Genomic DNA, 54,516 nt, shown 5'->3' with positions numbered 1-54,516 from the left:
CAGGCGGCCTGCGCCCGTTGCGCAACATGCCGGAGGTGATGGACCTCTTGCAGACGCTCCGGGCGGACTCCTTCCCCAACCTCCTGACCTGCGTGCTGATCGCCGCTGGCGTCACCGCCATGATCCACTCCTCCTCGGCGACCATCGGCATCGTCATGGGCCTCGGCGCGGCGGGCGTGCTCGACTGGACGACGGCCGTCGCCTTCTCGCTTGGGGCTGACCTCGGCACCACGATCACCTCGTGGATCGCCTCGCTGAACCTTTCGAAGAACGCCAAGCGCGCCGCCTACGCGCACATGTCGTTCAACATCATCGGCGTCTGCGTGACGGTGCCGCTGTTCTTCGTGTCAATCGAGGTGTTGCGCTGGGCGATGCAGTTCTTCGGCGGGGATCCCGGCGTCGCCGTCATCGTCGACGGCAAGGAAACGTTCCCGCTCGTTCCAGTGGCGGTCGGCCTCTACTCCACCTTCTTCAACGTCTTCAACGTGCTTCTGCTCTTCCCCTTCATCGGCGTCTTCGACCGCGTGCTGTCTCGCATCGGGCATAGCTCGGCGGAGGACGTCGAGGACTACTCGATCCCGCGTTTCCTCGACCAGAAGCTCGCGGGCGACTTTGCCGCGGCGATCCCGGCGGTCCAGAAGGAAACGGCCCGTCACCTCGAGGCCGGGGCCTTGTTCCTCGACATCGCGCGCAAGAGGAACGAGGCTCCCTCGGATCCGGGAGCGCACTACCTCGCTACCGACATCCTCAGCCGCGACATCCGCACTTACACTGCGGACCTGATGAAGAACGACATGCCCTACCAGCAGCTCGATCTCGTCGCGAGCCTTATCGAAGAAGCCGACTTCACCGCCGCGCTGACCGAGTCCCTGCATCAGGTTGCCCGGCGCGTCCGGCGCGAGACATTCGGTCCGGAAGCGGAAAGTATCGTCCAGACGGCGTTGGACAGGCTCGACGCCGACCTTGGCGCGATCTTGCCGAAGCACGGCGTCGCCGATGCGCGGCTTCCCGTTGGCCACGTGGCTTTCCCGGACGTCTCCAAGTTGCGCGCGCAGACGCTCGCCCTCGGCCCAAATGCCGGCGCCGGCGAACGCGGTACGATTCTCGCCCTGCTCGGTTCGGTCGAGCGGGCGGTGCTCTTGGTCGAGCGCATCGACGCCGAGCGGAAGTCCGTCAACCGCCAGGCGGTCCTGGCGCAGGCGGTCGCGCAGCGAAACAGCCGTGACGAACGGTCGACAGACCATGGTGGCATGGCCCCAGTCCCAGCGTAGTCACTAAAGCCGAACCGGGACGCGGACACCGCGACCCGGTTCGTTGCGAAGATGCGCTATCCGACTACCGCTTCCGGAATCTCAGACGGGGTGTTCGGTGCCCATGTCGTCGAGCTCGGCACGCGCGGCATCTGCTTCGCTCCAGGAGATTTGAAACTCAATCTCCTCCCGGCCGTCCTCGCGCTCGTGCTCGACCGAGTAGACGGCATCGGCAGGAACGAATACACGCTCGCCGGCAATCTGGATCGCGAACGGCTTTTCGCCTTCAAGGGCATCGGCGAGCCGACGCAGCTTCGCGACGTACTCGCGGATGGGGTAGACCTTGTCGATGTCGCGATTGGGTTTCATGGCAGTTCGCCTTCTCGAATGGAGTGACTCGGGACCGGGATAAAAAGCGGTGTATGAGCCTCTCGCTCGGGCGATCCACTTCGCCATCTCTGTGCCGCCGATGGGACGATGCAGTGGTTCGGAGACGTCCCGATGACGTGGAATGGCGGCTGAGAACATCGTCTTCGAGGTGAGCGCGATCCTGCTGCTGTCGATTTCGGCCGCCAGCATTGCTCGAGGGTCGTAAGACCGCGGGGGATCCGATCGGAGGTGACATCATATCTCCCCGGATCAAGTCATCGACCGCCCTGCCGCGCTTCACATCGCGGATATCAAACCCAGCTAGTAACCAGAAGAATCTCGTGACATCTGAAAGTCCCACATGAGCTCGCCCCAAATTCCGGAAGCCGTAGTGGCATGATGACGGACGGCTTCACGACTGCGAAAGCGTTCCGCCATCACGCAGGCCTGCCGATCCAGTACGTTTCCGCCCGAAGCGGGATCTCCGTCAGCAGGCTCATTGGAATCGAAGGTGGCCTGGTTGCCTCCGGGGACGAGAAGGCCGCTATCGGCAAAGCGCTCGATCTACCAAACGGCGCCCTTGCATGATGTCGTGACCCTTGGGCGTCACTGAGAACGGCGAGGGGGTCCAGTATCGACAGGACACCGATTGCGAGCTTAAGGCTTCCGCAATGTCGCGATGGGATGCTGCGTGCCGCGACGAACCGGGACCCTGCCATGACCACGCCCTGCGAAGGATGCCAGAGCGGCGTAAAGCTGAACTTCGACTTCTCGATGGCCTTCCAGCCGATCTACGACGTAGGGCGAGAACGGGTCTGGGGCTACGAGGCGCTGATCCGCGGCACGGCTGGAGAGGGCGCCTACGCTATGCTCTCGCGTGTCTCGCCCGAGCAGCGCTACCGCTTCGACCAGGCATGCCGAGTGAAGGCTATCGAGCTCGCTTCCCGCTTGTTCCCGTCTGACGGCGACCTGAAGCTCTCCATCAATTTCATGCCGAACGCCGTCTACGAGCCGGCCGCGTGCCTGCGCGCGACGCTTGCCGCCGCCAACCGTTTCGGCTTCCCGAAGTCGGCGATCATGTTCGAGTTCACGGAGGACGAGGAGGTATCGGACCCGATGCACCTCACGCGGATCATCACCGAGTACCGCAAGCACGGGTTCGTCACCGCGATCGACGACTTCGGTGCGGGACACGCGGGCCTCGGGCTGCTCGTCGAGTTCCAGCCCGACCTCATCAAGATCGATATGAAGATCGTCCGGGGCATCAATACCAGCCGCGCGCGGCAAGCGGTGGTGGCAGGCATCGTCGGCATCGCACGGACCCTCGACATCATCGTCTTGGCTGAGGGCATCGAGACGGAGGAGGAGTTCCTCGTCCTGAAGGCGGCTGGTGTCCGGCTGTTCCAAGGCTACTGGTTCGCCCGTCCGGCCTTCGAGGTCCTGCCGTCCATTGGGCTCGGAGCACGGCAAGCCGTGAGCGACAGGGCCACGTCGGCGTCACGTTGAAGAAAGCGATTGGTCAAGCACCGCTGAAATCTCTTAAAGGATCGCGTAGGGCGCCTGTGTCGGGACGCCGGCCTGTCATGGTGGCAGCGCGTGGGCCTCGCCAACGGCAACCAAATTAAGCGACGCTTAACCCCGTTCCTTGGGGAAACGTTCTTTAAGGGCGTGCAAAGCTACATTTGCCGACGACGCCCTTTCAACGTCCGCTATTCGGTTCCGGGGAACGCGGCATGGTCGACCATCAAAGAGACGTTGAACGCATCGGGGTTCTCCTCGAACTCGCGATCCTTGACACCCCTGCGGAACGCGAGTTCGACGCTTTGGCGTCCCTTGCGAGTCGGCTGTTCGGCACGAAGGCCTCCTCCTTCACGTTGATCGACCGGGACCGCCAATGGTTCAAGGCACGCGTCGGCATGCCGTCCCCGGAGACCGCGCGGAAGCCCGCCCTTTGCAACTGGGTTGTCGAGAACGAATGCTCCCTCGTCCTGCCGGACGCGACTCTCGATCCCCGTTTCGCCTCCAGCCCGCTTGTTTGCGCGGACCCCAAGATCCGATTCTACGCAGGGGTGCCAATCTCAGCTCGCTCGACGAACGGTGTCCGTGTTCCGGTGGGGACGCTTTGCGTCATCGACGACCAACCGCGGGAAATCCTCGATGACGAGCTCGTGGCCCTCAAGGAGCTTGCCTGCATCGCGGAGGCCCTGCTGGAGGCGCGGATGGCAGCGCGGCGTGCCGTCGAGGTAGCCCTCGCCAAGGAAGAGGCCAACAAGGGTCTTGCCCGCGAGCGGCGCCTGTTCAAGCAGGCCGAGCGCATCGCTGACATGGGGTCCTGGCGGCTGACGCTGGCCGACGACAGCATGGAGTGGTCGGACGGGGTTCATGCCATCCACGACCTACCCATCGGATGCACGCCGTCGCTTGACGCCGCCATGGCCTTCTACCCGAAGGCCGATCGCCTTCGAGTTGCCGAAGCGCTGGCCGCTAGCATTGCAAGCGGCGAAGCCTTCGAGGCCGAGGCGGACTTTGTCACAGCGAAGGGCAGCCTGAAGCGGGTTCGCTGCATGGGCGATGTCGAGAAGGTGGGCGACACGGCCGTCGCGGTCATCGGCGTCATGCACGACATCACCGATCGCCACCGGATGGAGGAGGAACTCCTGCGCATCAGCAGGACCGACGACCTCACGGGCCTTGCCAACCGGGCGGAGTTCAACCGGGTGCTCGACAGGCGGTTGAACGAGGCATCGTCGTCCGGGAGCGCTCTCGCTGTACTGCTGATTGACCTAGACGGCTTCAAGGCAGTGAACGACACCTTAGGGCACGCCATGGGCGACGAAGCGCTGCGTCGCATTGGCGAGCGCCTTCGTTCGCCGACTTTCGCCGACTGTTTTGCTGCCCGACTCGGCGGCGACGAGTTCGCGTTGATCGTGACCGGGGCGAGAGATCCCGATGCCTTCCAGTCTATGATCGACACCCTGCTGGTCGACCTGCGCGTCTGGATCGGGGAACCCGGACGGATCCTTCCCGTAAGCGCCACGGTAGGGTGCGCTTGGTCGAGCGACGTGCCGGGAGGGCGGGAGAAGCTGTTGAAGTGTGCGGACGCCGCCCTGTACTCAGCCAAGCGGACACAGAAAGGCACGGCCTCCCTCTACGTCCCGCCGGCCCGCATGGCTGCGGCGTCGTAAGCCGTCGAGGACGATCGGTTCGCCGAGTGCCTCGTGTCTCCTCATTGTCCGAGCGTCCACGCTCGACTTCAACGCGTTGCTGACGTCGACACGATTGACAACATTTCGCCCTATGAAAAACTGTCTTGAGAAAGCTCGACAGCACCTTCGCTGCGCGTTCCGATCCGTCCCGCCGCGACATGGTCAGGCGGCTGGCAAAGACGCCGGGCTTGACCGTCACCGAACTCGCCGCGCCGCTGCCGATCGGCCCGCCCACCGTGATGAAGCACCTCGACGTCCTGTAGAAGGCTGGCTGCTCTTGTCGACTTCGCTGACAAGACTCGCTGTCGTCAGGCAGTCCAGGTTCGCTTCGGCATCGTCACCGCGCCCGCCGGTGCAGCGCTCGTAAAGCGGATGGTCGGCGAAGCGTCCCGCACGGGCGATGTCGCTGTTGGCGGATTGCAGATGCCCACCCGGCAACGACCGTCGGGGGCGAGCGGCGGCGGTCCTTGCGCGGCCCGTCGCCGCACGCTTCGGCTACGCCTGACGCGACGCCGACCGAGCCTTCGGCTTTTTCGTCCGCGGCGTGATCGGTGCGTCTCTCTCGTCCGAGGAACGGCTGTCGATCGCGAGGTCCTGGATGCGCTTGGCCTTTTCCGGGTCGGCGTCCATGCCGCCCGTCAACGCGTAGAACGCCGCCTGCACCACCTTCTTTTTGGACGCGCCGGGATGGCGATGACGAACGGCGGAGATGATGTCCTTCGCTTTGGTGCCCGGCGTCGCGAGTTCCTGAACGGTCGCGGCTATCTCGTCAATCTTCGACATGGGCGGATCCTTTGTCATTGAATTGTCATGAGCCCTCACCGAGGCGGCTGTCACAGTCAACGGTTACGCTTCCTGGTCCCTGTCGCCGGAACGTCATCGTGAGAGCCTAGTCTTGCCGTGAACCTGCGGAGGACACGCCATGCCGTACCGTCTCGTGAAGGGCCGTTATTGGGTCGTCGCCTACTCGCCGGACGGCGACACGATCCGCTTCGAGCCGGACGACCGGGAGGCTCTCGGCGACCTCCTCGACGACGCCCGGTTCAACGTCCGCGGCCATGTTCCGCTGAGGCTGGAGGGCATCGACGCTCTGGAAAGCCATTACTCGCCGCCGTCGGGTGGCGGAGCGCTCAGCCAGCCGATGCCGCTGGCCCAGGCCGCGACGGATTTCCTCCTCGACTTCGTTGGGATCAGGGACGTCATCTGGACGGCTGAGAGGCGCTCGATCGCCTCGGCGGCCGATGGCGCCCCCGGCCACATCCTGACTCGTTCGGTCGACAAGTACGGTCGCGTCATCGCCTTTGCGTTCGCGGGCGACGCCGACGAGGAGGACGGCGACGACGTGTTCCTCGACGCCGCCGGGCTGGAGACGAGCTACAACACGGCGACCCTTGCGGCTGGCCTTGTCTACCCGACCTTCTACTGGGGCCTCTTCGCCGACCTCCGGAACGTCATGGCCGACGCCACGCGCACGGCACGTGCGGATCGCAAGGGCGTCTTCGGCGAGGACGCGACGCAGACGGGCGTGACGGTGACGTCGCTCGCCTCGATCACGGACGACGCCGTGATCCTGCCGAAGCTCTTCCGCCGCCTCTCGGACTTCATCGTGGCGACCGGATCGGTCGAGGACTTCGACGCCGCGATGGAAGCCAACCGCGAGCCCGTGCTGGACCTCACGACCAGCAACTTCACCCACTTTGACACCTTCATCGAACAGGACGGCGACACTGTCCGCATGACGCGCCTGCCCGAGGAGATCGTCTTTGACCCTATGCCGAACCGCGAGACGGCGAGCCTCGGCACGATGCTGGAGATGGCGATGGTCGACGGCGACATCATCGACGAAACAGAGACCGACGAAGGAGTGCCTGCATGAGCAACACACCCGGCATCAGCCCGATCACGACCGACATCGAGGACGTCCGTCATTCCGACGAGGACGGGTTCTTCGGCGACAAGGGCAACGGCAACGTACCCGACGACAAGACGGACGAGGACGACGAGGCAAACAGGATCGCCGAAGACGCGCAGGGCCGGATCGTCAATCCTTGAGGTCCATGGGGAGCACCTTCGGGGCGAAGCGTCCCGACATCGCAATGACATCGATCGTTGCTACGGAAGTGGCTCGTTTCGCAAACACGGCGGTCGATGCCATGCACACGTCCCATCCGGTTTTCGGGGACCTCGTCACGTCGAACAGGCTGGTGCGCGGTGGGCGTTGGGTCTTCCGCAGCACCATTGTACGGTTGGACGACGTACTTGCCGACCTAAGCCGGGGAATGACCCTGCAAGGCGTGTGGGAGAAGCATGGGGCGCTGGACCGCCATGACCTCGAGGCGGTCGTCGGGCTGGCGCTCGGCGAACATGCCCATGCGCTCCGCGGTCAAAATAAGGACGACCCAACCCGCGAGGGCAGGAGCGAGGACCGAAGCGAACCGAGGCGCCGCGTCGCGGCTTGATGTTGCCGATCGGCGCCTCATTGTCCGAGCAGCCCGTGAAACGCCCGGTCCACGCCGCGCACCGAAGCGCACGGGGCTTCGCCAGCCAAACTCGAGATAGAACGATGGAGCCGCTGATGCCCCCGAAGTGGCCGCCAGCCGATGCCATGACCCTCCACGAGCTTGGTGTCGCCGACCCCGACTGCGGGTTCGACCCGGACGGGTTTCTCGACGGCCCGCCCGCGGATGCCGATGATGGCGTGTCGTTCTTGGACGCTTCTGACGACGCCGACCCGCTTGACGGCGGCGACGGTCAACCGCCGTCGTCGCGACTGTGAACGGCCAGTCCGTTCACGTCGTCTTCAATGCCGGAGCGGGCTCGGCATCGAAGCTCGGCGTTTCGCCCCAATCCCTGCTCGAACGCTTGCGTTCGGCGGGGGCGGGTTCCGTCGACGTCGATGCCGATGCGGCCAGACCGCTCGTCGACCGCGTCCGCACAGCGGCAGGCGGTAACGCGGACATCGTCCTCGCCGCAGGAGGCGACGGGACCGTCACGGCGGTCGCCTCGGGCCTCGTCGGAACGGACAAGATACTCGCGCTCCTGCCCTTAGGAACCGCCAACCTCCTCGCGCGCGACCTGAAGATCCCGCTCGATCTCGACGGCGCGATCACCGCCCTGTCGGAGATGGAGCCGTTGACGATCGACGTCGGGGAGCTGAACGGCCGTGTCTTCCTGCACAAGGTGGTCGTCGGCTTCGCTCCGGCGGTCGCGGCCGGCCGCGAGCGGATCCGGGAACGCACCGACCTCTCCGCGCTCTTTGGCTTCTTGCGCTACTTCAGTCGACAGGTCATGCGGCCCCACGACCTGCGCTTGGAGTTGGAAACCGACGGCGGGGTGGCGGAGCCGATCCGCGTCCAGTCCATCGCGGTGGCCAACAACGCCTACGACGAGGGGCTCGGACTGCTTTTCTCCCGATCTACGTTGGATGGCGGACATCTGACGGTCTACACCGCGCGTCATCTCGGGATGGTGGACATCCTCCGGCTGTCCGCCCGCATGGCGTTGGGTTCCTGGCGCAAGGACGACGCGCTGACCGAGCGCAAGGTCGCGACGGCCGTCATTCATTCGCAACGCAAGCTGCTTCAGGTCATGATCGACGGGGAAGTGGAAAAGATGGAGACGCCGCTCCGGTTTCGCATTTCGCCGGGAGCACTGCGCGTGCTGGCGCCCGCGGTCCGACCAGAACCTACGCATGTCGGCGAGGGCACGACCTGATGCGCCTGGCGCACTTGTCCGACCTCCACTTCGGGCGGCACGATCCCGTTCTCGCCGAGGCACTCGTTCGCGACCTCCAGGCGCTAGCGCCTGACCTCGTCGTCGTCAGCGGCGACTTCACGCAGGACGGGACCGAGGCCGAGTTCCGGCAGGCTCGTGCCTTCCTGGACGATCTCTCGCTTCCGACGTTCTGCGTTCCCGGCAATCACGACGTTCCCGCCCGCAACCTCGTCGAGCGGCTCGCCAGGCCTTACCGCCGCTATCGAAGCTTCATCGCGGACGAACTGGAGCCGTTCCTCAAACTCGGCGACGTCGCGGTCGGCGGGATAAACACGTCGCGGGCATGGAGAGCCGAACTCAACTGGGCGCATGGTTCAGTCAACCGATGCCAGCTCGAAGCGTTGGCAATGCGCTTCGAGGAAAGCCGGGCCAGCGTGCGGATCGTCGTTGCGCACCATCCCTTGCTCTTGCCGGAGACCCCCTCCGGCATGCGTGTCGTGCGACGGGCCGACGAAGCTATCGCCGCTCTCGCCAGCATGCGCGTCCGCTTGGTCATGTCAGGCCACTTCCACCTCGCCTACGTACGGGAGCACGGCGCGATGGGCGAGGTTCGCGAAGGGCAACCGCCAACCGGGGCCCGCCAGGCAGCAGGACAGCCAATCCTCGTCGCGCAGGCCGCGAGCGCCATCTCGACGCGGCTGCGTGGAGAACCCAACGCCTACAACTGGATCGAGATCGACGAGGTCAGAACCTCGGTGACCGTCCGGTTTTGGGACGGGGAGGCTTGGCTGGAGCGATAGTCGTCTGGCGGCGGCAGCTTGATCCGTCTGCGGCCCGACCTTCCCGGCTTCTTCCCTGATTTCACGTCGCATCACCCGTTTGGTCTGCATAACGCAGTTGCGAAATCATGTTGCATTGCGGAACGAGCGGGACTCCCACGCTATTCGGTCCTGGTTCAGGGACGCGAGGCTAGCATGGACAAACTTCCGATCGATATCGATCGTTACATGTAATGGGCACCCGACTGGGTGTCGAGCCTCCTCCTCCTCGGGGTCGCCGTCCTCTTGGCTTGTGGCCTGCACCGTTTCGTGTTCCGGACTGTCATGCGGATCGTTCAGACACGCAGCCTTTCCACGCGCTCGCTCGTGTCTCGGACCAAGAACCCGACGCGTCTCGCGTTCATGACGCTGGCGGTCGCGTCCGTGGCTCCCGCTGCGCCACTGTCGAACGACATGGCCTTGGTCGTCACGCGCCTGACCACCGTCGACTTCGTTGTCCTGATCGGTTGGTTCGTCCGGACGGCGCTCCACATCTGGACCACGATTCACCTGCGCCGCTTCAAGCTGGACTCCGAGGACAACCTCCTCGCCCGCAAGCACGCCACGCAGTCGCGGATCCTCCAGCGCGTCGCTGAGACACTTATCCTCGTTGTCACGATCGCCGCCGCCCTGATGACCTTCGACAGCGTCCGACAGTACGGCGTCAGCCTGTTGGCCTCGGCGGGAGCGGCCGGCCTCGTCGCGGGTCTCGCCCTTCAGCCGATCCTCAAGAACCTCGTCGCGGGTATTCAGCTCGCCATCACGCAGCCCATCCGGTTCGACAACGCGCTTCTCGTCGAGGGGGAGTGGGGCAACGTCGAGGAGATCACCTCGACTGACGTCGTTGTTCGCCTGTGGGACTGGCGCCGTCTTATCGTGCCACTCAGCCACTTCATCGATAAGCCCTTCCAAAATTGGACGCGCGAGGGCGCCGCGTTGATCGGCACCGTCTTCCTATATACCGACTTTACCGTGCCCGTCGCGGCACTGCGCAAGAAGCTGGAGGAGGTCGCCCACGCCTCGAAGCTCTGGGACGGGCAGGTCGTGAACCTCCAGGTGACGGACCTCAAGGAGAGAACGATGGAAATCCGGATGCTCGTCAGCGCCAACAATTCGGGCAAGGCATTCGACCTTTGGTGCGAGGTGCGGGAAGCCATGATGGGCTTCCTACAGCAGGAGTATCCGTCGGCGTTGCCGAGGACGCGAACCGACCTGGCGGGTCTGGTTCCTGCGGTCCAAGCGACTGCACCGTTGGGGCAGGATGCGACAGCCATGCGTCAGTAAAACGCGGCTCGAGGCGGCGACCAGGCAAGCCGGGCGCCTTTCATGTAGGCAGGATCACCCGCCGGCAGGTCCATCCCGTGTCGTCGGCTGGCTAGCTCCCATTGTTCACGATGGCCAGCTCGAGATGCGGGTTGCGCGTCAGCAACTTGCCGATCACCGGACCCAGCACGGAGGGCGCGATGGAGTTCGGCGCGTTGATCAGTAAGCTGCCGAACGGCGTATCGCGAAACGCCTGCGCATCGGAAATCATTTCTGGATTGGGTGGAAACCAGTCGGTCTGTTTCGAGTCCGGTCACACATCAAAGTGGACTTTGTATGACGCCGCAGACAAGTGACAATCGGACCTTCTGCTGATCAACAGCCCAACGGCGGCGAAGGCCAGAACTGACCCGCATCCGAGAAACGCCGTGACCAGCAGGCCGCCGTCGACACCCATCCGGTCGGACGCAAGGGCAAAGGCGAACGGCGCCGCCGAGCCGACGATCAGCCGGATCGACATAACCCGCCCTTGCAACGCCCCGTACCCTTCGGAGCCGAAGAGTGCGAGCGGCAGGGTGCCCCCGACGATGCTGTAGAGGCCGTTGCCAAGCCCGAACAGGGCGGCGAAGACGGCAGCCCCCATAGTGGACGGCGCCGTCGCGACGAGGAGGACGATTGAGGCGGGCATCAGGCCAGCGGAGATCACCGCGAGCGCCAGTGGGGACAGGTCGCGCCCGAACACCATAAGGGTGAAGCGGCCCACCACCTGCGCCGGCCCGAACACGGTGCTGACCATCACACCCGCCAGTCCTAGCCCGAGCGCCGACAGGATCGGCAGCATGTGGACCAGCACCGACGAGACCACGAGGCTCTGGAAGGCGAAGGCGATGCCCATCAGAAGGAACACCCGGGATCGGAGAAGCGGTGGCACGAGGCCCAATGGCAAGACGGCGGGGACGAGGGGTTCTACCCCACCCGTCGGGAACGGCGCGGCCATCGGCCGACGCGCCAGCCATACGTGGATGGGCAGGCAGACCGCGACGTTCATGGCCGCAAAGACGAGGTAGACCTCGCGCCACGACATCGTCCCGTGCATCCACGTCGTCAGGGGCCAGAACAGCGTCGAGGCGAACCCGGCGATCAGGGTGAGGTACAGGATGCTCCGCTGCGCCGTCCCCAGGTGACGCTGGACCAGCAAAGGGAAGGCCGCCCCATACTGGACGAACGTCGACGCGACCTCGATCGCGACGAGGGCAAGGACGAAGGCGGCGGCGGTGGGCGCGAGCGCGGCGGCGGTCAGCGCAATGGCGGCCGCGACGGACCCCGCGACCATGACGCGACCGGCGCCGAAGCGATCGAGCCAGCGGCCGGTCAACGGGGCAACGAGCCCACCCGCGAGCAGCGCCGCCGACAGAGCGCCGAATACCCACTCGATCGGCCATCCGATGTCGTGTGCCATGGCGGGGGCGAGGATGCCGAAGCTGTAGTAGAGGGTGCCATAGCCGACGATCTGGCTGATCCCGAGGGCGGCGATGTCCGCCCAAGCGCCGCGCGCGTCCCTCACCGTGACGACACGATCGGCAGCCAGACCCAAAGGGCGACGAGGGTCGCCAGCAGCACGGGCGGGGTGAGGACGAGGCCGACCTTCATGTACTGGCCCCACGTGATCGTCTGCCCCTTGCCCGCCAGAACGTGAAGCCACAGAAGGGTCGCGAGCGAACCGATCGGCGTGAACTTCGGCCCGAGGTCGTTGCCGACGACGTTGGCGTAGACCATCAGCTCCTGCGTCAGCGGATCGAGCGCCGAACGGTCGATGGCAAGCGCGCCGACGAGGGTCGCGGGCATGTTGTTCATAACCGATGCGAGTACCGCCACGACGAACCCTGTCCCAACGGTGGCGACGAACGTGCCCTGCTGGCCGAGCCAGACGAGGACCCCCGCGGCGATGTCGGTCAGCCCGGCTTTCCCGAGGCCGTAGACCACGAGGTACAAGCCGATCGAGAACAGGACGATCTGCCAAGGCGCGCCCCGCAGCACCTTGGCAAGCGGCACGACGGCGCCGCGCCCGCCCGCGAACCAGCGTCCGGCGACCGCCATCAGGACGAGGGCCGCCGCGCCGGTCACGAACGAGATCGGCACGCCGAGTGGTCCGGTGACGAAGTAGGCAACAAGGAGAAGGCCGAGGAGCGGGAAGGCTGCGCGGAACACCTGGCGGTCCTTGATGGCCTGTCCAGGGTCCTCCAGCGCGGACGTGTCGTAGCGCTCGGGGATGTCCCGCCTGAAGTACGCCCAAAGGACGAGGAGCGTCGCCGCGAGCGAGACGAAGTTCACCGGGACCATGACCGCGGCGTAGCGGCCGAAGCTGATGTCGAAGAAGTTCGCCGTCACGATGTTCACGAGGTTCGACACCACGAGCGGCAGGCTCGTCGTGTCCGCGACGAAGCCGCAGGCGACGACGAAGGCGAGTGCCCCGGCTGACGGGAAGTTCAGCCGCAGGAGGATCGCCAGCACGATCGGCGTGAGGAGCAGCGCGGCGCCGTCGTTCGCGAACACGGCGGCGATCGCGGCACCGAGCAGGACCACGAGCGGGAACAGCCGATGGCCGTTGCCGCCGCCCCAGCGCGCGACGTGGAGGGCGGCCCAGGCGAAGAACCCGGCCTCGTCGAGGATCAGCGAGATGACGATCAGCGCAACGAAGGTGAACGTCGCGTCCCAGACGATGTCCCAGACCACGCCGACATCGGCCCACCCGACGACGCCGGTGACGAGTGCGACGGCCGCGCCGGCCAGCGCCGACCAGCCGATGCCCAGGCGTCGCGGTTGCCAGATGACGAGAACGAGGGTGGCGACGAAGATCGCGAAGGCGAGCATGGGATGTCCAGAGGCGGGAGGATCAGAGGGAGCGCTGGTTCACACGCTTGGACAGGTCCTCAGCGCTCTCGACGCGCTCCGAGTATCGGTCCGTCAGGTAGGCGGAACGTCCTCTGACGAGCCAGGTGAACTTCACCAGTTCCTCGCAGACGTCGACGACGCGGCCGTAGAGCGCGGAGGGCTTCATGCGTCCGGCCTCGTCGAACTCCAGAAAGGCTTTCGGCACCGACGACTGGTTGGGGATCGTCACCATGCGCATCCAGCGCCCGAGGATGCGCATCTGGTTAACGGCGTTGAAGGACTGCGAGCCACCCGACACCTCCATGACCGCGAGCGTCTTGCCCTGCGTCGGGCGCTTCGCGCCGTCGCTGAGAGGGATCCAGTCGATCTGCGCCTTCAGGATCCCAGTCATCGCGCCGTGCCGCTCCGGGCTTACCCAGACCATGCCCTCCGACCATTCGGCAAGATCGCGCAGCTCCTTGACCTTCGGATGGTCCGGTCCGGCGCCGTCGGGCAGCGGCAGGTGCCGCGGATCAAAGGTGCGAACCTCGCAGCCGAACCAGCGGAGCAGCCGCCCGGCCTCTTCGGACAGTAGGCGCGAGAACGACCTCTCGCGGATCGAACCATACAGGACGAGGATTCGCGGCGGGTGCGTGGGGTCCCCGGGTGCCGCCAACGCCGCGACGTCGATCGGCTTGAGTTGCGTCAGATCAACGTTCGGAAGGTCGATCGATACCGGGTCGGTCATTCGCAGATCTCCCTATGCCAGAGCACCGCGAAAGCCGCACAGAGGACGCGCGCTTGCCTCGTTTCGAGCACGGACGTCGGTGCCAACGTGCGGTCGATGCGCTCGAAGCCGAGCGTCGTCAGGAACGTATCCGGCCCCGTCGTAAGCGCGAACGCCGTCCGGGCTCCGTCATCGGTAGCACGACGCATCAGCGCCTCGGTGATGTGCCTTCCGTGGCCTTCGCCGCGGCGTTCGGGAGCGACGACGATCGATCGCAACAGGACGGCGTCGCCCAGCGGCTCGTAGCCGCCGACACCGACGACCCGGTCCGACGGATCGACGAAGCGCATGAAGACGCGACCAGCCTCGTGCACGTCCTCGATCGGCAGACCTGCCGACGACAGGAGGGCAACTAAATCGGCGTCCGGTCCGGCAACGGTGCCGACAAGGCTCATGAGGCGGATCCGACTGACACGGTCTCACCGTCCTCCTTGGTGAAGGTCGCTACCGGGTTGTCGAGGAGCGGCAGCACCTTTTCCGACGGACGGCACAGCGCAACGCCCTTGTCCGTCACCACGATCGGGCGCTCGATCAGGATCGGGTGCGCCAACATCGCGTCGAGCAGCTCCTCGTCGCCGAGGGCTGGATCGTCGAGGCCAAGCTCCCCGTACGGCGTGCCCTTTTCCCGCAGGATGTTCCGGGGCTTCATGCCCATGACGTCGAGCAGCTCGATCAGCGTCTCCCGGCTCGGGGGCGTCTTCAGGTACTCGACGACCTGCGGCTCCTCGCCGGACTGGCGGATCATCTCCAGCGTGTTGCGCGAAGTGCCGCAGTCGGGGTTGTGGTAGATCGTGACGGTCACTGGCAGGTCTCCGGTGTGCAGGCGGAAAGAGGGCTGGTGAGGTCGCCGCAGATCTCCGGATTGCCGGAACAGCAGTCGTCGACGAGATAGGCCAGGAGCTGGCGCATGTCGTCGTAGCTCGCCGCGTAGAGGATGCGGCGACCGTCCCGCCACGACCGCAGGAGCTTCGAGCGCTCCAGCGTCGCGAGATGGAAGGACATGCGGGTTGGGGTGATCGACAGGGCCTCGGCGATCTCCCCTGACGGCATTCCGTTCGGACCCGCGCGGACGAGCACGCGGAAGGCCGCGAGACGGTCGGCATGGGCAAGGGCGGAGAGAGCGGCTACGGCTGCATCATCGAGCATGAATGCGATATTGCAAACATCGTTGTAATGTTCAAGCGTTGATGGACAGTATCTTGTGGCTAACAGGGCTCCTTGCTTCGTTACGGATCGTGGATTGGACACTGGGAAACGCGCAAGTCCTCTCGCAAGAATGTCGGCTTTCGATCGGCGCAGAAGTCCGGGCTCTACGACTTCAAAGGGTCGATAGCGGTCAGGCTGATTCCCGTAGTGCATGACCAGCTCGGGCGTCGGCCCGTCACCACGACAGCCCCCAACTGAAATGAAACAACGCGCCGCTTGGAAGTCGACGCTTTGCCTCGACGCCGCCGGGGGGTGGGACGACGACGTCATTCGTGATGGGTGGGGGCGGTCGCTAGGACAACAGCCGGCGCTCTTTTGAATCAGCGGCACCGGACCGATCGATCACGTCGCGCGCCGCGGCGTCGAGGATGCTCCTCGACAGCGTATCGTCGTTGACCGTGCGCGAGAGGACGAGGGCGCCGATCATCGTCGACGCGATCGCCATGGCACGCTCGCGGCGGTCCCGGCCGTCTTCCGGCAGCAGGGCCTCCAGGTAGTCCAGATGCGCCGTGACTCCTTCCTCGAGCGGTGCACGGACCGCCGGCCCTGCACGGGCTGCGTCCGATCCGAGAGCGGCGATCGCGCATCCAACGTCAGTCGCATCGCGGTGTTCGACGGACAGGTAGCAACGCACCAGGGACGCCAAAGGCCGTTCCGGATCCCTAGCGACGAAAGCCCGCCAGTGGTCCTGCATCACCGCGACCGCGCGTCGACAGGCGTTGACCGCCAGGTCCTCCTTGGAGGCGAACTGCTTGTAGAAGCCGCCCTGCGTCAGCCCGGCGCCCTTCATCAGATCGGAAAGCCCGATGCCGTCGAAGCCGTGCTTGCGGAACAGGCGGCTCGCGACGTCGATAACCCGCGCTCTGTTCTCGTCGGCCTGTGCCCGGGTCACTCTCACCGCGATCTCCTGAATTGGATTGCGTACGAACTCTATACGCTATATAGAGGGCAATCGCAATCAAAATAGTCGCGGTCTTGGGACCTGTCGATGGGGTAAGCCGATGAGACCTGTCCGCCTTGCCGTCTATGCCGCTATCGCCCTCGTCGCCGGAGGCGGTGCGTTCGCCGCCTATCCCTCCTTGTCGGGAAGCAAAACCGAGAAAGCCGCGCCTGCCGACGCGCGCCTTGCTCCCCCTCTGGTCTCCACCGTCGACGTCCAGCGCATCGGTGCGGCAGAGCTGGCATTTACCGGGTCCGCCTCGGCCCGCATCCAGAGCAACCTCGGCTTTCGCGTGCCCGGCAAGATCGTCGAGCGGTTCGTCGACGACGGTGCCGAGGTGAAGGCCGGGCAGCCCCTGATGCGAATCGACGACCGCGACCTTCGCCTGGCCCTGACGGCCAGGAGCAAAGCAGTCGATGCGGCCCGTGCCATGGCGGTCCAGGCCCGGGCGGATGAGAAGCGCTACGCCAAGCTTCTCGAGCTCGGCCAGTCGCCCCGCCAGCGCTACGAGCAGGCCAAGGCCGCGCTCGATGCCTCCGAGAGCCAGCTCTCCGCGGCCGAGGCCGAAGCAGAGGTGGCGCGCAACGAGGCGGGGTACGCGGTTCTGGTGGCCGACGCCGACGGATCGATCGTCGAAACCCTCGGTGAGCCGGGACAGGTAGTGTCCGCTGGCCAGGTGGTCGCCCGGCTCGCCCATAGCGGCCAGCGCGAGGCGACGGTGTCCTTGCCCGAGACGGTGCGGCCCGCCATCGGGTCCACGGCCGAGGCGAGCGTCTACGGGCTCGGCGACCGCCGCTGGACGGCGACCCTGCGCCAGCTTTCGAATGCGGCCGATCCCGCCACGCGCACTTACGAGGCCCGCTACGTCCTCGACGGGGACGCCGCCCTGGCGCCCATCGGTTCGACCGTTACGGTCTGGATCAAGGATCCCGCCGCCGCGACCTCCGCCGAGGTGCCGATCGGCGCCATTCTCGATGAGGGCTTCACGACGGGCGTCTGGGTCGTCGACCGGACGACCTTGAAGGTAAACCTTCGAAAGGTGACGCTGCTCTCGCTCGGCGAGGAGACGGCCGTCGTGTCCGGGGTGGAGCCGGGAACGCCCATTGCTGCGCTCGGTGCCCATCTCCTGCATGAGGGCGCACCCGTGCGTATCCTCCCCGCCAAGGGGTTCTGAGCAATGAACCTCAACCTCTCCGCCATCGCCGTCCGCGAGCGTTCGGTCACGCTGTTCCTCATCATCGTCTTCGCGCTCGCCGGCGCCTACGCGTTCCTGCAACTCGGGCGCGCGGAGGATCCGGCCTTCACGATCAAGACCCTCGTCGTGACGACGGCTTGGCCCGGCGCGACGGCGCGCGAGATGCAGGACCTCGTTGCTGAACCTCTGGAGAAGAGGCTCCAGGAGCTTCGCTACTACGACCGCGTCGAGACGATCGCGCGGCCGGGCCTCGCCTTCCTCACCCTGACGCTGAAGGACGACACGCCGTCCTCGGCCGTGCAGGAGGAGTTCTACCAGGCACGCAAGAAGCTCGGTGACGAGGCGCGGAACCTGCCGTCCGGTGCCTTCGGCCCCTTCGTCAACGACGAGTTCTCCGACGTGACCTTCGGGCTCTACGCGCTGAAGGCCAAGGGCATGCCCATGCGCTCGCTGGTCCGCGAAGCCGAAGCCATGCGCCAGGAGATCCTCAACGTCCCGGGCGTCAAGAAGATCAACATCCTCGGCGAGCGGCCGCAGCGCATCTTCGTCGAGTTCTCCTACGCCAAGCTCGCGACCCTCGGAGTCTCCGCGCAAGACGTCTTCCTCGCCCTCCAGCGCCAGAACACCGTCTCGTCGGCCGGCTCCATCGACACTGCCGGCCCGCAGGTCTTCCTGCGCCTGGACGGCGCCTATGACGACGTCCAGAAGATCGCGGACACGCCGATCGTCGCCTCCGGGCGAACCCTGCGCCTATCCGACATCGCAAGCGTGCGCCGGGGCTACGAGGATCCCGCGAGCTTCCAGATCCGCACGGAGGGCGAGCCAGCCCTGATGCTCGGCGTCGTCATGCAGGACGGCTGGAACGGGCTCGACCTCGGCAAGGCGATGGAGGCCAAGACGGCCGAGATCGGCGAGCGGCTTCCGCTCGGCATGAGTCTTTCCAAGGTGACGGACCAGGCGGTGAACATCTTCGCGTCCATCGACGAGTTCATGCTGAAGTTCGTGATGGCGCTCGGCGTCGTGCTCGTCGTCAGTCTCATCGCGCTCGGCTGGCGGGTTGGCATCGTCGTGGCCCTCGCCGTGCCGCTGACGCTGGCCGTGGTGTTCCTCATTATGCTCGACAGCGGGCGTTTCTTCGACCGCATCACGCTGGGTGCCCTCATCCTTTCGCTCGGCCTTCTCGTCGACGATGCGATCATCGCCATCGAGGTCATGGTGGTGAAGATGGAGGAGGGCATGGACCGGATCGAAGCCGCCGCCTTCGCCTGGAGCCACACGGCGGCACCCATGCTGTCGGGAACGCTCGTCACCGTCATCGGCCTGATGCCCGTCGGCTTCGCGCAATCGACCGCGGGCGAGTACGCGGGCAACATCTTCTGGATCGTCGGCTTCTCGCTGATCGCCTCCTGGTTCGTGGCGGTGGCCTTCACGCCCTATCTCGGCGTGAAGCTTCTGCCCGACATCAAGCCGATCCCGGGCGGCACCCACGCGATCTACGACACGCCGAACTACCGCCGCCTGAGGGCGGTCATCACGGCCGCGGTGCGCCACAAGTTCTTCGTCTGCATCGCCGTGGTGCTGGCCTTCGCCGCCGCGATCGTCGGCATGGGCGGCGTGAAGCAGCAGTTCTTCCCTTTGTCCGACCGCCCGGAGGTCCTCGTCGAGGTTCGCATGCCCGAGGGCACGAGCATCGAAGCGACGACACGCGCCGTCGAGAAGGTCGAAGCCTGGCTGGACGCACAGCCTGAGGCCGAGCTCGTCTCAAGCTACATCGGGCAGGGCGCGCCGCGGTTCTTTCTCGCCATGGCACCGGAACTGCCAGACCCCGCTTTCGCCAAGATGGTCGTCCTCACCAAGGATGCCGAAACGCGCGAGGTGCTGAGGAACCGACTGCGCGAGGCGATTGCCGAAGGGCTCGTTCCCGAAGCCTACGTCCGCGTAACGCAACTCGTGTTCGGTCCGTACACGCCGTTCCCGGTGGAGTTCCGCGTCATGGGCCCGGACGCCGGCGAACTTGTGCGCATCTCCGGCGAGGCCCTGTCGGTCATGCGTTCCGTGCCGGACGTGCGGCAGGCCAATCGCGACTGGGGCGCCCGGTCCCCGAGCCTTCGCTTCGTGCTCGACCAGGACCGCCTGAGGCTCATCGGTCTCTCGCCGACCGAGGCCGCCCAACAGCTCCAGTTCCTCCTCAGCGGCATCACGGTGACGCAGGTCCGCGAGGACATCCGCACCGTCGACATCGTCGCGCGCAGCGCCGGCGAGGAGCGGCTCGACCCGACCCGGCTGAAGGACTTCGCGCTGACCAGCCGCGAGGGCCGCCTGATCCCGCTCGACCAGATCGGGAGGACCGAGGTGCGGATGGAGGACCCGATCCTGAAGCGCCGCGACCGGACGCCCGTCATCACCGTGCGCTCCGACATCGCCGAAACGGCGCAGCCCCCGGAGGTCTCGACCGCGGTCATCGCCGCCCTCCAGCCGTTGATCGCCTCGTTGCCCGAAGGCTACCGCATCGAGACGGGCGGATCGATCGACGAGGCGGCCAAGGCCAACGCGGCGCTCGCCAAGGTCTTCCCGCTCATGATCCTGCTGACGCTCGTCGTTATCATGTTCCAGGTCCGGTCCTTCTCGGCGACGATCATGACCGTGCTGACCGCGCCGCTCGGCCTCGTCGGCGCTGTGCCGATCCTCATCGCCTTCGACCAACCCTTCGGCTTCAATGCCATCCTCGGCATGATCGGTCTCGCGGGCATTCTGATGCGCAACACGCTGATCCTCATCGAGCAGATCAAGGAGAACAAGCACGCTGGGCTCGACGACTATCACGCCGTCATCGAGGCCACCGTCCAGCGCACCCGCCCCGTTATCCTGACCGCGCTCGCCGCGGTGCTCGCCTTCATTCCCCTGACGCATTCCGTCTTCTGGGGCTCGATGGCCTACACGCTGATCGGCGGCACGGCGGGCGGAACGGTCCTGATCCTTCTGTTCCTGCCTGCGCTCTATGCGACCTGGTACCGCGTGAGGAAGCCGAAAGATGAGGTAAAACCGGACGCAGCTACAGGCGTGGCGGCTCCGGAAGCGCTTTCCAACGCGGTGCCTGCGGAATGACGCGAAGGTCGGACTGCACGAGGATCAGACCATGACGAATCCTGCCACCGTCGCCCACGGTGAACGCGGCTCCGCCCCCGTTCTCGACGAGCGCACCCGCGCCCTTCTGACCGACCCCGTCGTGCCGCTCATCCTGCGGCTTGCCTGGCCGAACCTTCTCGTCATGTTGCTCCAGGCCTCCACCGGGCTGATAGAGACCTACTGGGTAGGCCGGCTCGGACCGGATGCCCTCGCCGGCATGGCACTGGTGTTTCCGCCGTTCATGCTGATGCAGATGCTCTCGGTGGGCGCGATGGGCGGCGGCATCTCGTCGGGGGTCTCCCGGGCCTTGGGCGCGGGACGACGCGAGGATGCTGACAGGGTCGCGTTCCACGGCGTCGTGCTGTTGGGCGCCATCGGTCTCGCCTTCTCGGTCCTCGCCCTGGTCTACGGGCGCGCGTTCTACGCGATGCTCGGTGCCGAGGGCGGCGTCCTCGAGGCGGCGGTGACCTACTCCAACGTGGTGTTCGCCGGGAACATCCTGCTCTGGGTCATGAACGCTCTGGCGAGCGCGCTGCGGGGCACGGGAGACATGCTCGTCCCGGCGGCGGTCGTCTGCCTCGGCGTCGTCCTGATCGTACCGCTCTCGCCGCTGCTCATCTACGGCTACGGCCCGCTGCCCGGGTTCGGCGTCGCGGGAGGCGGGCTCGCCATCGTCGCCTTCAACGCGGCGGGCTGTGCCTACCTTGCATGGCACGTCTTCTCGGGGCGCGGCCTCCTTCGGCCCCGGCCTGTCAAACTGGAGCGACGCCTCTTTGCCGTCATCCTGAAAGTCGGCGCGCTGGCGTCTTTGACCGCCATCCAAACCAACGTGATCTTCGTCGTCGTGACGGCCGTGGTGGGCCGGCTCGCTGGCGAGCAGGCCTTCGCCGGCTACGGCACGGCCTCTCGCCTCGAATACCTCCTCATACCGCTGGCCTTCGGGTTCGGGGCGCCGCTGGTGCCCCTCGTCGGGACGAACGTCGGTGCGGGACAGGTAGAGCGCGCCAAGCGGATTGCGTTCGCCGGAGCGGTCCTCGCCTTCGTCGCAGCCGAGACCGTCGGCCTTCTCGGCGCCGCCTTCCCGGCAGCATGGCTCGGGCTCTTCGGTTCGGATCCCGGCATGATCGCCGCCGGGACCGACTACCTACGGATCGTGGGGCCGACATTCGGATTCTTCGGCTTCGGCATGGCGCTGTACTTCGCCAGCCAAGGCGCGGGCCGGCTTGCGTGGCCCCTCGCTGTCACCGTGCTGCGAACGACGATCGCGGTCGGTGGCGCCGTCGCGGTCGGCTGGGCGGGCGGACCCCTGTGGGCGGTCTTTGCCGCAGTCGCTGTCGGCATCGTCGTCTACGGGCTGTCGATGGCCGCCGTGACCGCCCAAACGGACTGGCGAACCCTTCAACCGACCGAACAGTAGCCCAGCCTGAGATTGCGGAGCATCGGATCCCGTCTGCGCAGAGAATGGAGTTTGTGATGGCAGAGAGCCAAGCTTCGCCCGGCACCAAGGGCCTTTGGGCCAGGTTCATACAATGGCTCCTGATCGTGGACGTCGCTTTGGACACAAGCGAGACGGCGTTGCTCGAGCGCAGGGTGAGGGCACTCGAGTTCGCGGTCGCGGAGCTGGAGCGTGCGGCAAAATCGTACGGGTCTCGGAAGACTTGAAGTGCGTGAATCGGCATCTGGAAGGGTGTCGACCGTCGCCTGACAGTTCGTCGAGCGCTAGTGGTCTCGGTTCACTCGTACCGCTTGAACAGGACGCTGGCGTTTACACCGCCGAACCCGAAGCCGTTCGACATGACGGTCCGCAGCGGTCCGCACCGTGCCTTACCCGCGACAATGTCCAGCCCAGCGGCGGCCGTGTCGGGATCCATGAGATTTAGGGTTGGCGGAACGATGCCGTCCCGCAGCGCCAAGACGGAGAACACTGCCTCCAGGCCGCCCGCCGCACCAAGGAGGTGGCCCGTCGCCGACTTCGTCGAGGCGATCGCGGGCCGCGCGTTGCCGAAGACCAAACGGATCGCCGCGAGCTCCCCCCTGTCGCCGACAGGTGTCGACGTCGCGTGAGCGTTGATGTGGTCAACGTCCCCGGGTGCCATGCCCGCCTGCGAGAGGGCTGTCTGCATGGCGCGCTTGGCACCATCGCCATCTTCCGGACCTGAGGTCAGGTGGTAGGCGTCCGCGCTTGTCCCGTAACCCACGAGTTCGGCGATCGGCACCGCGCCGCGGGTGAGCGCATGTTCCAATTCCTCGATAACGAGGATCCCCGCGCCTTCTCCCATGACGAACCCATCCCGCGCGGCGTCGAAGGGACGCGACGCCAGGCCTGGCTCGTCGTTGTGGGCCGTCGACAGGGCCCGGGCGGCTGCGAAGCCACCGAGGCTGACTCGGTCGATGCAGGCTTCGGATCCTCCGCAGATGGCGACGTCGACCTCGCCGGCCCTGATCATGCGGGCGGCGTCCCCAATGGCCTGGACCCCGGCCGCGCACGCGGTCACGGGCGTCCCGATAGGTCCCTTGAACCCGTGCTGGATTGAAACCCAGCCCGCTGCAAGATTGGCAAGGAATGAAGGGACGACGAAGGGCGAAAGGCGCCGCGTGCCTTTTTCGTCCGTGAGGCGGACGGCGCCGGCAATTTCGGGAAAGCCGCCGATGCCGGAGGCGATCACCGTCGCGGTCCGGGCGCGCTGCACCTCGGTTAACGGTCGCCATCCGGCCTGCGCGACCGCTTCGTTCGTGGCGGCGATCGCGAAGGCGATGAAGCGGCCCATCTTCCGCTGATCCTTTATCGGAACGGTAGCGTCGATGTCGAACCCGGCGTCCGGGTCTTCGGCAATGGTCGGAACGACACCGCCGATCTTGGCGGCGACGTCCGGAGCAAGGTCGTCCGGCAGGTGACGGATGCCGGAGCAACCATTCGTCAGTCGCCGCCAGACGGGCTCTACCCCGACCCCGAGAGGCGAGACGACACCCATTCCTGTGACAACAACCCGACGAGCAGAGTTGAGAGCGCTCACGGAGACTCCGATCAGCATGCGTTACACCAGACGGGACCGCAGGAGTGATGATGCCGCGGCCTGGATGCCGTCACTGGGACACAGGTCCCCTGCTGACCAGCACCTTGTCGTCCTGCCTCAGGATCTCGATGGTTTCCGCCTCGGTGCCGACCCGGCCCGGGGTCGAGAAGGCGATGCTCTGTCCCGCTGAAAGGAGCGTACGAACACGCAACGGGATGGCGTCACCGCCTTCGTTGCCGAGGGTCGCAACGACAAGGAAGCCATTGGGCTCGACGGTGTAGTAGGCCGTTCCGGATATGCCGGGGAGCGCAATGGGTTGCGCCTGAATAGGTTTCAGGCCGTCGGCATGGCTAGTTCCGGCGAGCGACAGAAGGAGACTTGTGGCCACGACGAGCCGATGAACGTTCATGGAAATGTTCCTTGGGTTTGGAGAAAGCGAAGCGCCGCGTCGGTGTTCGAAGCTGGCGTGGTCGCGAGTGTCAGGCAGCCGACAGTTGGGCGCCGCGGTATCGTGCAGCCGACTCTGACCGCGAAAGGTTCGGCCCCAACGCCTGCCGGGCAGCCTCGAAGGCGTTCCAGTCGTTCAGATCGGGCAGCGCCGGAATGGTGACGAACTCACCTTGGTCGAGCCCGGCCAGCGCGGCATCGACCATGTCGTCGGCGGACATCACGATCTCCTGCGGCAAAGACTCCACAGGCACGCCGGCCAACCCCCAGATGTCGGTTGCGGTGGCACCGGGCAGCACAGCTTGGACCGTGACGCCCTTGTCGCCGAGCTCGTGGCGAAGGGACTGGCTGAAAGCGAGCACGAAGGCCTTGGTCGCACCGTAGACGCCGTTGGGTGTCTCGGGCGCGACCGCGACAACCGAAGCGATGTTGACGATCGTGCCGTTGCCACGCGCGACGAAACGAGGTGCGGCAGCGTAGGTCAGCCGCGTGAGGGCTCCGACATTGATGGCGATCATGTCCTCCATCTTGTCGATGTCGGAGTTGAGCAGCGGGGTCGTGGCGGCCACGCCCGCGTTGTTCACCAGCATCGTGATGGTATCGTCGGACGCCAAAATAGCCTCAACGCGAGCGACGTCTGCCTTGTCAGCCAGATCGGCCGCGACGACCGTGATCTTACGTCCCGTCGCCCTGGAGAGCTCGCCTGCAAGAGCGTCGAGTCGGTCCTGGCGGCGCGCCACCAAGATGAGGTCGTAACCGCGCTGCGCCAGTCGGTCGGCATAGATCGCGCCAATGCCTGCGGATGCACCCGTGACGAGGGCGGTGCCTTTGTTCGAGCTCGGAATAGTCATGGCGGTCTCTCTCAGTTCCAACGCCGTGATGGCGGATGGGAAAGATATACGCTCGCTGGCGTCCGGCTTAAACGTCGTATATACCTCGTTTTCGGCCATGGAGATTAGAGCATGCAACGCGTCGGTTTCGTCCTTTTCCCGCAGTTCCAGGTGATGAGCTTTGCGGCTGTCTCCGTGTTCGAGCTCGCCAATGCGACGGTCGGAGAGACGTTCTACGATGTCGTCTTGTTGTCCGAGACTGGCGGACCCATTCGCAGTTCGCTCGGCTTCGACGTGGGCAGCGTCAAGTTCGACAAAGCCGACGTGGACACGCTCATTGTCGGAGGCGGCATGGAGATCGAGACCGGGAGCCCCGGGCTGCTGAACTTCGTCAGGGACGCTCTGCGAACCTCTCGACGGGTTGCATCGATCTGCACGGGTGCCTTCATCCTCGCAGAGGCTGGCCTCTTTGACGGGCGCCGCGCCACGACCCACTGGGGTCATGCTCACGAGCTGAAGCTCAGGTATCCAGCGATCACGGTTGAGGACGACCGGATCTTTGTGTCTGACGGGCCTGTCTGGAGTTCGGCAGGCATGACGGCGGGCATCGACCTTGCCCTTGCGATGGTAGAGGCTGACCACGGCGTTGATCTCGCGCGGCTTGTCGCCAAGAAGCTGGTTGTCCATCATCGTCGTTCCGGAGGACAATCACAGTTCTCCGCAATGCTCGATCTCGACGCCAAGTCTGACCGTGTCCAGGCTTCTCTCGACTACGCAAAACGCAATCTCCGATCCGCGCTTTCAGTGGACGAGCTCGCACAGGCTGCCCGTCTCAGCACGCGCCAGTTCAGCCGATCGTTCCGTTTGGAAACGGGAGAGTCCCCCGCAAAGGCCGTTGAAAAACTCCGGGTTGAAGCGGCTCGCTTGATGATGGAGCAGACCCGCCACCCGATCGAAATGATCGCGAACGAAGCGGGCTTCGTCGACGCCGAGCGCATGCGCCGCGCCTTCCTGAGAGCGTTCGGACTTCCCCCGCAGGCAATCCGACGCAACGTTGCGACGGTTCATCAGATTGGCGAAAGTCTCGGTCAGCCGTCGGTGCTTGCGACGGCGAATGACATCCGGGGCCGGGCGTGATCAGTTTGACGAATACTGCCCCCGAGTCGGGCGTGGGCCCAAAGATCCTCGTGAGGCGGTTCCTGCGTTTCGAACGACCGCTTTTAAGAAGACGTGGGGAGACCGTTAACGTCGCAGAAGGGTCGAGAGCCGCCGCCCAGCCGCTCCCCATCGCCGGCCCGCTTCAGAGAGCGGAAATGTTTTCCGATCTATGGCTTGATGACCTTGGCCACGGCAACCGAGGTGTCGCTACCCGTGGCACTGCCCGCCGCTTGGGGCAACAGGAAACGGCCGTGGCCCTCAATCTACCGTGTAGGTCCAAGGCGCTGGCTCGAAATCGTACCCGTCTCCTGTCGCTAGCTTCCGGACATGTCCGATGCCGGGGAAGGAGATGTGCATGCCGGCGACGCGGGTGCCATCGCGGGCAACCTCTTCCAAGATACGCTTGCGGGTCGCGATAGCAGCGGCACCATCGACGTCGAACGCGATACCGACGTCAGGCTTCGCCATCTGGACCGGGCCGACGTGAACGATATCCCCCCAGATCAGGAGCTCGTCATCGCCTGCGCCGACAACGAAGCCCGAATGGCCAGGGGTATGGCCGAACAGTTCACGCGTCCGGATCCCGGGCAACACCTCGACATCGCCAGAGAACGTCTTCACTCGATCGCCGTAAGCCGCGAGTGCGGCCTGCGCCATGTCGAACCCTACCTTGAACGGTTCGGCCGCGGCGGCCCTGTTTTCCATGCTGGTGAAGTAGGCGACATCGTTGGCGTGAACGTGGAGATCGGCGGTAGGGAAGGTTGCCTTGCCGTTGGCCACCAAGCCGCCGATATGGTCGACATGCAGGTGCGTCATCAGCACCGCGTCGATATCCGATGCGGAAACGCCCGCCGCCTCGAGTCCTACCAGCAATTGTCCGAGGTCTGAGGTGTAGCCAGCCCCTCCGGTATCGACCAGGATGTTCTGCCCGTCCATGTTGACGAGATATGCGTTGACCCCCGTCATGACTGGCGAAGCCTTGATGAACTCCTTTGCTAAGACCGCATTGGCCGCCTCCGGGGTGATGTTCGACAGGTATGCGACATCGATCTGGAGGAAGCCGTCAGAGATCGCGGTCACGACCGCCTTGCCTGCCTTCAATCGTTGAAGGGCAACGACCTGCGAAGTGCTGCTGCCCGGAGCTTGGGCCAAGGCGGGACGAACCGAGAGCTTCAAGGCGATCGGCGCGGCGATCGCACCGACGAGTAACTGGCGGCGGGTAGGCATGGTCTCGGTTCTCCTGGACTTACGGCTGCGCTCTAACGAGCGATGCCCTCAATTGTGAACACTCGGTACTCGGGGTCCCTCAGACAGTGCTGGAGGGCTTCCTGTTCAGGCGGGCTGTCATGCGCTGACTTAGCCGCTGCGACTTTTGGGAAATCCGGAGTGACCGCTCCGTCCACCTGCGGCCCTCAAGTGGCTGAACCGCCCCTTAGAAGGCAAGCAGCATTCCGGGTGCCCGTGCGACGTTATTGGGACAGCCCCTTCGTGCTTCTTGAACTCCGCGGATCAGTGATGCGGTCTTGGACGTAGACAACATCGGCATCCCTCCCGTTCGGCCCTACTCTCTCATTGCGGCCGAGAAGGCGCGTCCGAGATCAGCGGGAAAGCGGCCACCGTTCCACATGCCCTCGAAGGCCGTGTTGGTCATGGCGACGAGCGTCACGCCCCGCTCATGATCGACCAGCCAGCTATGCCCGTAGGCCCCGCCCCAACGCCAGGATCCACGTGACTCGCTGACGCCCGCGGCTGCCGGGTCGCGCAAAACGGAGAAGCCGAGGCCGTATCCCCAGCCAGGTGAGCCCTCGATGGAGATCCCTTCGATCTGGTCGCGGCCCATCTCGGCGATAAGGTCTATCGACAGGAGCGGCCTGCCACGTCCGGCAAGCGCATCAAGAAGCACCAGCACGTCGTTTGCCGTGCCGGCCATGCCAGCGCCGCCCGACGGAAAAGCGTCCGGCTGAAAGATCCGGGACGGATCCATGACGACGCCGGCCATGCCGGGGACGAACGGGAGGCTGTCGGGTTCGTGCATGAGCCGAGGCCGCGGTGCGGCGTCGGCGTAGGCCGCTGTCAGCCGTCCGTCCTCGCCGAGCGAGAAGCCAGTGTCTGTCAGGCCGAGCGGCCCGGTGACGAACTCTCGCACCGCATCAGGCAGTGTCCCACCCGTCGCCGCTTCGATCACGGCACCGGCCACGTCTATCCCGAGCGAGTAGCAGAAGCTCGTGCCTGGGGCGAAGAGGAGCGGTGCGGTGCCGATGCGGCGAACGTTCTCAGCCAGCGTAATCGCGCTGCGGTCCATGCCGTCCGAAACGCCTGCACGGTGCAGCGGGCCGTCCTCCGGCTCAAGGAAGCCGTAGCCAAGCCCAGCCGAATGGCTGAGGAGATGGCGCAGCGTGAAAATTGCGGTTTGGCCCTCGAAGCGCGGCGCGAACTCTGGAAGCCAATCGGTTATCGGGCGGTCGAGATGCAGCGTGCCGGGATCGACGAGGGCGAGCACAGTCGTTGCGGTGAACAGTTTCGAGACGGAGGCGAACCGGAAAATCGCGTCCTCACGCATTGGGGCTCCGGCCTCACGATCCGCGAAACCAGCCGTGCGACGGTAGATCGCCTCTCCGTCGCAACTGGCGAGAACCACCGCGCCGACGATCCGATCCGCGGCGATGGCGCCATCGATCACTGCGTCAAGGCGTTCTGCAACGGTCGGTGACATGCTCATGTGGACTCTCCTGAATGCGGCGGGAAGCCATGGCGGCGGGCTTGAAGGGCGACGAGGAAGGTGACGAGGAGGAGTGCCAGCAGGACCGCTGGGAAGGCGGCGGGCCCGAAGCCAGACAGGAGCAGCCCGCCAAGAATGCCGCCGCCGGCGATGGCAAGGTTCCAGGCGGTCACGAGCATGGACTGCGCGACGTCGGATGCATCGCCCGCGGCCTTGGCGAGCGCAGTCTGAAAGAGGGTGGCGGCACCGCCGAAGGCGAGGCCCCAGAGCGCGAGCGCAGCATGGATGACCAAGGGCGGCGTTCCGAGAAGGGCGAAAGGCAGGACCGAGACAGCGAAGGCCAGCGTGCTCAGGAGGACAAGTACGCGGAGAGCGCTGTCGATCAGGACGCCCGTCAGCCAGATGCCGCCAAGGGCCGCAACGCCGAAGATGAGGAGCGCCAGGCCCACGTCGCCTTCCATGCCGAACGGCGCAAGGACGGGGGCGATGTAGGTGTAGAGGATGTTGTGGGCGAGCACGAAGCCGAGCACCACGAAGAGCACGGGCCGGATGCCCGGCATTGTGAACACGGCGACGAGCCGGGCCCGCCGCCCGGCGACCTGGCCCGCAAAATCCGGCACAGCGAGACGCACCCAGGCAAGGAGGCCGATCGAGAGGAGGGTTATCAGCCCGAAGACCCAGCGCCAGCCGACGATCTGGCCGAGAAACGTCCCCGCCGGAATGCCGATCGAGAGCGCCAGCGGCGTGCCGACCATGGCGATGGCGATGGCACGTCCCTTCAGTTCCGGTGCCACCATGCGTGCGGCATAGCCCGCCACGAGCGCCCAGAGGAGCCCGGCTGCGATGCCGGCGATGAACCGAGCTACCAGCGTCAGCGCGTACGATCCGGAAAGCGCCGTGACCGTGTTGGCGAGAGCGAAGCCGGCAATGGCGGCAAGAAGCAGCGGACGGCGGTTCATCCCTTGCGTTGCCAGCGTCAGCGGGATCGCGGCCAAGAGAGAGCCGAGCGCATAGGCCGTCACAAGCTGCCCGACGAGGGCTTGGCTGACGCCGATCCCTGCACTCATCTGCGGGAGAAGACCGGCCGGTAGTGCTTCGGTGAGGATGGTAACGAAGCCGCCAAGCGCAAGCGCAAGGAGCGCCGGCACAGGCAACCTTTTCGCCGGGGTGAATGCGACATGCATGAGTGGAGGATCGCGAAGGGTTTGGGTCATGCGGGAAAGGCTAGACGTGTCGCGGCCGAGGCGGTATCCGTCTGGAGTTCCGAACATAGCGGACGCAGAAGTCCATAATCACAGAGGCACGCGCATGGACCGTATCGGCGCGCTGGCGACATTCCTTCATGCGGCCGAGGCCCGCTCCTTCACCGCCGCCGCACGGCAGACGGGCGTTTCGGCCTCAGCCGTCGGCAAGACGATCGCACGGCTGGAGGAGCGGCTCGGCGTGCGGCTCTTCCACCGCTCGACGCGTTCCGTGACGCTGACGGCCGAGGGGGCGCTGTTCCTGGAACGGAGCCGGCGCATAGTCTCCGAGATAGAGGCGGCGGAACTGGAATTGTCGCAGAGTCGCGACGTCCCGAGCGGCAAGCTCCGAGTGTCGCTACCGCTGATCGGCATGCTGATGATGCCGCCGATCATGGCCTTCATGCGCGCCTTTCCCGCGATCGAACTCGATCTCGACTTCACCGACCGCGTGGTCGACGTGATCGAGGAAGGCTTCGACGTGGTGATCCGCACGGGCGAAGCGCGTGACTCGCGGCTGATGATGCGCGGTGCCGGCAGCTTCCCGCACGCAATCGTCGCCTCGCAGACCTATCTCGCCCAGCGGGGCATGCCGATGGTGCCAGAGGATCTTGGCCAGCATGCCTGCCTGCACCACAAGTATCCCTCGACAGGTATGTTGGAGCACTGGCCGCTGGTGCGGGACGGCGTGGACCTCGATCTCACGCTGACTGTGACGGCTGTGGCGAGCACCCTGGAGCCGCTGATCCACATGGCCGAGGAAGGCTTCGGACTCGCGTGCCTGCCTTGCTTCGCGGTCTGGCGCCAGCTAGCGCGAGGTACGCTCGTCAGCGTTCTCGACAAGCACCTGCGTGTCGCCTCCGCCTTCCACATCCTCTGGCCCGCCAGTCGCCATCCCGCGCCCAAGGTAGCGGCTTTCACCGCCTTCATGACCGAGAACCTTTTGAAGGGAGCCAAGCAAGGCTGATGGCCTTAGCCGTTTCTAGCCCGAGGCATCAAATGTCCGCTTTCGAGAACGTTACGCAGCCTGTGGGACGTCCTGAAAGGGTCGATAGCGGAAGGGCCGCTATCAGCGACAATGGCCCAGAAGCGGACCGGCTGCTTTCAGCCCATTGCGGCGCCGGAAATCATTTCCGGGTTGGGTAGATGAACGAACCCGCTCGAGCTTGATGGGAGGCAGCTTCAAGGGTTTCGGATTGATGCAGCATCCGGAGCGGCGGGCGCAGCCGAAAAGGCGCTGAGCCAAGGCAAGGGCAGCAGAGACCGCCCCGAGAAGACGCCAGGCATTGGCGCTGGCCGGGCAGCCACGACAGGCTTCAGTGTTGCTGCCACCATCGACTCGCTGGCCAATGCCACCCCTGATGAAGCGGCAGCCCGCGGTAAAGCGTTGAATGAGTGGGCTGACGCGAACGTGCCTACGCCCTCCAACCTGTTCAAAAGCCTCTTGGGGAAGGAAGCCCGCAGAGAGCATCGGCTGGTCCGTCGCACGCTGAAGCCGAACGCGACTCCATGTCCTTGCTGCGGGAGCAGTTCGGCAGCCTGATGGATCGCTTCGGGGGCTTCATGGCCGGCATCAAGGGATCGGATGTGATCGACGCTGTAGGGCTCGTCTCGACGCTGAAAGGGATACAGTCCATGACGCAGTCGGTGGCCGCTCCGGCAAATATGTCGGCCGTGGTGAACGACAGCCTTTCGTTCCCGGTCACGAACAACATCTCGGCGCCGGTAAGCGTGTCAGTCACCCAGGCAGTACAGGCACCCGCCGCTGTCGGCAGGGCGATCGCCACTGCCGTAGGCATGTCTGCGGTGATGCCACGCGCCGCCGTGGTGGTCTCGCCGTCGAACTGATGATGAAGAGCCAGAGGATGTCGCCGCCAGAGGAAACATCCGGTGGCCGGCGTCCTCGGCGGTCTGCCTCAATGGCTGCCGGCAACGGCCAAGGCTATGGCGCCAAGGACGGATCCGCACATCACGACCGATCCCATCTCGCGGCCAGACAGCTTCATCACGCCGCCGGTGATGCCCATGGCAATGACCGCCACGGCGAAAAGCAGAAGTTCACTGTCGGTTTTCGCAACGACGTGCACCGCGACCACAACGATCAGCCCGACCACGATCATCAGGGCGCCTTTCCAAGGCGTGATCCGAGCCAGGCGGGCGCCCAGCAGGCCGCCGGCGATCGCGGCAACCATGATCCAGATCTGTGCTGCTTCTTCCATCCGAAAGTTTCTCCAAGCCTGTCCGATTCTTGCCAAGACACCTGATGACGGACATTTAAGGTTTGGTTAGCGTGAAATCCGATAATGTGCACTGGAAGATAGTCGATAATTTGTGCTCGCCTTTAGCAGTAGGCATACTCGATCGACAATTAGCAGGAGTTAGTCTCATGCCTTTGTCCAGCATTCCAGAACAGCTTCACAGCTACCTCGAGCCGTGGGTTATTGGCACGACCCGCAAGCCCATCATCGAGTCGGCATATCCGCTGATGCTGATCGGGCACCCGGCCGACACGTTCGATGAAGCTATGGCCCACGCCAACCTGACTGGCCTTCCACTATTTCGGGTCAGCCTGATAAAGCTAAATTGTCTTTCAGTAGAAACGATTGCTTCGATCGTTGGGCTCATCACCGAATTCGCCGGATCGAGGTCATGTATGCTGATGCTAGAGGACGTTACCGAATGCCCGATGCGGTATTCACGTTCTGGTTTGGCCCAGCAACGGTTGGAAGCGGCCCTTAGTAAGGGCATCCGGTGCATGCCGCATCCGGCTCACATCATTTGTACGGCAGTATCAGAAGTCGGCGATGACGGACTGCGGCGGTTGTTCAATCGCATGGTCCTGCCCGAGCCAGAACAACTAAAGCGTATTCTGGCGGCTTGAATCTGCAAAGCGAGGCTCTGCCAGGCGATCGCGACTGGCAGCAGTTCGAAGCGTACTGGCTTCCAGGGCCGATGCCGCAAATCTGAGGGGTGGAGCGCCGTGATTGCAAGCACTGCGATCTTAAGCCTGCTTCAACTCCTTTCCCCATCGCTAAGCTGCTTCACCGCCCAGACTTGGACGATGAAGCTAGAGGAGAGACCGCCGAAACGCGCTGCCCCGTAAGAACGTCGCTGGTTCTCGCGGACTCGATATCGTCGAGTGTGTATTCGGTCACAGCTGTGAGGTCGGCTGGCTCAATGCCGGCTTCCAACATGCTTATGATTGTGCGGCGATCGTGATCCGTCAGCGCCTTCCTATCGCTGATCAAACCGAGACGGCGGAGCAGGTTCGTGACGGCATTCAGCATTAGGAGCCTCCAGCGAATGGCGGCTACAACTAAGGGTGTTTGACGCAGTGCGGTAGCCGTTGCTCTACCTGCAACGGAGGGGATTGACTGCTTCGCCGCCGCTGCGACCCAGCGGGGTCTTTCGGCTCGAATGACGACACCCGTCAGGCTTCCCATCAGCAGCAGCAAATGCTTGTCTGCTCTACCTGCAATTGAGATGGTGCTACATGACGTCGACATGCCCGAAGTGCGAAAAGCTGCTTACTCGTCTAAATCTGGAGACCGTCGACGGCAGTTCAGGTGTGGGCTCTTCGGTCTGGAAAACCGTCGTACTATCCTGCCCGTTCTGCGCGACGGCGATTAGCGCTCAGATAGACCCGATCGCAATTATGGCAGAGACTGTCAAGAAGGTGGCATCCATGCTGAGGGTGCAGACGTAGCTGTCGGTGGTTCCTCCAGATAGGGACAGTTAACCCGACATCTCCACGGCGTTCATTCGAGAAAGCTGATGCCGTTCATCTTCGAATGGTCTGCTGACTCGATTGTAGCTAAGCGACCCAGACCGAGGAACGACATGGCGTTGAGCCCAGCAAACCATTCAGTGGCGAAGGAGGAACTGGCCGATGGCCGGATTCTCATAAAGGTTTACGAGGGCGCCGCTCGGCCGCGGGAAATCTTGTGCCAGGATTCGGACGAGGCAGATCTGATCTATTACCGTGAATATGAGATACAGCGGAAAGCGGCCCTGTAGCGATCTCTGTCAATCCGCGGGTCATCATCGTGCTCGGCGCGGCCGGTCCGATTTGAATGTCCCGCAACCAAGTCTTAAGCATGAAACGCATATCCCAGTTTTCAGCCTAACTTTAATGAGCTCACTGCGTTGGATCCTGCATGGTCGCGAAATGCGAGGGAGAACGCGTGTCCGCTTTCATGACTAAGTTCAGCTTTGCGCTGAGGGTACCCCGTGCAGTCTCTGAAACTGACCTTGGCATTATCAAAGCGATGATCGAGATCGGGGCGGACGATAAGGAGATATCCGACCAATTCGGCTACTCGTTGCCTGTGATCGAGAAAGTGCGGATGAACCAAAACACTTCTCCCTACCGGGTGCTGGCCTCGTGAACCCCCAGCACCGTAGCAGAAGTCCTAGAAGCCGCGCAAAGCTCTTAGCTCGGAACCTAAATCACGGTCCGAACGGTGCCCAGGCTCGTTCTGTGCTTCGAGGAACGAGGTGCAGAATGTCCTACGATCGGTATAGCCTAGCGGAAACTTGTGATGGGACAACGTGGTCGATCATCGACCTGTTTACCGGGCATCCGGCGTTTGTCCGCGATATTGCGCTCGACTACTTGGAGATCGAGGAGGCCGACGCGCTTATCGAACTGATGAATTTCGCCGACCATCAGAGGCGCGTTCTGTTCGCGGTTCGCCGCGGGCTGGAATAACTAAGGGTCTAGTACCGATCACTGGATTGCAACGGACAAGCTATAACGCCTGAGGCAAACCGGCGACACCAATTTTACCGAGTGTCGCCGGCCCTTTGTACCTGCTTCAACGCTAACACTGGAGTTCCCTTAGGCGTTGTTGTCCAACCTTCGGCAATAGATCATACCTGGCTTGCGGCCCTGCGTACGAACAACGCCCCTACTCAGGCGCTGAGCGGCGCCGATCTGTCCAGATCCAATACAGATCAGTTTTAGCTGCCACGCACACTTTCTAAGATCTTGGTGAGGCGAGCGATTTCGCGCCGATGGAGGTCCGCTGCAGCGTCGTGCTTGCTCTCGATAAGAAGCCCTTGCCGACGTGCGATCTCCCGCTCCGCATAGTCCGTCAGCACAGTCATGACCCATCCCACCCGATCCACAAGCTCGTCGGGGATCCTGGCGCACTGACCTGTCCCGGTCCAGTGGCATGCAGACGCAAACAATCAGCCCCGGAGTGTTGCGCATAAGCCGCCCCGGGTTACCCGCGGATCGGCCGCTACAGCATACAAATTTGTATGATGGCGGAACCGCCCAAATCTGGGCGATGGCCATGACACCGTCCAGATCTAGACCGTTACCACATTGCGCAGTTCTGCGCGGTGGTACGGATTTCGTCCCACCATCCAGATTTGGATGATGGATCGATGAGCTACAATCAAAGCGAACGGTTGACGGGTATACCGTTTCGTTAGCCTCCCTTTGACCCGACAAGAGACCTTATCGGAATCCAAATCGCAAGGGCGTGGACTAGTCGCTATGCCAGAGTGCTACCTTGCAGCCCGACCGCCATGACGGATTCCAAAGAGACCGGCACTTCATGGGGACGGACATCATCCAAGCATCTAGCCATCGTCGCCGTACATTCACTCATAGATATCGGCCTGCCGCGACGCCAAGGGCGAATGTTGGGATCGCGATGCTCATGATCAGAAGGAATATCAAAACCCAGCCGCTCATTTTTTCAGATCTCGTTTTTCTTAGCGGGGTAATTAAACACGAACCATGCAGACAATGACAACCGGCAGTCCGCCATGACAGGCGCCCAATACCGCACGCCGGAGTGACAGCGCGCCATATCGCTACCTGCGGCGCTAGCCAGCGCTCGGTAATGGCATGGCCTACGTTCGCTCGGCCGCACTAGCCACTTCTACGCCGGTGTGGCAGGCATGCGCGACAGCTGCTGCAATGCTGATGGTAGGAGCACTGATCTTCGGTTGAGGACTGCATGACGAAATTGCTGATTATCTCGCCGCAGACCGGGGCGGCGGGCATGTCGGCAGATATCATCGTCATTGTGGGCGATTATGCCGGAACGCCGGTTAAGGCTCTCTATAAGGCCAGCCTGTCATTCCAGAAGCCGGTCGTAATGATCGCTGGGCTGATGGAACTGGATGGGACGAACAGATCTCGGCTGCTGGCTGAGGGGCGCCGGCAGTCGAAGAAATATCTCCGCCTGCGGTTCGTCGAGCGTGATGCTACTACGATCGAGGGAATTCGCTTCATTGGTATGCACAAGCCCGATGTCGGGTTCATTCTGGCCGCACTGAATGAACCGCATTACGGCCCCACTGTCATCGTCACCTACGATGAGTCTCGTGAGGACATCGACGCCATTACGATGACCGGAAATGTGGGCGATGGATCCATGCCGGTACCACAACGATAGAACCGCTGGTCCTAGAGGTCTGAGATAGCCCGCAGGTTGGCCAGGAGGTGCGACCATTAGCTGGTAGCGACAAGGGGCAGCGGGTTTCAGCCTCGACTACACGCTGGGTCAAAGAAACAAGCCGTCCGCACGTTTACGCACAGGGAACCGGGACTGCATCCTTCGAATTCTGATTGAAGGAAACTGTGTTGGAGCGCCTGACGATGTTGCAGTTTCAGCCACTCAAGGTGGCGACGACAAGCTCCGATAGTCATGGGCTTCTCGTCTCGAAAGACGGCTTTCTTGTTGCGATACTCGTCCAACTCGAACCTGAAAACCACGGCCAGCAGCTGTCTGGAAAATGGAACCTCGAAGCGACGTTCGATCACCTTCCATTCCCACCAGATGAAATCTTCGACGACCTCGATGATGCGGAGACCTGGCTGAACGACAGGTTGCTGGAAGGCAAGTGGGACGAGGCCCGGGAAGCGCGAGCTTTGAAGTTCGAACAGATGCCGCTGCCGATATTGCCTAAGGGAACTCCCGAGGAACTCGCTTAGTAGACGCCATTCATTGGGTTAGATGCGCACCAAGCGCTCGGCTGGCATTCTTGAGCTGAACAGAGAGACTGGTCGCTTCGCCGGCGGGCAAGCCGCCAGTGAGGTCGTCGCCGATCTTGAGCCAGATGCCCTGTACCAGCGTCTTCGCGTCCAAGCCCGGCCAGGTGATCTGCACGATTGTCCGCTGGGGAGTCCTGTCGTTGCCGGTCAGGTCGACAAAACCCATCGTCCTCAGGCGTTTGACCTGTTTCGAGATGGTGGTGGCGCTTACGGAAAGCTTCTCAGCAAGCAGAGACACGGTCATGCACGTACCCATCTCAAGCTGAAGTAGAACCTCGTCCAGGCCGACAGTCAGTCCGATCGGCGCAAGCCTGAGGGCCAGGAGCGCCCGGGTGGTCTTCGCGAGATCCAGAAGCTGCTGAACCAGATCATTTGCAGCGGGTATCGGATTGCCGGCGTCCGAACTTCCCGTAAGGTGCGTGCTCATAGCTAACCCTCTGATCTCAAAGAGGACCATGGGACCCTATGGCTAGACAAGCAATGGGATTTCGGTAGTGAATGCCCATGACTAGGAACTGTACGATTGCGCCCCCTTGGCAGGTCAGACTGTACGCTGGGACACAGAATGAGATGCCGAACGCCAAGGTTTCCCCTTCGTGATCAATCGAGGGAGCGACACCTTAATGCTTCCACGGTTGGATCGTACTCTCTGCCATGGATATCAGCGCCCCAAAGAACTAACCTGAGCACCCGATCGCGGCGTCGACTGCGAATTCGCGATCGAGCCTACATTCCAGGCCGTGATAGCTGCTGCCGTAGCCGCCGGCTGGAATGAAGCAGAGGTTGCCGAAGCCGTTTTGGATCTAGCACGCAACCATATCGCCGGCATGCTATCCGATCAGACCACCGACATCGACATCGAGGCCGCCGCTCGATTAGTGCCGTGACCGGAACGCATTGACATCTAATACCTTTTAAAGGATTGCCAGTTACGGTGTTGGCAGTTTCTGAAGGGTTTTAGTCATCACTTCGCACCCACATCTTCCAACCGCGATCGAATATCCAAGCCAATCGTCATTGAAGGATGTTCGCGATAACGAGCTGTCGCGCATGGTTGCTGAATGCGCGAATTTGGCCGAGCTGATGAGGGATTTCCGCTTGTCTTTGGTCACGCCGTCTGCCTTGACGCTCTGGCGGGTCCTTATTCAGGATGAAATCGCCACCGTTTCCAAAGCACATGAACGGCTCGAGGTGGAAATGTCCGATCGGGCCAATGGTGCTGCTGCTGATGCCGTGCCCGCACCTGGTGAGAAACTTGGATCGCTAGACGGACTTGAAGGCCAAGCCGACAGTCATAGCCTTTCTCTTTAGCAAACTTAACGGGTGATAGGGACTTCCTGCCTGTTTTGCTGTTTAGCATCAAGAATGTTGATGCGCCTCCGCTATGCGAGCACCCTCGCCCCAGACGTCACAACTGAAGCGATAGACGATATCGTCCAGTTTTCTGCAGACTGGAATCAATCGGTCGGCATCACTGGCATTCTCGCTGTCGAAGGCGAAAGCGTGCTTCAAGTTCTGGAGGGGCCAGGCGAGGAGGTGACTAGGCTTTTCGACCGGATCCTGCGGGACGCTAGGCACATGGGTGTCGTGGAGCTCGACCGATCAGCTATCGATGCTCTTAGGTTCGAGCGGTGGGGGATGATCAGGCGCACCATGCCAATCATGATGATGCTGTCCGAGGATAGCAGATAGCGGCTAGCGACGACGGTGGCAGGGACCCTCAATGTCTGAGCAACGCTGCTAGGCTTATGCCGTGACCCGCGGTAGTTCGCCGATCCGTGTCGTATAGCGCGGCGAGCGCATGTCGAACTTGGTCGACCACTCGCGTTTAATGCCAGCGGCCGCTGGAGCGATCGTACCGCGGCCGAACCTGCTGTTCACCGCGTCAATCACGCCCATCAGCCTCTCGGACTGCTCGCGATCACGGCGATCGAACAGCGGCCGCGGTGCGGTGCCGGCTCGGATCAGGTCGTCCATGACGATGCCGGCCTTCGCATACCGGTATCCGTCTCGGTAGATCGCCTGGGCGCCACGCTGAGCGGCGCGGATGAGATCGAGGGTATCGTTCGACGTCTCGGGCAGATGCACCGTCGTAGAGCCAGAATACCGTGGGTCGCGAGGATTGAACTCCGACATGTGCATGAAGACAGAGAGGTGCGAGGCTTTTAGGCAATGGCGACGAAGCTTCTCGCAGGCACGGGTCGCATATGAAGACACCGCCTCCAGGATGCCCGCCAGCGACGTTACGGGCCTGCCGAAGGATCTCGTCACCGCGCAGCCTTTCGTCTGCGGAGCGACGTGCTCTAGCGCCAGTCACTGCACGCCCCGCAACTCCAGAACGGTCCTCTCGCCAACGACAGACAGGAGCCGGCGGGCCAGGGTGAGGTCGAGGTCGCGAAGCTGGGAGACTTTCTCAACGCCGATGCCGATCAGCTTCCGCTCCGACGCTGGTCCGACACCCTAGACCTCACCGACGTCGACCTTCGCCATCCATGCAGAGCGAGACGCTTCGTCAGTCAGATGAGAGCCGGGTTCCGATTAAACTAAGCTGAGGTCGGCTATCGACTTAACCAACTCGAAACCATCCAGCCCTAGCGTCAGGTTATTGGGACCTATTCGCACAGACCCAATAGCCCGACGGCTGCGTACAAAAGGTCGTCGGGCAAATTTCAGCCTTCCAAAACTGAACCTTCGGCAGCATGTGCGTCGCCAAGCACGCGAACCAGCTCGATCAACCGCTGGCGCACTTTTTGATCATCAATTAACGCGACGGCCTTGTTTAACCGCAGCCCTTCGGCCGTTGATATGAACTCAAGAATTGCCTCTGTACCGTCTGAAACGTCAGACCTAAAAGGTGGGCTAGCATCGGAACCGTCGAACAGATCGGAAACACGGATGCGAAGCACTTCTGCGACTTTATGCAGGCTGCTGGCACTGACCCGATTTTTACCCTTTTCGTATTTTTGAACCTGCTGAAATGTCACACCAAGTTTTTCTGCAAGGGCGGTCTGGCTCATACCCATCATCTTGCGACGCAAACGAATCTTCTCGCCAACCGTCGCGTCGACTGGCTGCACTCTTTTAGCGTTAGGCAAAAATTTCCGATCACAACAGGGTCCGACAAGCGGCATATTGCGGCTACATCACTTACCAGTATGTTGCAACGCAACTTCTCGACACATCTAACGGGTCGAAGAGTACCCACATCTTTACATCGTGCTTCCAGTTTCAATCATTGTTCCTGCGGTCAGTACGTTTACGGCCATAGACATCAACTAAGATCACGGGCCTGCTCCTCTAACCGACAGGCTAGCGTAGAGAGAACAGCTCACTTCGTGGCTTTCCTGGTTCGGCAAGAAAGCAGACTATGCTGAAGATGACCGAAGCCGACTACATAGCACGTCATGATGAATGCATCGCTGCCGCTGCTAAAGCTATTCTACCCCTTGCAAGGCAACAGCAAATGGGTGCTGCGGACTCATGGCAAAAGTTGATTGAAAAGCTGGCAAGCGACGTAAATGACGCAAGGGGCAAACTACCTAACTTGGACTGAAGTTGCCCAACAAATCGACTTCGGACGAAGCGAAGGTGCTGCAACGTCCAATGCCGGAAGGCGTGCTGGTGATCATCGCACGGGGCGCGAAGAAGGTCAGCGCGAAAGCCCAGTAATTGGACAGACGCGTTGGCAAATTCCTTTAGACGGGCAGTACCTTAACTCACTCGGATACGTAAATTGGCTAACAACGAGTCGGCAACCTTCAAGGCTGCGAATAAGCACTTCCGGCCTTCTGCCGAGATTGAAGAATCGCGAGGCACTGGATCTGGCGCGGCTTCACAGGCCACTGCAACTGCCGAGAAAACAGCAAGGCTGAAAGCAGCACGGCTGGAGCGTGACGCTGCGGGGATGGTCGACAAGAAACAGGGATGAAAAAGGCTCCTGGGTGCGACTGAACGCAACCGGAGCCCTTCACATGCGCTGTCGTTGGGAGCGAAGCGCAATCGAACTAATACATAACTGTAGGTTGCCGTCTAGGGTTTAGGCAATTTAAACTGATGCCCTATTACTACGCAAACCATAGGGAAGGATGCAAAAGCAGCCCGTACCTTGGAGTCTCGCTATTCGGCGGTCTGGTGGCCCAACCTCGTCGGCAATGCCGCCAAGTTCTCCGAGCACGAGCGGATCGTCCTGTCGGCGTCGCGCAACGTTGGGACCGCAGAGCTGGTGTTCGCGGTGGCCGACAGCGGGATCGGCATGACGCCCGACCAGGTCGGGCGGATGTTCCAGCGCTTCTCTTAGGCAGACGACACGATCGCCAAGCGCTTCTGCGGGACCGGGCTCGGATTAGCGCTGACGAAGTCGTTCTGCGTGCTGCTCGGCGGGAATATAGAAGTCGAGAGTTCCCTGGGCGCGGGAACCCGTTTTACGATGCGGTTCCCACTGAACAAACATATGCAGTCTTCAGTTGAATGACCGCTCGTGGGTACAGAGAATGGCCACCTCTACGTCGTGGATGGGTCGTGAGCGTAATGGCAAATTTCCTAGGCGAAGTCATCAAAGTGGCTGGTCTGCTTTCGGCCCGCTGCGGTTGAGGGGCAATGTGCACCACGGAAGGCGTTCAGAGAGCGAATTGGATCTAGAAAGGAGATCGAAGGCGGTCGACTTCAGCGTTTTGGGTTGGTGGCGTCTCGTGGTGACACGGATGACAGACAGGCCCATCATCGTCCGACGTTCGGGCTTCCTCTTAAGGCTTCCGGTGTTCCTTGGAACACGCGTCCAAGCCGAGCTGCTATTCGAGAATCTGGCGGAGGGCTATGACATCGACGAGATCATCGAGAACTTCCGGAGTTTGGATAGGGAGGACGTGGAGGCTGCGATCATGCAAGCGGGAAAGGCGCTGATGAAGGCAATGGAAGAGGGGGAAAATACGTGATGACAGCGTCGGTTCGCTACCGTTCGCTTGACCTAGATCGCTATCCCCTATGTAGTCACTGAACGTATGCAGATAACGATAATCCGAACCCGAACTATCGTCGAGACGGCGCGCCACCCATCGATCTTGAACGGGCGCTGAGACACTATCTGGCGCTGGCGGAGGAGGCGAGGCGGGAGTCGTTGGACGACAGGCGACCTCGGTTGGCGACCTAATCACCGCAGAGACACTGCGATGTTCCGAATGGTATCCTCCATCCGCCTATCGGACGCTTTCTAATCTTTCGCCAGCCGATCCCGCTTCGCCCCCTGGCATGCTCCTTCAGCTAACGATCGTTTTATTGGCTCTTTCCGGGGCGGTCGTGTTCGCAGGCGCCGGGATCCAGGTCCAGGTCCAGGTCCGACTGTCCGCCACCCAACTCCTCGAGGTACATGTCGTCCGGATCGCATCCGGGGGACGTCACCTTAGGCGACCGCCAGCATGGTGGTATCGGGATCCTGATCGTCGACATCCCCGATCGAACCTAACCCTAGTTCGTCGGCAGGTTTCGGTCTGCTGAAGAGGTAGCCTTGGAGCTCGTGACAGCCGGTCAGGCGGAGATGATGCGCCTGCTCTGCGGTTTCGACACCCTCGGCGGTAATCGACATGCCCAGTCCCTGCGCGATGTCCTGGATTGCCTGAACGATGACCTGCGTGTCACGCCGGTCGACGAGGTCGTCAACGAACGACTTGTCGATCTTGATCTTGTCGAAGGGAAAGGACCGGAGGTAGCTCAAGGAGGAGTAACCCGTCCCGAAATCGTCGAGCGCTATCTGGACACCAAGGGCACGGATCTGCCGCAGGATGTCGAGCGCCCCCTCGGCGTCGGCGACAAGGACCGTCTCGGTCACCTCCACTTCGAGACGCGTCGGTGCAAGACCGCTGCGGGCGAGGGCACCCACGATAGTCGCCGTTAGCAACCGGTCCCGGAACTGGAGCGGCGACACGTTGACGGATACACGCTGTCCGTCCGGCCAGTCGGCGGCGTGACGGCATGCTTCGTCGATGACCCAGGCGCCGATCTCAGTGATCAATCCACTTTCCTCGGCAAGTGGAATGAACTCGACCGGCGGGATCAGGCCGCGTACCGGATGGGCCCAGCGGATGAGTGCCTCGCAACCCGTGACGAGACCTGTATCCGCAGCGATGTAGGGCTGGAAATGGAGGACGAGCTCGCCCCTGGGAATTGCCAGTCTTAGATCCTGGATAAGCGTTCGGCGCTCCTGTAGCGCATGGTCCATTTCAGGCGAAAAGAAACGGAAGGTACCGCGTCCTTCTCCCTTAGCACGGTAAAGCGCAGCGTCGACGTTGCGGAGAAGGATTTCGCTAGTCTCGCCGTCGAGGGGTGCGAAGGCAATGCCGACGCTAACGCCGACCGATACCTCGTAGCCGTCGATGACAAAGGGGGCCTTAAGCGATGCGATGATGCGTTCGGCGAAATCCTCGATTTCGGCGGCATCGATGTCTTGCGAACGCATGATCACGAACTCGTCGCCACCGAAGCGAGCCAGCAGGTCCTTGCGGCCCGCCACCGTTCCGAGGCGCCGGGCGACATCGATCAACAGCGCGTCGCCGGCGGGATGTCCGTAACGATCGTTGACAGACTTGAACCCGTCGAGATCTAAGCTGAACAGGGCGAACTGGGGCCCGTCCACATGAGCAAGGGCATCATCCAATCGCGCCGCGAATTTGGCCCGGTTGGGCAGATCGGTCAGCGCGTCGTGGTAGCCGAGGTGCGCGATCCTAGTCTCGGCTCTCTTGGTCGAAGTCACGTCGGTGCAGACGCCGCGATATCCGCTGAACTGGCCGCGTTCGTCGAAGAAAGGTCGGCCCGAGAACGACCACCACCGAAGATCGTCCAATATGTCGAACGGAATGAGGACGTCCCGAAATGCCAGACGCGACCGCGCGTCCGATCGGATGGCGTCTCGAGCGTCCACGTTGCCGGGCACTGCGCTGACCAGAAGGTCGCCGAAGGCGCGCCCTTCGATTTCCTCACGTGGGCGACCGAGCGCCTCGGCAAAGCGATCGGACACGTTTCGGTATCGAAGGTTTGGATCGGTCTCCCAAAGCCAGTCGCTCGCCTGTTCCTCGTAGTCCTTCAGCAGTACGCCGATCAGCTGTCCCTGCGTTTCCAGATCGATCCTCTGAAGCTGGCTATCGCCGAAAAGCCGTGACTGCCTCGAAACGCTGCGGATTACGGTCGCTCCTCCAATTAAAAAGAGGAAGCATATGAAGACGTCGAACCTGCTGGTTCCTTTGATAAGCAGGCTCGAACAAGTCAACGTACCGACGACGCCTACATAAGTGATAGCCGCGGCGGGAACCGTCGCGAGGACCAGGCCGCCCGCCCACAGCAAGCCGGTGATGAGACAGATGATTGTGGCGAAGGTTGATCCGGATGTCTGCGTAAGCAGCCAGGTCGGAACGCTCATGAAGCAGACGGCCATCGCGAACGCCTGACGAACACTCCGTCCCATTGCTCGCGTCGACGCCGTGCGTCGGTTCGGGGTAGGTCGAAGGACCCATGCCTGGATCACCCTCCAGGACGACGCTGTGGTAATCAGACAGAACCAGACTGTCAGAGCCAATGGCTGAGATTCAAAGAGAAGGAGCGTTAACCCGCCGGAACAGATGACATTCGCGATCATCATCGCTGGCACCAGCTGATCGACAGCCTGGAGCCGCAACAGCCTTATCCGCCCGTCACTCTCGCTGTTCGAAGTCGGCAACATACTCACCACCAGCTCTCCGGGAGCAAACCCCGACCCGGTGCTGCATGCCCTCCTGCCGGACTGTGTGCTGAGCAGCTGTCGGCAGTCTCTCGAGTAACCGATAGGATTTAAGAAACTCGGCTAACCATCACCGCAAATGTCTGGATCACTTCGGATATCAGCTACCGGGAGTCGTCCATGGGGACTGCTCGGTATCCAGCCCCTCGATCAGTGCTTCTAGCTGGAACACCAGCTTTCATGCAGAAACTCGACTGACGCCGTCCGCAGAACTCAGCTCGGAGTGGGGTTTCGTTGATGCGAAGTCTGTAGCTCTTGTCTAATGGTTCCTTGACCGCCGGGTGCGTTAATGACTGACGCCTTTACCAGGATACGGACGCAGAGGAAGCTGCTCGCCTAGGCACGGTAAAGTTGCTCACTGACTCCACCCGAATGGGTGATTTCGCACCGCAACATGAATGCTAGCCTCTCTCCATTCCCTTTGGAATTCACGGAGGCCACGGTGATCGCGCTAACTCTCTTCATCTGCCTGCATGCCGATCCCGATGCCTGCCGCCCCGAGCACCTCGAGTTCGATGGTTCGATTATGACTTGCTCCATGCACGGCCAGGCGGTCGCCGCCGAATGGATCTCGACGCATCCGAAATACCGGCTGACGAAGTACACGTGCGGGATTCGGCCTCTGCCGTCTGCCTGAGAAGGGATGGAAATGACCACTCCAGTAGACCAATTCTTGCAGCGGAATGCAGGCAGTCCTGAAAGCCAGGCCGTTCTAGCCTCTATGGACAAGGCGGCATCTCGCAAAAGCTAGTCTTCGGTCCCGGCTGTAGGAATGCTTTTGCCAGTTCGTCTATCCGCATCAAACACTGAGGCGACCGCCGTACTTTACCGTACGCAAATGGACTACTCAGCCGAGGCGCTTGAAAAAAATTAGTTAGCCAGACACATTGATGGTTAACCAATTATTAGGGCGACAGAATGGCTCTAGATGCGACGAGAATGGAGCCGGTCCTTATCGAGACTGATAGCGGGCAGTGGAGTGTGATCGACTTGAGCACGAAGTTGCCCATACAGGTGCGCCAGAAGGTTCTAGAAGGAATGTCTCTCTCTGAGGCGGACAATGCGTTGTCATTGCTCAGATTGATCAGAGGTCTTGGCGCAGGTCCTTTTACATCAGATGCCCGGCGCGGTCGGCAAACGAACTGAAGACTTATAAGTGCACTCGGAACGGTGACATTGGCTGAGTAGCCTTTACCTGTTCGATGAGATTGAGCGGATATCCGAACGTTTCCGCGATTTCGTTCACCTCCGCGCCGATTTCAATCATAGCCTCGATGATGCCGTGATCCGTTTCCGACAGGGTCGGCATCACCCGCATCGCTGCGCCAATTTTTGCGAGGAACGCCACCATAGTCTCTCCTGCAAGCGGTTGCCTTACAACAGAGACGCACTGAGCAGATTGAGGTTGCCTAAACATCGGGGATCAAAGAATTTAGCCTGCTACCATCAACATCCCATCAGAGATGACAGTGTGGATAGCGGTGAAAAGGACAGCCTGATGGGTCATTTCATTCGAGGATGGCTGCCGGTCAATCACCAGGTGCATCTACCCGGAAGGGCCATTGAGGCTGTTGGTGATCGGGCCAAGCAACCGATCATAATCCTTCCTAAGTTTCACAGGATACCGGATCGAGACGGAATGGATCAGGCCGCCACGGAAGATATAACGTTCGTAGAATATCCTGCCGTCCTTCAGATACCCCGATACCACCAGCCATTCCTTGCCGCCCTTATGGTAAGTGACGTCATCCCGGGACGCTCTCCAGCGATACATGGATGTAGGGGTCTCGCGCCTCTCATTCTCCCGCCCGTAGATGACGATCTGCGCGCCCGATCGTGACTCCCAGACCGCACCCTCTGGTGTCGCAGGGATCTCCTCAGGGAAAGCCTCCAAAGGGAAGCGAGCGGTCGTGCCGTAGATGTCGTTCTTGTAGCCAAAATCGCTGGCAACGACTGGTGAGGAAGCTAGGAAGACGGCCAGAAATGCGGCTGCTGCAGATTTCATTGTTTTATCGATCCTCCATACGCACCCTGAATGCGATCAGGCATGGATAGGTTCGATACTGTCACTGAACTTTTCAGGTTCCCTACTTCCTGAATGCCATGTGAACGCGCCCTTTGGTCGCCATTCACCCGAACGATTGCATGGTAGCTGCATCAGCCTTCGATCCAGGGAATCAAGATGATCAACGAAGCCAGAACTGCTGGTTGGAAAGCGCAGATGGAAGGTGTCGCTCGATGCGACAATCCACACGAAGCTGGGTCGGATGAATTCCGGGACTGGCAGGAGGGTCATGACCAAGCGGGTGCTGAGTCCACGGCGCCGTTGGAGAAGCGGATCCCAGCCGACCTCGGGCCAATCTAGCCTACTGAAATAATCGCCGCCCAGCCGCTCCGATGGCTTCTGGGCGTACGGCCCTTCGGAGAGCAGGGCGCGGTCAGGCGACGTCCCCTGGCCCGTACGATGATGGCCTGAGGTGACGATGATATGGATTGGCGGCTAGCGGTCCTTCACCGCCTCGGCAAAGCATTCCATCCCTGACGTAGCCTGGCATTCTATGCCGTAACCCTCGGCAACTCCCCTATACGCGCCGTGTAGCGTGGCGACCGCATGTTGAATTTCGTCACCCACTGCTGCCGAATGCCGGCGGCTGCAGGGGCGATTGTCCCGCGGCCGATCCTTCCGTTTAGCGCATCGATCCCGCCCATCAGCCTCTCGGACTGCTTGCGGTCCCGTCGATCGAAAGTAAGCGTCCTCCCGATCCCACCTTCCGTTTGTCGATCTGAGCGCCGAGTCTGACGATCCAACGCGAGGATCGTTTTGTGTCTGGATTTGACCATAGGCTTGACCCTGAGCGTCGAGGGCGCCGGGTTGAGATCATCAACGGGGCTGGGGGACGCCGGCATTGGTCGGCGGACGATAAGGCGCGGATACTTGAAGAGACGCTTGCGCCGGGAGCGGTGGTGTCGGAGGTGGCGCGTCGCCACGGTCTTCGGCCGCAGCAGGTTTTTGGATGGCGCCGGGAGGCCCGCATCGAGCCAGAGGCCGTCTTGGTCGTGCCGGCCTTCGTGCCGGTGGTGGTTGAAGCAGCACCGCCGGTTCCGGCGCCTATGCCGACAAGACCGAAGCGCCGACGGCGAACGGCACAGCGGCCGAGCGGCGGGATCGAGCTGGAGATCGACGGTGTCGTGGTGCGGGTGGGATCGGGCACGAACGCCAAGACCATCGCGGCGGTGATACAGGCGCTGAAAGCCAGCGCATGATCGGGCCGACCGGTGCGGTCCGGGTGATGGTGGCAACCAAGCCCGTCGACTTCCGCAAGGGAGCAGAGGGGTTGGCGGCGCTGGTGCGCGAGACGATGGGCGCCGATCCGTTCTCCGGCGCGGTTTACGTCTTCCGGGCCAAGCGCGCTGATCGGATCAAACTGGTGTTCTGGGACGGCACCGGCGTGGTGCTGGTTGCCAAGCGGCTGGAGGACGGTCAGTTCCGCTGGCCGAAGGCCAAGGACAGCGTCATGCACCTGACGGCGGCGCAGCTATCGGCACTGCTCGAAGGTCTCGACTGGCGCCGCGTCCACGAGGTTCAGACCAGCCGCGTCCCGTCGTCATCTGGCTGACCTCTGGGGACGCAAAAGCTGTTGCCGCCGGTGTGACGAGATGATTCACTTCTCGCATGACACCCGCTGCCGACACGCTTCCCGACGATCCCGGCACGCTGAAGGCGATGCTGATTGCCGAGCGTCTGCGGGCCGAACGTCTCGAGCAGATCATCAAGGAATTGCAGCGCCACCGCTTCGGACGCCGGGCCGAGACGCTGCCGGAAGATCAGCTTCTGCTGGGCCTTGAAGAGGTCGAGCAGGCCGCAGCCGATGACGAGGCGGCCGAAGAGACCGCGGCTCCGGACGTTCGGACAGAGCGCGCCACCAAGCGCCGGGCAAATCGAGGCTCGCTGCCTGCGCACCTGCCGCGGATCGAGACGATCGTCGACATCGAGGACAAGGCCTGCCCGTGCTGCCGCCATGCCTTGCATGTCATCGGCGAAGACGTCGCCGAGCGCCTCGACATCGTGCCGGCCCAGTTCCGGGTGCTCGTCACCCGCCGTCCCCGCTATGGCTGCCGGGCCTGCGAGGGCGTCGTGGTCCAGGCGCCGGCGCCGGCGCGGCTGATCGAGGGCGGCATGCCCACCGAGGCGACCGTCGCCCACGTACTGGTCTCCAAATATGCCGACCATCTGCCGCTGTATCGCCAGGCGCAGATCTACGCCCGCCAGGGTGTCCATCTCGACCGCTCGACGCTCGCCGACTGGGTCGGGCGGGCTGCCTTCCTGTTGCGTCCCGTCCACGAGCGGCTGCTCGGACAATTGAATGCTTCGACGAAGCTCTTTGCCGATGAGACGACGGCGCCGGTGCTCGATCCCGGCCGTGGTCGGACCAAGACCGGCCAGCTCTTCGCCTATGCCCGGGACGACCGGCCTTTCGCCGGCGAGGATCCGCCCGCCGTCGCCTATGTCTATGCGCCCGACCGCAAGGCCGAGCGGCCCATCGCTCATCTCAAGGGTTTTGCAGGCATCCTCCAGGTCGACGGCTATGGCGGCTACAAGGTGCTGGCCGAGAAGGGGGACGTCCGGCTCGCCTTCTGTTGGGCGCATGTCCGCCGGCGGTTCTACGAACTCGCCGCCGCCGGCCCCGCGCCGATCGCCACCGAGATGCTGGAGCGCATCGCCGCGCTCTACCGGATCGAAACCGAGATCCGCGGGCGACCGGCCGAGGTCCGCCGTCTCGCACGACGAGAAAGAACCAGGCCCGTCCTCGACGCGCTCGAGCCGTTCCTTCGTGAGAAGCTTCAGCTCATCAGCCAGAAGACCAAGCTTGCCGAGGCGATCCGTTATACGCTCTCGCGCTGGGAGGGCCTCGGCCGCTTCACCGATGACGGTCGTGTGGAAATCGACAACAACATCGTCGAGCGCTCGATCCGCCCACTGGCCCTGACCCGCAAGAACGCTCTGTTTGCCGGCTCGGACAGCGGCGCTGGCCACTGGGCCGTCATCGCCTCGCTGATCGAAACCTGCAAGCTCAACGGCGTCGATCCCCAGGCCTATATGACCGCCGTCATCACGCTAATCGTCCAGGGCCATCCCAACCGCTGCATCGATGATCTCATGCCATGGCAGTTCAGGCCCGCTGACGCGCTCGCCGCCGTGGCCTGAGGACGACGCTTACGATCGAAAAGTGGCCGTGGTCCGGTGTCAACGCGTACCGCATCGTGAGCGTGACACATAAGGCTTCGCGGTCAGGTGCGGCTACTACCTCCCTGGAAGTGAAGCAGCCTACGGCGGGAGCGGGCAAGGATGGGCGGAAGGCCGCGTGAGCCCGACAGCATGTCAGATGAAAGCGGCGCCCGTCGTGCTGTGTTGGGCAACGGCGGGCGCCTTGAGGCTGTGCGATTAGGACCCAATGATCGGAGGCTACGGCTTGATGTTTGCTCCCACGTTAATGACAAGCCACTCTGCGGCATGACCTGAATTCGGACGTCGAGAGGTAGCTTCTCGTCACGGGAGATAGGCTTGCGTCGTGTCTACAAGCCGGCCAGCAAACGCCCTTTGAATATCAGCAGACCCGTCAGGAAAATGCCGACTCCAACATAAGGGGTAAGGGCGGTGGTCAGGCGCGTCATGCTGAAATCCTTAACTAGCCGTTAAGGATTATCACCGCATGGGTCTAATGTCGACTGAGCATATAAGGCACTTTGTAGGTACCGCTGTTACCGAACGGCCCCTAACCGTAGGCGGATCTCAACGTCGCCTTGCGTATGCCACGAATAGCATTCGTCTTGGCGACGTTGACCCGAGCACTAGAGACGGCCTTGCTCCCATCAGTTCACAGAGGCCGATCAAGTCGAATGGAATTTTGATAGCTTTCGCGATCTGCATTAGCTCGCCGTCGGTGGCAACGTCTCCTGCCTCGATTGCCTCAATTCTGCCGACGTCAAGCCGCGTAAGAGAGGCCATAGTCGCTATTGAGGTTCCGGCGGCAAGTCTGAAGACTTTGATTGGCGAGTCTCCCCTTCCGAGGGACGTAGCAGCGGGAGTGGGTAGTGCATTCGTAGCTGTCTTTGCTCTCTCTTGATCTCATTGACCAGCAGAACATATCAAACACGGACGGTCAGTTGAATATATCTTTTCAAATGGTGCAGTGAACTTGCCAGGTAACCTTTACTTTAAAGCTTACTGAGCCGAGTATCGGCGGCGAGATGGCCGAAGCCTCCGTGTGTTGCCGATACTAGCTTCGACAGCCAAGCTTCGGCTTCGGTCGCTCTCTTGTTTGCCCGAGCGGCGTCCTCGTATGCCCGGCTGATCTCCCCCTGCGCCAACGCCAACTGTGCTTGCAGCGACCGCAGCTCGTCCCTCGAAATATCGGCCTGCAGTGCGGCCTTCGAAGCCATTTGCTCGACTTGAGCCTCCCTTTCGGAGAGTGCTGCCGCTGTGCTTCGGACCAGCTCTAGGGCAATGGACCAGTCAGCATTTCCGGTACCATCAAGGTTGGGGGCTGTTTGCTGCGATTGCTCCGTAGTTAGAAATGCTCCCTCTAGTTCGAAGTCTAGTGTGCTCGGGATATCGAAGCCCAGATCGGCCCGTGTCTCCAGCCGCTTGTCGGTTTCCATCCCAGTTCACCCTTACTCAAACTCAGCCCACGTCGCGGTGTTAACGGAGAATAACAGCTCAGCGAGCGACTAGGCTTCTAAGCGATCTGCCTTCGAAAAGTTCATCGCTGCGCCAGGTATTTTCGCCCACGCAACGAACCGCCTCCATCCTCCTCTGCCTCACCCTGTCACCCGTGATGTGGGCGGGGATCATTTGGGCGCTACCGTAGGCCCAGAGGCATGCAGCTCAACTAAGATCTCCCTTCCAAATGCAATGAATCTAGGCGATCTGGTGCAAAACTTGACAGTTTTATGACCGCTAGTTGGCTTACGATCTGTTTAGTGATTACATACGAAAGACGGGAGGAGATCCCGCGGGAGGAAATGTCATGAGCAGGACGTTCGATCACGCAACAAAGCTGAGCAGCAAGGTGGCGTCGCCACGTACGCAATTCGGGCCCGCACGAGGCCTAGTTATCGGTTTTGTAATCTGCGCGGCGTTCTGGGCTGGGCTCGCGATCGTAGTTTTTGGCTGACGGCGTCCGCCCGTCCGCCCGCCGTTCGATGCCGGCATAGACTTCAACGGCGACTCTGCGATCCGTATTTGGCACTGGCGGCGGGAAGGGTCTCGTCGTCTCGCAATAAACCCAGCCGCCATCGTGTCTCCTGCGGAAAAGCTTGTGTTTCCGAGAAGAGGGGCGGGTCTGCATTTCGAAGAAGTAGCGCAGCCAAGTGATTGGCTGCCAGTCGCCGTCGTTCGGAAGATCGATCTTTTTCAAGCTGTCACCAAATTCTCGCCCGACCCTCAACAGGGTATCGACCCGCAAAGTTCAACTAGCTGCCAAAGTATTCTGAGACTTTGCGGCGTCTATACGAGTCGTCAATTTTTGTCGTGGCTAGCCGATCAGGGTGGCCCATTTCCTTATCTAGAGGGTCACCCGCGAGACGATCGAGGCACTGCTGGCGCACTACGGCGAGGCAGGCGACGATTATAAAAAGATGGAGAGGCGCTCACGGCGAAATGCGCGCCTCTCCGGCCCACCCCGCTAAAAAGCAGGTTAGGAGAAGGTCAAATCGCTGAACGGCGTGCTCGCTGGGAATGTCGCGTCAAGCCGGCTGCCGTTGGCGCCGCCCTGAGTAAGCTTTTCAATCGAGCCTTGAGCGCGAAGGGTCGGGGCTTCGTAAATCTTCTTGGTCATTGTTCTCTTTCCGCTGTCAGAAATTGTCGACGTATATCGGGAGCTTACGTTGCGTTGGATGCCGAAAGCGAAATAACGGTAAGTTTCAGGCCGTAGGCTCAAGGCTCTCATTCCATATATCGCTAGGGCACTATTGATAACGCATTTGGTGGCTTGCGCGAGCCTCTATGGGGGCCTGTGCACTGAACGTGCTCGGCAGCCGTGGCGTCGCGAAGCCTTGCTGCGGGGAGGTCTGACCAGCGCAAACCTGAAAAAGCCGCTCGGCATCAGGGTCCCGAAAGGATCGCTTGCTGAAAGCTTAATGAACTGATTACCATAGGTAAAGCCTGGGAGGGATCACCTATGTATCTGCAGAAGCGCTCGGTTGGAATTGTGCTTGCCGTTCTTTCGGTTCTCGCAACTGCCTATGAGGCTGCCGCAGTATCCAATCTGCCCCTATTTTGAACGTAGCCTCTTTCTCCCTTTCGAGGGTGACAGCGGCTGTTTCGTTTCGCAGGTCGTCATCGACCGCGATTGCAGGGGTGGGATATAGGAGCGGGCGTGGATATCGAGAGCGTGCTATCCGAGAACGGCAAACTGATCGATGCTGCAGACGATGCCCTAATGACTGTGGCAGAGTTTGCGTTTCTCATCCGATCTGGAGGGGTCGTACCGGCAGACTCTGCCGATAGGCAGAGCCCCTTTCAAACGCTGCTTGACGATTTACTGGAGATCCGAGCTCGGCTGACAACGCAACAAGCTTATCTGAAACGCGGACGGCGGCTCGACTCGTAAGCCTCGACAGGTCCCTTGCAGCAGGACAGGCCCGAACCGACGACACCAATTTGACCGAGTGTCGCCGGCCCCGTGCATCTGCTTCAGCGTGGACACTGGATGATGATTCACCGCTGGTGGCTGATCCTACTGTCTTCGACCTTGCCTGACCCTTGTCTCGCGCCGACAGGACCGCGCTTAGGTGGTAAGTAGGTTCTGCTTACCTTTTGCTACTTGTCGATCATGACGCCGTTTGGGTTGAGTTAGAAGCAAGGAACGCTCAAGCTGCATCATCCTGGGACAAGAGATGCACTGCAGCGATTTCGTCCGAAATGTCGCCAAGGACTTGCTGAAGGTGCTTGATCTCTGCGGAGACCTCGTCATGCCGCCGGTGTAGTGCCCCAGCAATCTGATCCTTCGACCGGGCGCTGAGCAGCAGCTTCACCTCGGCGAGCGAGAAGCCAAGGTGAGCAAAGTGCGTGATCTTCTGTAGGCGGGTCACATCAGCGTCGCTGTATCGGCGGCGCGTGCCTGAGCTGCGCTGTGGCGAGATTAAATGAATCTCTTCATAGAAGCGCAGCGTGCGTTGCGTAACGCCGACCAGTGCAGCGACGTCTTTGATGTGGTGCGGATGGGAATTTTTAATAGCTGGCAAGGAGCGCTCCCGATATGCGGACTGAGCGCCTGCGGAACGGTAGTGTCTGTGCCATGAAAGCCCATTGATGGCGAAGAGTTCCGAAGGCAGCACATCACTGTCGACGAATGCGTGCATCTACGGCGCTAGCTGTATTGCAGGGTGATTATTCGCTCCGCAGAGCGCCTTCGCCATCCTGCTTTTTGCCGCGGGCTACGGTTCCGAGCAACCCATCTGGCAACGGCTGCTGCAGCCCTTTCGCCTCTGACCAGTCGGCACGCATCCACACATTCATCTCCTCGCCCGTCGTCAGGAGCGCGGGCATAAGACCGCGAATTTTAGCTCCAAAGATCCGTTTTT

At 62.4% G+C, this 54,516-nt stretch carries 60 protein-coding genes and 2 pseudogenes (1 of these 62 only partly in view); 32 read left to right on the top strand and 30 right to left on the bottom strand.

The window, feature by feature from the left end:
• A protein-coding gene (locus tag ACZL02_RS23775; RefSeq protein WP_472941197.1) for a Na/Pi cotransporter family protein crosses the window boundary here: on the top strand, positions 1-1,271 show its 3' portion. 460 nt of this gene lie to the left of the window's left edge; the window shows 1,271 of its 1,731 coding nt (coding positions 461-1,731); its start codon lies off the left edge, out of view; the stop codon is at positions 1,269-1,271.
• A gap of 81 nt (positions 1,272-1,352) precedes the next feature.
• On the opposite strand, the gene ACZL02_RS23770 is transcribed toward ACZL02_RS23775, so the two are convergent.
• Complete coding sequence (locus tag ACZL02_RS23770; protein ID WP_472941196.1) at positions 1,353-1,619, bottom strand: amphi-Trp domain-containing protein; 267 nt, start codon at positions 1,617-1,619, stop codon at positions 1,353-1,355.
• Positions 1,620-2,015: 396 nt separating this feature from the next.
• Here ACZL02_RS23770 and ACZL02_RS23765 point away from each other — a divergent pair, with 396 nt between their 5' ends.
• The 4 genes from ACZL02_RS23765 to ACZL02_RS23750 all read left to right on the top strand — a co-directional run bounded on the left by ACZL02_RS23765 (position 2,016) and on the right by ACZL02_RS23750 (position 5,088).
• Entirely contained in the window at positions 2,016-2,207 is a 192-nt protein-coding gene (locus ACZL02_RS23765) for a helix-turn-helix domain-containing protein (protein ID WP_472941195.1), read from the top strand.
• A gap of 129 nt (positions 2,208-2,336) precedes the next feature.
• Positions 2,337-3,125: an EAL domain-containing protein gene (locus tag ACZL02_RS23760; protein ID WP_472941194.1), complete on the top strand. Its 789-nt coding sequence runs from the start codon at positions 2,337-2,339 to the stop codon at positions 3,123-3,125.
• A gap of 227 nt (positions 3,126-3,352) precedes the next feature.
• On the top strand, positions 3,353-4,804 hold the full coding sequence (locus ACZL02_RS23755) for a sensor domain-containing diguanylate cyclase (RefSeq protein WP_472941193.1): 1,452 nt from the start codon (positions 3,353-3,355) through the stop codon (positions 4,802-4,804).
• A gap of 125 nt (positions 4,805-4,929) precedes the next feature.
• Positions 4,930-5,088: an ArsR/SmtB family transcription factor gene (locus ACZL02_RS23750; RefSeq protein WP_472941192.1), complete on the top strand. Its 159-nt coding sequence runs from the start codon at positions 4,930-4,932 to the stop codon at positions 5,086-5,088.
• 232 nt (positions 5,089-5,320) lie between these two features.
• On the opposite strand, the gene ACZL02_RS23745 is transcribed toward ACZL02_RS23750, so the two are convergent.
• Complete coding sequence (locus ACZL02_RS23745; protein ID WP_496258579.1) at positions 5,321-5,668, bottom strand: hypothetical protein; 348 nt, start codon at positions 5,666-5,668, stop codon at positions 5,321-5,323.
• A gap of 79 nt (positions 5,669-5,747) precedes the next feature.
• On the opposite strand from ACZL02_RS23745, the gene ACZL02_RS23740 reads away from it, so the two are divergent.
• The 7 genes from ACZL02_RS23740 to ACZL02_RS23710 all read left to right on the top strand — a co-directional run bounded on the left by ACZL02_RS23740 (position 5,748) and on the right by ACZL02_RS23710 (position 10,641).
• Positions 5,748-6,701, top strand: a complete 954-nt coding sequence (locus ACZL02_RS23740; protein WP_472941190.1) for a thermonuclease family protein — start codon at positions 5,748-5,750, stop codon at positions 6,699-6,701.
• Positions 6,698-6,877 carry a hypothetical protein gene (locus tag ACZL02_RS23735; protein ID WP_472941189.1) on the top strand — a complete coding sequence of 60 codons (180 nt, stop codon included), beginning with the start codon at positions 6,698-6,700 and terminating at the stop codon, positions 6,875-6,877. Before ACZL02_RS23740 ends, ACZL02_RS23735 begins: the two co-directional genes overlap by 4 nt.
• A gap of 44 nt (positions 6,878-6,921) precedes the next feature.
• Positions 6,922-7,284, top strand: a complete 363-nt coding sequence (locus tag ACZL02_RS23730; RefSeq protein WP_472941188.1) for a DUF433 domain-containing protein — start codon at positions 6,922-6,924, stop codon at positions 7,282-7,284.
• A 104-nt stretch (positions 7,285-7,388) separates the two neighbouring features.
• Complete coding sequence (locus ACZL02_RS23725) at positions 7,389-7,601, top strand: hypothetical protein (protein ID WP_472941187.1); 213 nt, start codon at positions 7,389-7,391, stop codon at positions 7,599-7,601.
• Positions 7,598-8,539: a diacylglycerol/lipid kinase family protein gene (locus ACZL02_RS23720; RefSeq protein WP_472941186.1), complete on the top strand. Its 942-nt coding sequence runs from the start codon at positions 7,598-7,600 to the stop codon at positions 8,537-8,539. The genes ACZL02_RS23725 and ACZL02_RS23720 overlap by 4 nt, the downstream gene beginning before the upstream one ends.
• On the top strand, positions 8,539-9,339 hold the full coding sequence (locus ACZL02_RS23715) for a metallophosphoesterase family protein (protein ID WP_472941185.1): 801 nt from the start codon (positions 8,539-8,541) through the stop codon (positions 9,337-9,339). Before ACZL02_RS23720 ends, ACZL02_RS23715 begins: the two co-directional genes overlap by 1 nt.
• A 303-nt stretch (positions 9,340-9,642) precedes the next feature.
• On the top strand, positions 9,643-10,641 hold the full coding sequence (locus tag ACZL02_RS23710) for a mechanosensitive ion channel family protein (RefSeq protein WP_472941184.1): 999 nt from the start codon (positions 9,643-9,645) through the stop codon (positions 10,639-10,641).
• A 91-nt stretch (positions 10,642-10,732) separates the two neighbouring features.
• Here the strand turns inward: ACZL02_RS23710 and ACZL02_RS23705 are convergent, their stop codons facing one another.
• The 8 genes from ACZL02_RS23705 to ACZL02_RS23670 all read right to left on the bottom strand — a co-directional run bounded on the left by ACZL02_RS23705 (position 10,733) and on the right by ACZL02_RS23670 (position 16,382).
• On the bottom strand, positions 10,733-10,891 hold the full coding sequence (locus ACZL02_RS23705) for a hypothetical protein (protein ID WP_472941183.1): 159 nt from the start codon (positions 10,889-10,891) through the stop codon (positions 10,733-10,735).
• A 42-nt stretch (positions 10,892-10,933) separates the two neighbouring features.
• Positions 10,934-12,208, bottom strand: a complete 1,275-nt coding sequence (gene arsK, locus ACZL02_RS23700; RefSeq protein ID WP_472941199.1) for an arsenite efflux MFS transporter ArsK — start codon at positions 12,206-12,208, stop codon at positions 10,934-10,936.
• A complete protein-coding gene (locus ACZL02_RS23695) occupies positions 12,181-13,491 on the bottom strand; it encodes an arsenic transporter (RefSeq protein WP_472941182.1) in 1,311 nt (436 codons plus the stop codon). Before ACZL02_RS23695 ends, arsK begins: the two co-directional genes overlap by 28 nt.
• 22 nt (positions 13,492-13,513) lie before the next feature.
• On the bottom strand, positions 13,514-14,239 hold the full coding sequence (gene arsH, locus ACZL02_RS23690) for an arsenical resistance protein ArsH (protein WP_472941181.1): 726 nt from the start codon (positions 14,237-14,239) through the stop codon (positions 13,514-13,516).
• Positions 14,236-14,673, bottom strand: a complete 438-nt coding sequence (locus ACZL02_RS23685; RefSeq protein WP_472941180.1) for a GNAT family N-acetyltransferase — start codon at positions 14,671-14,673, stop codon at positions 14,236-14,238. Before ACZL02_RS23685 ends, arsH begins: the two co-directional genes overlap by 4 nt.
• A complete protein-coding gene (arsC, locus tag ACZL02_RS23680) occupies positions 14,670-15,080 on the bottom strand; it encodes an arsenate reductase (glutaredoxin) (RefSeq protein WP_472941179.1) in 411 nt (136 codons plus the stop codon). Before arsC ends, ACZL02_RS23685 begins: the two co-directional genes overlap by 4 nt.
• Complete coding sequence (locus tag ACZL02_RS23675; RefSeq protein WP_472941178.1) at positions 15,077-15,424, bottom strand: ArsR/SmtB family transcription factor; 348 nt, start codon at positions 15,422-15,424, stop codon at positions 15,077-15,079. Before ACZL02_RS23675 ends, arsC begins: the two co-directional genes overlap by 4 nt.
• A 352-nt stretch (positions 15,425-15,776) precedes the next feature.
• Positions 15,777-16,382: a TetR/AcrR family transcriptional regulator gene (locus ACZL02_RS23670; protein ID WP_472941177.1), complete on the bottom strand. Its 606-nt coding sequence runs from the start codon at positions 16,380-16,382 to the stop codon at positions 15,777-15,779.
• 103 nt (positions 16,383-16,485) lie between these two features.
• Here ACZL02_RS23670 and ACZL02_RS23665 point away from each other — a divergent pair, with 103 nt between their 5' ends.
• From ACZL02_RS23665 to ACZL02_RS23655, 3 genes are read left to right on the top strand one after another with little or no spacing between them, the layout of a single operon-like run.
• The gene (locus ACZL02_RS23665; RefSeq protein WP_472941176.1) at positions 16,486-17,598 is read left to right on the top strand and encodes an efflux RND transporter periplasmic adaptor subunit; all 1,113 of its coding nucleotides are present in this window, start codon (positions 16,486-16,488) and stop codon (positions 17,596-17,598) included.
• Between the two features lie 3 nt (positions 17,599-17,601).
• A complete protein-coding gene (locus tag ACZL02_RS23660) occupies positions 17,602-20,724 on the top strand; it encodes an efflux RND transporter permease subunit (RefSeq protein ID WP_472941175.1) in 3,123 nt (1,040 codons plus the stop codon).
• Between the two features lie 31 nt (positions 20,725-20,755).
• Positions 20,756-22,162: an MATE family efflux transporter gene (locus tag ACZL02_RS23655; RefSeq protein WP_472941174.1), complete on the top strand. Its 1,407-nt coding sequence runs from the start codon at positions 20,756-20,758 to the stop codon at positions 22,160-22,162.
• 316 nt (positions 22,163-22,478) lie between these two features.
• On the opposite strand, the gene fabF is transcribed toward ACZL02_RS23655, so the two are convergent.
• From fabF to ACZL02_RS23640, 3 genes are all read right to left on the bottom strand, one after another.
• Positions 22,479-23,759, bottom strand: a complete 1,281-nt coding sequence (fabF, locus tag ACZL02_RS23650) for a beta-ketoacyl-ACP synthase II (protein WP_472941173.1) — start codon at positions 23,757-23,759, stop codon at positions 22,479-22,481.
• A gap of 70 nt (positions 23,760-23,829) precedes the next feature.
• Complete coding sequence (locus ACZL02_RS23645) at positions 23,830-24,168, bottom strand: hypothetical protein (protein ID WP_472941172.1); 339 nt, start codon at positions 24,166-24,168, stop codon at positions 23,830-23,832.
• A 70-nt stretch (positions 24,169-24,238) separates the two neighbouring features.
• The gene (locus tag ACZL02_RS23640) at positions 24,239-25,057 is read right to left on the bottom strand and encodes an SDR family NAD(P)-dependent oxidoreductase (protein WP_472941171.1); all 819 of its coding nucleotides are present in this window, start codon (positions 25,055-25,057) and stop codon (positions 24,239-24,241) included.
• Between the two features lie 111 nt (positions 25,058-25,168).
• Between ACZL02_RS23640 and ACZL02_RS23635 the strand changes: the two genes are divergently transcribed.
• The gene (locus tag ACZL02_RS23635; RefSeq protein ID WP_472941170.1) at positions 25,169-26,173 is read left to right on the top strand and encodes a GlxA family transcriptional regulator; all 1,005 of its coding nucleotides are present in this window, start codon (positions 25,169-25,171) and stop codon (positions 26,171-26,173) included.
• Positions 26,174-26,452: 279 nt separating this feature from the next.
• Here ACZL02_RS23635 and ACZL02_RS23630 read toward each other — a convergent pair whose 3' ends face one another.
• The 3 genes from ACZL02_RS23630 to ACZL02_RS23620 form a co-directional block, all read right to left on the bottom strand.
• Positions 26,453-27,421, bottom strand: coding sequence for an MBL fold metallo-hydrolase (locus tag ACZL02_RS23630; protein WP_472941169.1), 969 nt, complete (start codon positions 27,419-27,421; stop codon positions 26,453-26,455).
• A gap of 334 nt (positions 27,422-27,755) precedes the next feature.
• The gene (locus ACZL02_RS23625; protein WP_472941168.1) at positions 27,756-28,913 is read right to left on the bottom strand and encodes a serine hydrolase domain-containing protein; all 1,158 of its coding nucleotides are present in this window, start codon (positions 28,911-28,913) and stop codon (positions 27,756-27,758) included.
• A complete protein-coding gene (locus tag ACZL02_RS23620) occupies positions 28,910-30,061 on the bottom strand; it encodes an MFS transporter (protein WP_472941167.1) in 1,152 nt (383 codons plus the stop codon). Before ACZL02_RS23620 ends, ACZL02_RS23625 begins: the two co-directional genes overlap by 4 nt.
• A 160-nt stretch (positions 30,062-30,221) precedes the next feature.
• On the opposite strand from ACZL02_RS23620, the gene ACZL02_RS23615 reads away from it, so the two are divergent.
• Both ACZL02_RS23615 and ACZL02_RS23610 read left to right on the top strand, forming a co-directional pair.
• Positions 30,222-31,121, top strand: a complete 900-nt coding sequence (locus ACZL02_RS23615) for a LysR family transcriptional regulator (protein ID WP_472941166.1) — start codon at positions 30,222-30,224, stop codon at positions 31,119-31,121.
• Between the two features lie 542 nt (positions 31,122-31,663).
• Complete coding sequence (locus tag ACZL02_RS23610; protein ID WP_472941165.1) at positions 31,664-32,002, top strand: hypothetical protein; 339 nt, start codon at positions 31,664-31,666, stop codon at positions 32,000-32,002.
• A gap of 68 nt (positions 32,003-32,070) precedes the next feature.
• Here the strand turns inward: ACZL02_RS23610 and ACZL02_RS23605 are convergent, their stop codons facing one another.
• Positions 32,071-32,373: a hypothetical protein gene (locus tag ACZL02_RS23605; RefSeq protein ID WP_472941164.1), complete on the bottom strand. Its 303-nt coding sequence runs from the start codon at positions 32,371-32,373 to the stop codon at positions 32,071-32,073.
• Between the two features lie 167 nt (positions 32,374-32,540).
• Here ACZL02_RS23605 and ACZL02_RS23600 point away from each other — a divergent pair, with 167 nt between their 5' ends.
• Entirely contained in the window at positions 32,541-33,035 is a 495-nt protein-coding gene (locus tag ACZL02_RS23600) for a hypothetical protein (RefSeq protein WP_472941163.1), read from the top strand.
• 160 nt (positions 33,036-33,195) lie between these two features.
• On the opposite strand, the gene ACZL02_RS23595 is transcribed toward ACZL02_RS23600, so the two are convergent.
• Entirely contained in the window at positions 33,196-33,441 is a 246-nt protein-coding gene (locus tag ACZL02_RS23595) for a hypothetical protein (RefSeq protein ID WP_472941162.1), read from the bottom strand.
• Between the two features lie 897 nt (positions 33,442-34,338).
• Between ACZL02_RS23595 and ACZL02_RS23590 the strand changes: the two genes are divergently transcribed.
• The 4 genes from ACZL02_RS23590 (at position 34,339) to ACZL02_RS23575 (ending at position 37,109) form a co-directional block, all read left to right on the top strand.
• On the top strand, positions 34,339-34,542 hold the full coding sequence (locus ACZL02_RS23590; RefSeq protein ID WP_472941161.1) for a hypothetical protein: 204 nt from the start codon (positions 34,339-34,341) through the stop codon (positions 34,540-34,542).
• A gap of 116 nt (positions 34,543-34,658) precedes the next feature.
• On the top strand, positions 34,659-34,865 hold the full coding sequence (locus ACZL02_RS23585; protein WP_472941160.1) for a hypothetical protein: 207 nt from the start codon (positions 34,659-34,661) through the stop codon (positions 34,863-34,865).
• Between the two features lie 1,264 nt (positions 34,866-36,129).
• Positions 36,130-36,570, top strand: coding sequence for a metallophosphoesterase family protein (locus tag ACZL02_RS23580; RefSeq protein WP_472941159.1), 441 nt, complete (start codon positions 36,130-36,132; stop codon positions 36,568-36,570).
• A 188-nt stretch (positions 36,571-36,758) separates the two neighbouring features.
• A complete protein-coding gene (locus tag ACZL02_RS23575; RefSeq protein WP_472941158.1) occupies positions 36,759-37,109 on the top strand; it encodes a hypothetical protein in 351 nt (116 codons plus the stop codon).
• A gap of 10 nt (positions 37,110-37,119) precedes the next feature.
• Here ACZL02_RS23575 and ACZL02_RS23570 read toward each other — a convergent pair whose 3' ends face one another.
• Complete coding sequence (locus ACZL02_RS23570; protein WP_472941157.1) at positions 37,120-37,596, bottom strand: MarR family winged helix-turn-helix transcriptional regulator; 477 nt, start codon at positions 37,594-37,596, stop codon at positions 37,120-37,122.
• 590 nt (positions 37,597-38,186) lie between these two features.
• On the opposite strand from ACZL02_RS23570, the gene ACZL02_RS23565 reads away from it, so the two are divergent.
• Together ACZL02_RS23565 and ACZL02_RS23560 are read left to right on the top strand one after the other, a co-directional pair.
• Positions 38,187-38,480, top strand: coding sequence for a hypothetical protein (locus ACZL02_RS23565; protein WP_472941156.1), 294 nt, complete (start codon positions 38,187-38,189; stop codon positions 38,478-38,480).
• A gap of 60 nt (positions 38,481-38,540) precedes the next feature.
• Positions 38,541-38,861, top strand: coding sequence for a BLUF domain-containing protein (locus ACZL02_RS23560; RefSeq protein WP_472941155.1), 321 nt, complete (start codon positions 38,541-38,543; stop codon positions 38,859-38,861).
• 54 nt (positions 38,862-38,915) lie between these two features.
• On the opposite strand, the gene ACZL02_RS23555 is transcribed toward ACZL02_RS23560, so the two are convergent.
• Complete coding sequence (locus ACZL02_RS23555; RefSeq protein WP_472941154.1) at positions 38,916-39,440, bottom strand: DUF4113 domain-containing protein; 525 nt, start codon at positions 39,438-39,440, stop codon at positions 38,916-38,918.
• 398 nt (positions 39,441-39,838) lie between these two features.
• Complete coding sequence (locus ACZL02_RS23550) at positions 39,839-40,186, bottom strand: helix-turn-helix domain-containing protein (RefSeq protein WP_472941153.1); 348 nt, start codon at positions 40,184-40,186, stop codon at positions 39,839-39,841.
• A 350-nt stretch (positions 40,187-40,536) separates the two neighbouring features.
• On the opposite strand from ACZL02_RS23550, the gene ACZL02_RS23545 reads away from it, so the two are divergent.
• The 4 genes and pseudogenes from ACZL02_RS23545 (at position 40,537) to ACZL02_RS23530 (ending at position 42,100) form a co-directional block, all read left to right on the top strand.
• Positions 40,537-40,722, top strand: coding sequence for a hypothetical protein (locus ACZL02_RS23545; RefSeq protein ID WP_472941152.1), 186 nt, complete (start codon positions 40,537-40,539; stop codon positions 40,720-40,722).
• Positions 40,723-40,902: 180 nt separating this feature from the next.
• Entirely contained in the window at positions 40,903-41,097 is a 195-nt protein-coding gene (locus ACZL02_RS23540; RefSeq protein WP_472941151.1) for a hypothetical protein, read from the top strand.
• A gap of 177 nt (positions 41,098-41,274) precedes the next feature.
• Positions 41,275-41,640 (top strand): annotated as a pseudogene (locus tag ACZL02_RS23535) (ATP-binding protein).
• 229 nt (positions 41,641-41,869) lie between these two features.
• Complete coding sequence (locus tag ACZL02_RS23530) at positions 41,870-42,100, top strand: DUF433 domain-containing protein (protein WP_472941150.1); 231 nt, start codon at positions 41,870-41,872, stop codon at positions 42,098-42,100.
• A 464-nt stretch (positions 42,101-42,564) separates the two neighbouring features.
• Here ACZL02_RS23530 and ACZL02_RS23525 read toward each other — a convergent pair whose 3' ends face one another.
• The 4 genes from ACZL02_RS23525 to ACZL02_RS23510 all read right to left on the bottom strand — a co-directional run bounded on the left by ACZL02_RS23525 (position 42,565) and on the right by ACZL02_RS23510 (position 47,640).
• Positions 42,565-44,589, bottom strand: coding sequence for a putative bifunctional diguanylate cyclase/phosphodiesterase (locus ACZL02_RS23525; RefSeq protein ID WP_472941149.1), 2,025 nt, complete (start codon positions 44,587-44,589; stop codon positions 42,565-42,567).
• A 1,492-nt stretch (positions 44,590-46,081) separates the two neighbouring features.
• A complete protein-coding gene (locus ACZL02_RS23520) occupies positions 46,082-46,282 on the bottom strand; it encodes a hypothetical protein (RefSeq protein WP_472941148.1) in 201 nt (66 codons plus the stop codon).
• Between the two features lie 195 nt (positions 46,283-46,477).
• Positions 46,478-46,936, bottom strand: coding sequence for a hypothetical protein (locus ACZL02_RS23515; protein WP_472941147.1), 459 nt, complete (start codon positions 46,934-46,936; stop codon positions 46,478-46,480).
• 551 nt (positions 46,937-47,487) lie between these two features.
• Positions 47,488-47,640 (bottom strand): DUF4113 domain-containing protein, encoded by a 153-nt coding sequence (locus ACZL02_RS23510; protein ID WP_472941146.1) that lies wholly within the window; start codon positions 47,638-47,640, stop codon positions 47,488-47,490.
• 114 nt (positions 47,641-47,754) lie between these two features.
• On the opposite strand from ACZL02_RS23510, the gene tnpA reads away from it, so the two are divergent.
• Genes tnpA through tnpC form a run of 3 tightly spaced genes read left to right on the top strand, consistent with a single transcriptional unit; the run spans position 47,755 to position 50,137 of the window.
• On the top strand, positions 47,755-48,195 hold the full coding sequence (gene tnpA, locus ACZL02_RS23505) for an IS66-like element accessory protein TnpA (protein WP_472941145.1): 441 nt from the start codon (positions 47,755-47,757) through the stop codon (positions 48,193-48,195).
• Complete coding sequence (gene tnpB, locus ACZL02_RS23500; protein ID WP_472941144.1) at positions 48,192-48,548, top strand: IS66 family insertion sequence element accessory protein TnpB; 357 nt, start codon at positions 48,192-48,194, stop codon at positions 48,546-48,548. Before tnpA ends, tnpB begins: the two co-directional genes overlap by 4 nt.
• 56 nt (positions 48,549-48,604) lie before the next feature.
• Entirely contained in the window at positions 48,605-50,137 is a 1,533-nt protein-coding gene (tnpC, locus tag ACZL02_RS23495; protein ID WP_472941143.1) for an IS66 family transposase, read from the top strand.
• Between the two features lie 1,010 nt (positions 50,138-51,147).
• Here tnpC and ACZL02_RS23490 read toward each other — a convergent pair.
• From ACZL02_RS23490 to ACZL02_RS23470, 5 genes and pseudogenes are all read right to left on the bottom strand, one after another.
• Positions 51,148-51,591, bottom strand: coding sequence for a hypothetical protein (locus tag ACZL02_RS23490; RefSeq protein ID WP_472941142.1), 444 nt, complete (start codon positions 51,589-51,591; stop codon positions 51,148-51,150).
• Between the two features lie 449 nt (positions 51,592-52,040).
• Complete coding sequence (locus tag ACZL02_RS23485) at positions 52,041-52,349, bottom strand: hypothetical protein (RefSeq protein ID WP_472941141.1); 309 nt, start codon at positions 52,347-52,349, stop codon at positions 52,041-52,043.
• Positions 52,350-52,628: 279 nt separating this feature from the next.
• Positions 52,629-52,769, bottom strand: a complete 141-nt coding sequence (locus ACZL02_RS23480) for a lasso RiPP family leader peptide-containing protein (protein ID WP_472941140.1) — start codon at positions 52,767-52,769, stop codon at positions 52,629-52,631.
• 1,033 nt (positions 52,770-53,802) lie between these two features.
• Positions 53,803-54,294 carry a helix-turn-helix domain-containing protein gene (locus ACZL02_RS23475; protein WP_472941138.1) on the bottom strand — a complete coding sequence of 164 codons (492 nt, stop codon included), beginning with the start codon at positions 54,292-54,294 and terminating at the stop codon, positions 53,803-53,805.
• A 28-nt stretch (positions 54,295-54,322) separates the two neighbouring features.
• Positions 54,323-54,516: pseudogene (locus ACZL02_RS23470) on the bottom strand (hypothetical protein); the annotation flags it as partial.

The organism is Mesocryomonas fontinalis, from assembly GCF_055730125.2.
This window is presented reverse-complemented; position numbering and strand designations above follow the sequence as displayed.

Excerpts from the sequence above, each read along its gene's own strand:
- ACZL02_RS23770 (WP_472941196.1), bottom strand. The coding sequence starts at position 1,619 with ATGAAACCCAATCGCGACATCGACAAGGTCTACCCCATCCGCGAGTAC.
- ACZL02_RS23765 (WP_472941195.1), top strand. The coding sequence starts at position 2,016 with ATGATGACGGACGGCTTCACGACTGCGAAAGCGTTCCGCCATCACGCA.
- ACZL02_RS23760 (WP_472941194.1), top strand. The coding sequence starts at position 2,337 with ATGACCACGCCCTGCGAAGGATGCCAGAGCGGCGTAAAGCTGAACTTC.
- ACZL02_RS23755 (WP_472941193.1), top strand. The coding sequence starts at position 3,353 with ATGGTCGACCATCAAAGAGACGTTGAACGCATCGGGGTTCTCCTCGAA.
- ACZL02_RS23740 (WP_472941190.1), top strand. The coding sequence starts at position 5,748 with ATGCCGTACCGTCTCGTGAAGGGCCGTTATTGGGTCGTCGCCTACTCG.
- ACZL02_RS23735 (WP_472941189.1), top strand. The coding sequence starts at position 6,698 with ATGAGCAACACACCCGGCATCAGCCCGATCACGACCGACATCGAGGAC.
- ACZL02_RS23730 (WP_472941188.1), top strand. The coding sequence starts at position 6,922 with ATGACATCGATCGTTGCTACGGAAGTGGCTCGTTTCGCAAACACGGCG.
- ACZL02_RS23725 (WP_472941187.1), top strand. The coding sequence starts at position 7,389 with ATGGAGCCGCTGATGCCCCCGAAGTGGCCGCCAGCCGATGCCATGACC.
- ACZL02_RS23715 (WP_472941185.1), top strand. The coding sequence starts at position 8,539 with ATGCGCCTGGCGCACTTGTCCGACCTCCACTTCGGGCGGCACGATCCC.
- ACZL02_RS23710 (WP_472941184.1), top strand. The coding sequence starts at position 9,643 with ATGCGGATCGTTCAGACACGCAGCCTTTCCACGCGCTCGCTCGTGTCT.
- ACZL02_RS23705 (WP_472941183.1), bottom strand. The coding sequence starts at position 10,891 with ATGATTTCCGATGCGCAGGCGTTTCGCGATACGCCGTTCGGCAGCTTA.
- ACZL02_RS23695 (WP_472941182.1), bottom strand. The coding sequence starts at position 13,491 with ATGCTCGCCTTCGCGATCTTCGTCGCCACCCTCGTTCTCGTCATCTGG.
- arsH (WP_472941181.1), bottom strand. The coding sequence starts at position 14,239 with ATGACCGACCCGGTATCGATCGACCTTCCGAACGTTGATCTGACGCAA.
- ACZL02_RS23685 (WP_472941180.1), bottom strand. The coding sequence starts at position 14,673 with ATGAGCCTTGTCGGCACCGTTGCCGGACCGGACGCCGATTTAGTTGCC.
- ACZL02_RS23675 (WP_472941178.1), bottom strand. The coding sequence starts at position 15,424 with ATGCTCGATGATGCAGCCGTAGCCGCTCTCTCCGCCCTTGCCCATGCC.
- ACZL02_RS23665 (WP_472941176.1), top strand. The coding sequence starts at position 16,486 with ATGAGACCTGTCCGCCTTGCCGTCTATGCCGCTATCGCCCTCGTCGCC.
- ACZL02_RS23660 (WP_472941175.1), top strand. The coding sequence starts at position 17,602 with ATGAACCTCAACCTCTCCGCCATCGCCGTCCGCGAGCGTTCGGTCACG.
- ACZL02_RS23655 (WP_472941174.1), top strand. The coding sequence starts at position 20,756 with ATGACGAATCCTGCCACCGTCGCCCACGGTGAACGCGGCTCCGCCCCC.
- ACZL02_RS23645 (WP_472941172.1), bottom strand. The coding sequence starts at position 24,168 with ATGAACGTTCATCGGCTCGTCGTGGCCACAAGTCTCCTTCTGTCGCTC.
- ACZL02_RS23640 (WP_472941171.1), bottom strand. The coding sequence starts at position 25,057 with ATGACTATTCCGAGCTCGAACAAAGGCACCGCCCTCGTCACGGGTGCA.
- ACZL02_RS23635 (WP_472941170.1), top strand. The coding sequence starts at position 25,169 with ATGCAACGCGTCGGTTTCGTCCTTTTCCCGCAGTTCCAGGTGATGAGC.
- ACZL02_RS23630 (WP_472941169.1), bottom strand. The coding sequence starts at position 27,421 with ATGCCTACCCGCCGCCAGTTACTCGTCGGTGCGATCGCCGCGCCGATC.
- ACZL02_RS23625 (WP_472941168.1), bottom strand. The coding sequence starts at position 28,913 with ATGAGCATGTCACCGACCGTTGCAGAACGCCTTGACGCAGTGATCGAT.
- ACZL02_RS23615 (WP_472941166.1), top strand. The coding sequence starts at position 30,222 with ATGGACCGTATCGGCGCGCTGGCGACATTCCTTCATGCGGCCGAGGCC.
- ACZL02_RS23610 (WP_472941165.1), top strand. The coding sequence starts at position 31,664 with ATGTCCTTGCTGCGGGAGCAGTTCGGCAGCCTGATGGATCGCTTCGGG.
- ACZL02_RS23605 (WP_472941164.1), bottom strand. The coding sequence starts at position 32,373 with ATGGAAGAAGCAGCACAGATCTGGATCATGGTTGCCGCGATCGCCGGC.
- ACZL02_RS23600 (WP_472941163.1), top strand. The coding sequence starts at position 32,541 with ATGCCTTTGTCCAGCATTCCAGAACAGCTTCACAGCTACCTCGAGCCG.
- ACZL02_RS23595 (WP_472941162.1), bottom strand. The coding sequence starts at position 33,441 with ATGCTGAATGCCGTCACGAACCTGCTCCGCCGTCTCGGTTTGATCAGC.
- ACZL02_RS23585 (WP_472941160.1), top strand. The coding sequence starts at position 34,659 with ATGTCCTACGATCGGTATAGCCTAGCGGAAACTTGTGATGGGACAACG.
- ACZL02_RS23580 (WP_472941159.1), top strand. The coding sequence starts at position 36,130 with ATGACGAAATTGCTGATTATCTCGCCGCAGACCGGGGCGGCGGGCATG.
- ACZL02_RS23570 (WP_472941157.1), bottom strand. The coding sequence starts at position 37,596 with ATGAGCACGCACCTTACGGGAAGTTCGGACGCCGGCAATCCGATACCC.
- ACZL02_RS23560 (WP_472941155.1), top strand. The coding sequence starts at position 38,541 with ATGCGCCTCCGCTATGCGAGCACCCTCGCCCCAGACGTCACAACTGAA.
- ACZL02_RS23550 (WP_472941153.1), bottom strand. The coding sequence starts at position 40,186 with ATGAGCCAGACCGCCCTTGCAGAAAAACTTGGTGTGACATTTCAGCAG.
- ACZL02_RS23545 (WP_472941152.1), top strand. The coding sequence starts at position 40,537 with ATGCTGAAGATGACCGAAGCCGACTACATAGCACGTCATGATGAATGC.
- ACZL02_RS23530 (WP_472941150.1), top strand. The coding sequence starts at position 41,870 with ATGACAGACAGGCCCATCATCGTCCGACGTTCGGGCTTCCTCTTAAGG.
- ACZL02_RS23525 (WP_472941149.1), bottom strand. The coding sequence starts at position 44,589 with ATGGCCGTCTGCTTCATGAGCGTTCCGACCTGGCTGCTTACGCAGACA.
- ACZL02_RS23520 (WP_472941148.1), bottom strand. The coding sequence starts at position 46,282 with ATGGTGGCGTTCCTCGCAAAAATTGGCGCAGCGATGCGGGTGATGCCG.
- ACZL02_RS23515 (WP_472941147.1), bottom strand. The coding sequence starts at position 46,936 with ATGAAATCTGCAGCAGCCGCATTTCTGGCCGTCTTCCTAGCTTCCTCA.
- ACZL02_RS23510 (WP_472941146.1), bottom strand. The coding sequence starts at position 47,640 with ATGGGCGGGATCGATGCGCTAAACGGAAGGATCGGCCGCGGGACAATC.
- tnpB (WP_472941144.1), top strand. The coding sequence starts at position 48,192 with ATGATCGGGCCGACCGGTGCGGTCCGGGTGATGGTGGCAACCAAGCCC.
- tnpC (WP_472941143.1), top strand. The coding sequence starts at position 48,605 with ATGACACCCGCTGCCGACACGCTTCCCGACGATCCCGGCACGCTGAAG.
- ACZL02_RS23490 (WP_472941142.1), bottom strand. The coding sequence starts at position 51,591 with ATGGAAACCGACAAGCGGCTGGAGACACGGGCCGATCTGGGCTTCGAT.
- ACZL02_RS23480 (WP_472941140.1), bottom strand. The coding sequence starts at position 52,769 with ATGACCAAGAAGATTTACGAAGCCCCGACCCTTCGCGCTCAAGGCTCG.
- ACZL02_RS23475 (WP_472941138.1), bottom strand. The coding sequence starts at position 54,294 with ATGCACGCATTCGTCGACAGTGATGTGCTGCCTTCGGAACTCTTCGCC.